General features: G+C 49.3%; 54 protein-coding genes, 1 rRNA gene, 1 pseudogene and 1 riboswitch (1 of these 57 running past the window's edge). Of the genes and pseudogenes, 53 read left to right on the top strand and 3 right to left on the bottom strand.

Annotated elements, in window-relative coordinates; genetic code table 11:
• A protein-coding gene (locus tag AC3WRW_RS22800; protein ID WP_492548575.1) for an HD domain-containing protein crosses the window boundary here: on the top strand, positions 1 to 840 show its 3' portion. The gene continues 438 nt to the left of window position 1, outside the view; the window shows 840 of its 1,278 coding nt (coding positions 439-1,278); its start codon lies beyond the left edge, outside the window; it ends in the stop codon at positions 838 to 840.
• Between the two features lie 34 nt (positions 841 to 874).
• Complete coding sequence (locus AC3WRW_RS22795) at positions 875 to 1,642, top strand: TatD family hydrolase (protein WP_492548574.1); 768 nt, start codon at positions 875 to 877, stop codon at positions 1,640 to 1,642.
• Here AC3WRW_RS22795 and AC3WRW_RS22790 read toward each other — a convergent pair.
• The gene (locus tag AC3WRW_RS22790; RefSeq protein WP_492548573.1) at positions 1,628 to 2,860 is read right to left on the bottom strand and encodes an ABC transporter permease; all 1,233 of its coding nucleotides are present in this window, start codon (positions 2,858 to 2,860) and stop codon (positions 1,628 to 1,630) included. The genes AC3WRW_RS22795 and AC3WRW_RS22790 overlap by 15 nt on opposite strands.
• Positions 2,857 to 3,600, bottom strand: a complete 744-nt coding sequence (locus AC3WRW_RS22785) for an ABC transporter ATP-binding protein (protein ID WP_492548572.1) — start codon at positions 3,598 to 3,600, stop codon at positions 2,857 to 2,859. The genes AC3WRW_RS22790 and AC3WRW_RS22785 overlap by 4 nt, the downstream gene beginning before the upstream one ends.
• 282 nt (positions 3,601 to 3,882) lie before the next feature.
• A riboswitch (cyclic di-AMP (ydaO/yuaA leader) is annotated at positions 3,883 to 4,075 on the top strand.
• Positions 4,076 to 4,381: 306 nt separating this feature from the next.
• Between AC3WRW_RS22785 and AC3WRW_RS22780 the strand changes: the two genes are divergently transcribed.
• The 12 genes and pseudogenes from AC3WRW_RS22780 (at position 4,382) to AC3WRW_RS22725 (ending at position 14,309) form a co-directional block, all read left to right on the top strand.
• Positions 4,382 to 5,473: a resuscitation-promoting factor gene (locus tag AC3WRW_RS22780; RefSeq protein ID WP_492548584.1), complete on the top strand. Its 1,092-nt coding sequence runs from the start codon at positions 4,382 to 4,384 to the stop codon at positions 5,471 to 5,473.
• A gap of 117 nt (positions 5,474 to 5,590) precedes the next feature.
• Entirely contained in the window at positions 5,591 to 6,133 is a 543-nt protein-coding gene (gene rnmV, locus AC3WRW_RS22775) for a ribonuclease M5 (protein WP_492548571.1), read from the top strand.
• Between the two features lie 37 nt (positions 6,134 to 6,170).
• Entirely contained in the window at positions 6,171 to 7,079 is a 909-nt protein-coding gene (gene rsmA / locus AC3WRW_RS22770; RefSeq protein WP_492548570.1) for a 16S rRNA (adenine(1518)-N(6)/adenine(1519)-N(6))-dimethyltransferase RsmA, read from the top strand.
• Between the two features lie 55 nt (positions 7,080 to 7,134).
• Positions 7,135 to 8,016 (top strand): sporulation peptidase YabG, encoded by an 882-nt coding sequence (gene yabG / locus AC3WRW_RS22765; protein ID WP_492548569.1) that lies wholly within the window; start codon positions 7,135 to 7,137, stop codon positions 8,014 to 8,016.
• A gap of 262 nt (positions 8,017 to 8,278) precedes the next feature.
• Complete coding sequence (gene veg / locus AC3WRW_RS22760) at positions 8,279 to 8,554, top strand: biofilm formation stimulator Veg (protein ID WP_028557365.1); 276 nt, start codon at positions 8,279 to 8,281, stop codon at positions 8,552 to 8,554.
• 175 nt (positions 8,555 to 8,729) lie between these two features.
• Positions 8,730 to 8,900: pseudogene (locus AC3WRW_RS22755) on the top strand (small, acid-soluble spore protein, alpha/beta type); the annotation flags it as partial.
• A 343-nt stretch (positions 8,901 to 9,243) separates the two neighbouring features.
• Positions 9,244 to 10,098, top strand: coding sequence for a 4-(cytidine 5'-diphospho)-2-C-methyl-D-erythritol kinase (gene ispE, locus AC3WRW_RS22750; protein WP_492548568.1), 855 nt, complete (start codon positions 9,244 to 9,246; stop codon positions 10,096 to 10,098).
• 260 nt (positions 10,099 to 10,358) lie between these two features.
• Positions 10,359 to 11,180: a pur operon repressor gene (gene purR, locus AC3WRW_RS22745; RefSeq protein WP_492548567.1), complete on the top strand. Its 822-nt coding sequence runs from the start codon at positions 10,359 to 10,361 to the stop codon at positions 11,178 to 11,180.
• Positions 11,181 to 11,200: 20 nt separating this feature from the next.
• Positions 11,201 to 11,584, top strand: a complete 384-nt coding sequence (locus AC3WRW_RS22740) for a RidA family protein (protein ID WP_492548566.1) — start codon at positions 11,201 to 11,203, stop codon at positions 11,582 to 11,584.
• Between the two features lie 118 nt (positions 11,585 to 11,702).
• Entirely contained in the window at positions 11,703 to 11,987 is a 285-nt protein-coding gene (gene spoVG / locus AC3WRW_RS22735) for a septation regulator SpoVG (protein WP_028557369.1), read from the top strand.
• A 138-nt stretch (positions 11,988 to 12,125) separates the two neighbouring features.
• Complete coding sequence (glmU, locus tag AC3WRW_RS22730; protein ID WP_492548565.1) at positions 12,126 to 13,529, top strand: bifunctional UDP-N-acetylglucosamine diphosphorylase/glucosamine-1-phosphate N-acetyltransferase GlmU; 1,404 nt, start codon at positions 12,126 to 12,128, stop codon at positions 13,527 to 13,529.
• Positions 13,530 to 13,670: 141 nt separating this feature from the next.
• Positions 13,671 to 14,309, top strand: coding sequence for a 50S ribosomal protein L25 (locus tag AC3WRW_RS22725; protein WP_492548564.1), 639 nt, complete (start codon positions 13,671 to 13,673; stop codon positions 14,307 to 14,309).
• A gap of 81 nt (positions 14,310 to 14,390) precedes the next feature.
• On the opposite strand, the gene AC3WRW_RS22720 is transcribed toward AC3WRW_RS22725, so the two are convergent.
• Positions 14,391 to 14,642: a hypothetical protein gene (locus tag AC3WRW_RS22720; RefSeq protein ID WP_492548563.1), complete on the bottom strand. Its 252-nt coding sequence runs from the start codon at positions 14,640 to 14,642 to the stop codon at positions 14,391 to 14,393.
• Positions 14,643 to 14,718: 76 nt separating this feature from the next.
• Here AC3WRW_RS22720 and pth point away from each other — a divergent pair, with 76 nt between their 5' ends.
• From pth to AC3WRW_RS22525, 39 genes are all read left to right on the top strand, one after another.
• Entirely contained in the window at positions 14,719 to 15,279 is a 561-nt protein-coding gene (pth, locus tag AC3WRW_RS22715; protein WP_492548562.1) for an aminoacyl-tRNA hydrolase, read from the top strand.
• 127 nt (positions 15,280 to 15,406) lie between these two features.
• Positions 15,407 to 15,634, top strand: a complete 228-nt coding sequence (gene fin / locus AC3WRW_RS22710; protein WP_167059133.1) for an anti-sigma-F factor Fin — start codon at positions 15,407 to 15,409, stop codon at positions 15,632 to 15,634.
• Positions 15,635 to 15,721: 87 nt separating this feature from the next.
• Positions 15,722 to 19,249: a transcription-repair coupling factor gene (gene mfd / locus AC3WRW_RS22705; protein ID WP_492548561.1), complete on the top strand. Its 3,528-nt coding sequence runs from the start codon at positions 15,722 to 15,724 to the stop codon at positions 19,247 to 19,249.
• A 34-nt stretch (positions 19,250 to 19,283) separates the two neighbouring features.
• Positions 19,284 to 20,318: a peptidylprolyl isomerase gene (locus AC3WRW_RS22700; RefSeq protein WP_492548560.1), complete on the top strand. Its 1,035-nt coding sequence runs from the start codon at positions 19,284 to 19,286 to the stop codon at positions 20,316 to 20,318.
• 245 nt (positions 20,319 to 20,563) lie between these two features.
• The gene (gene spoVT / locus AC3WRW_RS22695) at positions 20,564 to 21,106 is read left to right on the top strand and encodes a stage V sporulation protein T (protein ID WP_492548559.1); all 543 of its coding nucleotides are present in this window, start codon (positions 20,564 to 20,566) and stop codon (positions 21,104 to 21,106) included.
• Between the two features lie 139 nt (positions 21,107 to 21,245).
• Complete coding sequence (locus AC3WRW_RS22690) at positions 21,246 to 22,952, top strand: putative polysaccharide biosynthesis protein (protein ID WP_492548558.1); 1,707 nt, start codon at positions 21,246 to 21,248, stop codon at positions 22,950 to 22,952.
• A gap of 382 nt (positions 22,953 to 23,334) precedes the next feature.
• Positions 23,335 to 24,852 carry a bifunctional methyltransferase/pyrophosphohydrolase YabN gene (yabN, locus tag AC3WRW_RS22685; RefSeq protein ID WP_492548557.1) on the top strand — a complete coding sequence of 506 codons (1,518 nt, stop codon included), beginning with the start codon at positions 23,335 to 23,337 and terminating at the stop codon, positions 24,850 to 24,852.
• Between the two features lie 173 nt (positions 24,853 to 25,025).
• Positions 25,026 to 25,298: an HU family DNA-binding protein gene (locus AC3WRW_RS22680; RefSeq protein WP_029197991.1), complete on the top strand. Its 273-nt coding sequence runs from the start codon at positions 25,026 to 25,028 to the stop codon at positions 25,296 to 25,298.
• Positions 25,298 to 25,561, top strand: coding sequence for an RNA-binding S4 domain-containing protein (locus AC3WRW_RS22675; RefSeq protein ID WP_167059148.1), 264 nt, complete (start codon positions 25,298 to 25,300; stop codon positions 25,559 to 25,561). The genes AC3WRW_RS22680 and AC3WRW_RS22675 overlap by 1 nt, the downstream gene beginning before the upstream one ends.
• A gap of 119 nt (positions 25,562 to 25,680) precedes the next feature.
• Entirely contained in the window at positions 25,681 to 25,968 is a 288-nt protein-coding gene (gene yabP, locus AC3WRW_RS22670; RefSeq protein WP_492548556.1) for a sporulation protein YabP, read from the top strand.
• The gene (gene yabQ, locus AC3WRW_RS22665) at positions 25,965 to 26,540 is read left to right on the top strand and encodes a spore cortex biosynthesis protein YabQ (RefSeq protein WP_492548555.1); all 576 of its coding nucleotides are present in this window, start codon (positions 25,965 to 25,967) and stop codon (positions 26,538 to 26,540) included. Before yabP ends, yabQ begins: the two co-directional genes overlap by 4 nt.
• Positions 26,541 to 26,555: 15 nt before the next feature.
• Positions 26,556 to 26,879: an FtsB family cell division protein gene (locus AC3WRW_RS22660; RefSeq protein WP_171685239.1), complete on the top strand. Its 324-nt coding sequence runs from the start codon at positions 26,556 to 26,558 to the stop codon at positions 26,877 to 26,879.
• 105 nt (positions 26,880 to 26,984) lie between these two features.
• Positions 26,985 to 27,572, top strand: coding sequence for a S1 domain-containing RNA-binding protein (locus AC3WRW_RS22655; protein ID WP_167059160.1), 588 nt, complete (start codon positions 26,985 to 26,987; stop codon positions 27,570 to 27,572).
• A 1,035-nt stretch (positions 27,573 to 28,607) separates the two neighbouring features.
• Entirely contained in the window at positions 28,608 to 31,100 is a 2,493-nt protein-coding gene (gene spoIIE, locus AC3WRW_RS22650) for a stage II sporulation protein E (protein WP_492548554.1), read from the top strand.
• Between the two features lie 110 nt (positions 31,101 to 31,210).
• A complete protein-coding gene (locus AC3WRW_RS22645) occupies positions 31,211 to 31,927 on the top strand; it encodes a class D sortase (protein ID WP_492548553.1) in 717 nt (238 codons plus the stop codon).
• 199 nt (positions 31,928 to 32,126) lie between these two features.
• Positions 32,127 to 35,477, top strand: coding sequence for a collagen binding domain-containing protein (locus AC3WRW_RS22640; protein WP_492548552.1), 3,351 nt, complete (start codon positions 32,127 to 32,129; stop codon positions 35,475 to 35,477).
• A gap of 162 nt (positions 35,478 to 35,639) precedes the next feature.
• Positions 35,640 to 36,359, top strand: a complete 720-nt coding sequence (locus AC3WRW_RS22635) for a vWA domain-containing protein (RefSeq protein ID WP_492548583.1) — start codon at positions 35,640 to 35,642, stop codon at positions 36,357 to 36,359.
• A complete protein-coding gene (locus AC3WRW_RS22630) occupies positions 36,343 to 37,254 on the top strand; it encodes a protein kinase domain-containing protein (protein WP_492548551.1) in 912 nt (303 codons plus the stop codon). Before AC3WRW_RS22635 ends, AC3WRW_RS22630 begins: the two co-directional genes overlap by 17 nt.
• 34 nt (positions 37,255 to 37,288) lie before the next feature.
• Positions 37,289 to 38,704: a tRNA lysidine(34) synthetase TilS gene (gene tilS, locus AC3WRW_RS22625; RefSeq protein WP_492548550.1), complete on the top strand. Its 1,416-nt coding sequence runs from the start codon at positions 37,289 to 37,291 to the stop codon at positions 38,702 to 38,704.
• Between the two features lie 70 nt (positions 38,705 to 38,774).
• Positions 38,775 to 39,314 carry a hypoxanthine phosphoribosyltransferase gene (gene hpt, locus AC3WRW_RS22620; RefSeq protein ID WP_171685233.1) on the top strand — a complete coding sequence of 180 codons (540 nt, stop codon included), beginning with the start codon at positions 38,775 to 38,777 and terminating at the stop codon, positions 39,312 to 39,314.
• Between the two features lie 97 nt (positions 39,315 to 39,411).
• Complete coding sequence (ftsH, locus tag AC3WRW_RS22615) at positions 39,412 to 41,376, top strand: ATP-dependent zinc metalloprotease FtsH (RefSeq protein WP_492548549.1); 1,965 nt, start codon at positions 39,412 to 39,414, stop codon at positions 41,374 to 41,376.
• Between the two features lie 211 nt (positions 41,377 to 41,587).
• A complete protein-coding gene (nadA, locus tag AC3WRW_RS22610) occupies positions 41,588 to 42,526 on the top strand; it encodes a quinolinate synthase NadA (protein ID WP_171685231.1) in 939 nt (312 codons plus the stop codon).
• A 74-nt stretch (positions 42,527 to 42,600) separates the two neighbouring features.
• Complete coding sequence (nadB, locus tag AC3WRW_RS22605; protein WP_492548582.1) at positions 42,601 to 44,211, top strand: L-aspartate oxidase; 1,611 nt, start codon at positions 42,601 to 42,603, stop codon at positions 44,209 to 44,211.
• A gap of 1 nt (position 44,212) precedes the next feature.
• Positions 44,213 to 45,082: a carboxylating nicotinate-nucleotide diphosphorylase gene (gene nadC / locus AC3WRW_RS22600; RefSeq protein WP_492548548.1), complete on the top strand. Its 870-nt coding sequence runs from the start codon at positions 44,213 to 44,215 to the stop codon at positions 45,080 to 45,082.
• Positions 45,079 to 45,843: a type III pantothenate kinase gene (locus AC3WRW_RS22595; protein WP_492548547.1), complete on the top strand. Its 765-nt coding sequence runs from the start codon at positions 45,079 to 45,081 to the stop codon at positions 45,841 to 45,843. Before nadC ends, AC3WRW_RS22595 begins: the two co-directional genes overlap by 4 nt.
• A gap of 23 nt (positions 45,844 to 45,866) precedes the next feature.
• Positions 45,867 to 46,733 carry an Hsp33 family molecular chaperone HslO gene (gene hslO, locus AC3WRW_RS22590; protein WP_492548546.1) on the top strand — a complete coding sequence of 289 codons (867 nt, stop codon included), beginning with the start codon at positions 45,867 to 45,869 and terminating at the stop codon, positions 46,731 to 46,733.
• 35 nt (positions 46,734 to 46,768) lie between these two features.
• Positions 46,769 to 47,719: a peptidyl-prolyl cis-trans isomerase gene (locus AC3WRW_RS22585; RefSeq protein ID WP_492548545.1), complete on the top strand. Its 951-nt coding sequence runs from the start codon at positions 46,769 to 46,771 to the stop codon at positions 47,717 to 47,719.
• Positions 47,720 to 47,832: 113 nt separating this feature from the next.
• Positions 47,833 to 48,774 (top strand): cysteine synthase A, encoded by a 942-nt coding sequence (gene cysK, locus AC3WRW_RS22580; protein ID WP_171685226.1) that lies wholly within the window; start codon positions 47,833 to 47,835, stop codon positions 48,772 to 48,774.
• 117 nt (positions 48,775 to 48,891) lie between these two features.
• On the top strand, positions 48,892 to 50,430 hold the full coding sequence (locus AC3WRW_RS22575; protein WP_492548544.1) for an anthranilate synthase component I family protein: 1,539 nt from the start codon (positions 48,892 to 48,894) through the stop codon (positions 50,428 to 50,430).
• 33 nt (positions 50,431 to 50,463) lie between these two features.
• The gene (pabA, locus tag AC3WRW_RS22570) at positions 50,464 to 51,045 is read left to right on the top strand and encodes an aminodeoxychorismate/anthranilate synthase component II (protein WP_171685224.1); all 582 of its coding nucleotides are present in this window, start codon (positions 50,464 to 50,466) and stop codon (positions 51,043 to 51,045) included.
• Positions 51,046 to 51,048: 3 nt separating this feature from the next.
• Positions 51,049 to 51,912, top strand: coding sequence for an aminodeoxychorismate lyase (gene pabC, locus AC3WRW_RS22565; RefSeq protein ID WP_492548543.1), 864 nt, complete (start codon positions 51,049 to 51,051; stop codon positions 51,910 to 51,912).
• A gap of 32 nt (positions 51,913 to 51,944) precedes the next feature.
• Positions 51,945 to 52,760: a dihydropteroate synthase gene (gene folP / locus AC3WRW_RS22560; RefSeq protein ID WP_492548542.1), complete on the top strand. Its 816-nt coding sequence runs from the start codon at positions 51,945 to 51,947 to the stop codon at positions 52,758 to 52,760.
• A gap of 19 nt (positions 52,761 to 52,779) precedes the next feature.
• Complete coding sequence (gene folB / locus AC3WRW_RS22555) at positions 52,780 to 53,148, top strand: dihydroneopterin aldolase (RefSeq protein WP_492548541.1); 369 nt, start codon at positions 52,780 to 52,782, stop codon at positions 53,146 to 53,148.
• Positions 53,145 to 53,660: a 2-amino-4-hydroxy-6-hydroxymethyldihydropteridine diphosphokinase gene (folK, locus tag AC3WRW_RS22550; RefSeq protein WP_492548540.1), complete on the top strand. Its 516-nt coding sequence runs from the start codon at positions 53,145 to 53,147 to the stop codon at positions 53,658 to 53,660. The genes folB and folK overlap by 4 nt, the downstream gene beginning before the upstream one ends.
• Positions 53,642 to 53,854 carry a helix-turn-helix domain-containing protein gene (locus AC3WRW_RS22545; protein WP_492548539.1) on the top strand — a complete coding sequence of 71 codons (213 nt, stop codon included), beginning with the start codon at positions 53,642 to 53,644 and terminating at the stop codon, positions 53,852 to 53,854. Before folK ends, AC3WRW_RS22545 begins: the two co-directional genes overlap by 19 nt.
• A 17-nt stretch (positions 53,855 to 53,871) precedes the next feature.
• Positions 53,872 to 54,888, top strand: a complete 1,017-nt coding sequence (gene dusB, locus AC3WRW_RS22540; protein ID WP_492548538.1) for a tRNA dihydrouridine synthase DusB — start codon at positions 53,872 to 53,874, stop codon at positions 54,886 to 54,888.
• A gap of 222 nt (positions 54,889 to 55,110) precedes the next feature.
• On the top strand, positions 55,111 to 55,587 hold the full coding sequence (gene greA, locus AC3WRW_RS22535) for a transcription elongation factor GreA (protein ID WP_127457170.1): 477 nt from the start codon (positions 55,111 to 55,113) through the stop codon (positions 55,585 to 55,587).
• 126 nt (positions 55,588 to 55,713) lie between these two features.
• Positions 55,714 to 57,210, top strand: coding sequence for a lysine--tRNA ligase (gene lysS / locus AC3WRW_RS22530; RefSeq protein WP_492548537.1), 1,497 nt, complete (start codon positions 55,714 to 55,716; stop codon positions 57,208 to 57,210).
• Between the two features lie 384 nt (positions 57,211 to 57,594).
• Positions 57,595 to 57,671: ribosomal RNA gene (locus AC3WRW_RS22525) — 16S ribosomal RNA — on the top strand; the annotation flags it as partial.

Here is a 57,671-nt window from a genome sequence, read left to right as displayed (position 1 = left end):
ATTTGCAAATCCTACAATGAAGAAATTGTTGTAAGCCTGGTGTCGTCACAATTGGACGCTGACCGGATGGACTATTTGCTGCGGGATGCTTATTTCACAGGAGTCAATTACGGTACGTTCGATCTTGAGCGGATCCTGCGCGTCATTCGGCCTTACCGGGGGCATATTGTAGTCAAAGAAAGCGGCATGCATGCGGTAGAGGACTATTTAATGTCCCGTTATCAAATGTACTGGCAGGTCTACTTCCATCCGGTGACACGGAGCGCAGAAATTTTGCTGCATAAAATTTTCGCTCGCGCCAAACATTTATACGAAGACAACTATACGTTTGCTTTTATGACCGATCCCATTCTTCACCTCATTCAGAATAAAATTTCGCTGGAAGATTACTTACTGTTGGATGAGTCTGTCATGCAGGCGATGTTAACTTTTTGGATGAACGAGAAGGACCTGATTCTGGCTGAACTGTGCAAGCGCTTTTTGGACCGTAAATTATATAAATACAGTACCTTCGATGAGTCGAATCAGCGTTTGATCCAGCTCATGGAGAAAGTCATGGCGGAAGTCGGCTTTGATCCGATCTACTACATGGAAATCGATTTCCCTTCGAATCAATCCTATGATGTGTACAGACCGGGGGAAACGGAAGATAATTTGCCGATTCTGCTTTTGGATCACAAGGAAGCGTTAACGGAAATCACCCATCGGTCAGAGATCGTTCAGTCTATTAGCGGATTCCAAATGGGCAAGCATCATGTCTACTATCCTGAAGAACTGCTGGATCGGTTGAATGCCGTCCAATATCCGGAACTCTGGGAACTGCTGGGCGAACAAGAATAAACCACTATACATAAGAAAGAGTAAGGAGAAGAACATGCTGACAGATTCACATACACATTTAAATGCGGAACAATTTCAAGAAGATCAAGACGAGGTCATTCAGCGTGCGCGGGAGGCCGGGGTTACGAGAATGGTGAATGTCGGATTTAATCGGGAGACCATTCCCAGCTCGATTGCGCTTGCCGAGAAATACGATTTCATCTATTCAACGGTGGGCTGGCATCCTGTCGATGCTATTGATATGCTGCCGGGCGATTTGGAATGGATCGAGGATCTGTGCAAACATGAGAAGGTGGTGGCCATCGGGGAAATCGGACTGGATTACTACTGGGATAAGTCGCCAAAGGATGTGCAGCAGCGGGTTTTTCGAGAGCAAATCAGGCTGGCGCGAAAGCTTGGCATGCCCATTGTGATTCATAACCGGGATGCCCATCACGATATTTTGACGATTTTGAAAGAGGAGAAAGCTGCGGAAGTCGGAGGTATCATGCACTGTTTTTCGGGGAGTTGGGAAACGGCTAAACAATGCTTGGATATGAATTTCCATATCTCCTTCGGCGGGCCTGTTACTTTCAAAAATGCGAAACAGCCGAAGGAAGTGCTGGCGCAAGTTCCATTGGACCGCCTATTGATCGAGACGGATGCTCCTTACTTGACCCCGCACCCTTTCCGCGGCAAGCGCAATGAATCGGCTTATGTTCGGTTGGTGGCCGAAACCGCCGCGGAAATTAAGGGCTTGAGTCTGGAGGAACTCGCAGAAATAACGACAAACAACGCGATTGCCTTGCTAGGTCTCAAGTGAAGCGTTCTTCGCGAATTTGCGTCGAAGCAAGATTCCGCAGCTTAACGAGATGAAGGCGAGACCGATGAGCGGGACCGTGAAAAGCATTGGCGAAGAGCGGATCAAAAGCGAAACCGACAGGATGCACAGCTCCAGGAACAACACGGACCAAATGATGAAGGCCAAGGAACCGGCTTTCAATTGGCGGTCAAGCGGGTACATCTCCAGCCAAAAGGTATAGCGGTGTGAACGCTCGAGCGGCGTGAGCTGAACCATGGAGATTACCAACGCGATAAAAAAGATGAGTATTCGCGCAGTTTCGCTGCTTGAAACGGCTATGGCAAGCGCCCCCAACAGGGAAATACGCATGACAATCCCAAATAGCTCCGTACGCAGTAAAGTCTTCATATATATGTACAAATAAGCTGCCTCTTGTTTAAAAGGAATGAACGTTGTGACCCCGCTGATCCAGCCTCGGCGGGTTATTCGCGTTCCCAAGTGCGGAACATCGACGAACCAGTTAAAAAAGGCGTAGAGCCGTGCTTGCTGCTGCCTTTCTTTAGCGATGAGGTAATCCCATCCGATCAGGTGTTTGGAAACGTAGTGAGTGGCCGTCAGCCAGGCTAAAATGAGAACCAATGCTGCGCCGCTTGCCCAGAACACGCTGGTCAGAAATTGCAGAGAAACCAAAGCGGTGGTTGCGATCCAGCGAAAGCTACCGGATGCGATTCTCGCGCGTTCGTTCGTGAACCGGCTTTCCTGCCAGCTAGCCGACAAATTGGCCAACTTCATTAATAGAAGCAGGGCGAGCATCCATAAGAAATGCTGCTCTTCACGTCCGAGGCAGTGATGGTACAAGGGCCACAACACGACCCATGCCAGAAATGTCCAAAACGCTTGCAGCGCTAAGCTGTACATAAATCCGCCGCGGAAGTACGGACCCATTTGGTGCTCGATACGCAGCAAAAACATACGGTCTGCGCTTCTGGCTAAGGTGCGGATTGGACTGGATGACAACAGAGGAACGAGAAGCAGAAGGACGATCCACAAATAAGGGTAATCTGTCGGAAGCCGCTGTAATATTTTTGCATAATAATAGGAAGAAAGAATGACAAGAAATAACAGGAAGCCGAAAAAGTTGCTGCGCGCCGCATACTGCAGATAGCCCATAGATTCTTTCATATAACGTTCAAATCTTTGCTGCCATAGGGCACGGGTATTCAAGTCCATCGATTTCATACCGGATCCCCTTTTACAAGCTTATAAAAGATGTCGTCCAGTGACGCCTGTTGGAGTCCGGTTTGCTGACGCAATTCGACTAAATCGCCCTGAGTGACCATGTGGCCCTTATGCAGGACGACGTAATTATCGCAATATTTCTCAATCGTAGACAAAATATGCGAGGATATGAGAAATGACGCGCCTTTTCGCTTCATTTTGACCATTAGCTCCAGCAGTGAGCGAATCGCTAGCGGATCTAGTCCGAGAAATGGCTCGTCAATGATGTACAAAGAGGGTTCGATCAGGAAAGCGTTCATAATCATTACTTTTTGTTTCATGCCTTTGGATAAATGGCTGGCGAAGGAGTTCAGCTTGTCCTCCATCTGAAATTGCACGAGCAGCGCTTGCGAACGGGAGAGATAGTCTTCTTTGGACAAGCCGTATGCCATGGCCGTTAGCTCGAGGTGCTCGCGAATCGTAAGTTCTTCATATAGCTCCGGACTTTCAGGTACGTAAGCGTAGGTCGCCCGGTAAGGAAGCGGATCCTCGGCTAACGTCAAGCCGTTGATTTTGATCGAACCTTTTTGAGGCTGAAGCAGACCGAGGATGTTTTTGATAGTCGTACTTTTGCCTGCGCCGTTCAAACCGATCAAACCCATCATTTCTCCCTGGCGAATCGAAAACGTGAGATCATGGAGAACCGGTTTCGTGGGTAAATATCCTCCAAATAAAGAATCGACTTGCAAAATAGGGCCCATCTAATTGCCTCCCTGAATAGCTAATTATTGGTATTAAATCACTGAATTCTTTCATGATAAGTATAAACAAATTTGGTTTCGAAGCCTAGTTTAGGTGTGAAAACACGAAGAAACCTAGTATTCGTACGTTATAGTGAGATAAATGTAGATAAAAAGTGGTTTTATTCTAAAAATAAGCTAATTTTAAGCGATTTAGCCCTTTTTAGTAGGTGTTAATCCCTTTACAGGTAGAGATTAACAGCGTAATATACTTTTCATAATAACTTAATAACCAATTTGCCATTTTTCCATTCGCTGAGTTCCGAATAAGGGAACGGGGGAACCACTGTAAGCTTGAGAAGCGGGTGACGCATCTGAGTGAACAGAGTGAGTAACAGGGGTGAATCTTGGACGTTAACGGAAGTTTACGTCTGAGTAGGGCGACTCTCACGTCCGAATCCGTCAGCTAACCTCGTAAGCGTAAGAGAGGTAACGATTGTCGTGTGTGCTATTTGTGTATTTTACTATGCAAACTAAGCCGGCGAGAAGAGTCCTCTTCTTGCTGGCTTTTTATCTTCTTTAGGATCTCTACTCATAGAATGTTGAATAGGCAAAGCGGGGTGGGACGACCGGAACGCAGCAGCTTAAGCGCAGCTGTCGATGGAAGCACGTTAAGTTAAATTAAAAACCTTAGTCGCGTCAAATTTAATCATGCTGTAACCTGGCGGCGAGGCTTTGAAGGAGGACCGAAGAAGTGGGCAGTATCTCTTTTAGCGAGACCCATGTAAAACGATCATCCAGCATGTCCTTCGCATTGCGATGGAAGCATGAAAACTTGCGTTTGATTTTAAGCCTGGCTCTAATTTCAATCGCAATGACTTTCATGTTTTTGGTGTTGTTGTACGGTACGGCTACCAAGAGCGTATCCGTGGTTGTGAATGGACAAGAAACCGTTGTGCACACGAAGCAATGGGTCCTGCAACGCCTACTGGATGAACAAGCCATAACGATTGGTGAACACGATGAAATATCTGCAGACCCTGCGGCGACAATCAAGGGTGGAGACAAATTCGTCATCGAGAAAGCTTCTCCAATTCAATTGACTGCTGATGGAAAGACCACCACTGTTTACACAACTGCAAGAACGGTTGAAAGTGCATTGCAACGTTTACATATTGCACTGGGGGAACACGATAAGCTGACTCCCGATCCAACAGCCGCTCTGGGCTCAGGCGATGAAATCAAAATCGTCCGTGTAAAAAAAGAGACGGAAGAAGTAACAGAGCCGATTGCATTCGATACGGAAAAGAAAAGTGATGCATCGCTGCTCAAAGGCAAAGAGCAAGTTATCCAAGAAGGTAAAGAGGGCGTACTGGTCAAAAAGAAAGAGAAGACTTACGAAGATGGCGTTCTAGTGGCGGAAGCTGTAGTGGGTCAAGAAGTACAACAGGAAAGTATAAAGAAAGTCGTGTCCGTTGGCACGAAGAACCCTGTTGTGACATTGTCGGCCTCATCTCCGAGCGTGGATGAGATCTCTAAGAATGGCGTTACGTTCGGGTATAAACAAATTCTGAAGAATGTGAAGCTAACGGCCTATTCGGCGGGAGCCGATTCGACAGGGAAGTCCGAAGGATCTCCTGGATACGGGAAGACGTATACGGGAACAACGGTAACGGAAGGCAGAACGATTGCGGTTGATCCGAAAGTCATCCCGCTGGGATGGTGGGTTTACATTGAGGGTGTCGGCTTCCGCCGTGCTGAAGATATCGGCAGCGGTGTGAAAGGCCAAATGATTGATGTATATTTTGAAGATCACGGCTATGCCAATAAATTCGGAACAAAACAGGGGTATACGGTCTATGTTGTAGGACCGAAGAAGCCGTCTGAAAATTAACGTGTAAACGTTAGTTTCAGCGGGAACAATGTCATTATACGTCACCGGGCAAGCAGCCTGGGCGAAAGAAGAGGGGTTCCCTCTTCTTTTTCTGCGTACTGGGAAGGGAACTCATTTATGATGAAAGAAGTCATCGTCGTTGAAGGCAAGGACGATACGGCCGCCATTCGCCGAGCGGTCGAGGCGGATACAATAGAGACGGGCGGCTCCGCCATCGGGCAAGCCGTATTGAAGCGGATAGCCCTCGCACAGCAGCGCAGAGGCGTCATTATTTTCACCGACCCGGATCACGCAGGCGAGCGGATTCGGAAGATTGTGGCCGCCAAGGTGCCGGGCTGCAAGCATGCCTTTATCACGCAGGCGCAGGCCGAGTATAAAGGCGACATTGGCGTGGAGAATGCGGCGCCGGAGACGATCCGGCAGGCGCTTCAGAACCTTCGGACAGAGTACGAAGGGAGCGTCTCGCAGCTCGCCATGAGCGACCTTATGGCCGCCGGGCTGATCGTTCACCCCGAGGCGGCGTCCAGACGGCTTGTTGTGGGCAATGCGCTTGGGATCGGCTACTGCAACGGCAAGCAGTTTTATAAGCGGTGTGCGATGTTCCAGATCTCGCGTGAAGAGTTTGAGGCAGCTTTGGAGCATCTGGAAGGGAATATATAGTTAAATTCAGAACCTATAGATAAATGAGGGCTACAAGATGAATATACCCGGCAATGAAGTGATTGTAACAGCAGATGACGTGGCAACACCGAGTAAGACGAAACAAATTATCAAAAAGCATAATCTTGTGCTTAAAAAGAGCTTGGGCCAGAACTTTCTGATCGACCAGAATATCTTGAGCAAGATCGTTTCGGCCGCCGAGCTCGGGCCGAACAAGGGGGCGCTGGAAGTCGGCCCCGGCATCGGGGCGCTCACCCAGCAGCTGGCCAAGCTCGCAGGGCGCGTCTTGGCCGTCGAGATCGATCAGCGTCTGCTGCCTATCCTAGGCGAGACGCTGGAGCCGTATCCCCATGCGAGTGTCGTTCATGGCGATATTTTGAAGACCGACCTGCCGGAGCTGTTCCGGCAGCATTTCGCGGGCTTGGATGGCGTCAGCGTCGTCGCCAACCTGCCGTACTACATCACGACACCGATCATCATGAAGCTTCTGGAAGAGAAGCTGCCTCTGGAGAATATCGTCGTGATGATTCAAAAAGAAGTGGCCGACCGCATGGCGGCCCGCCCGGGCACCAAAGATTACGGCAGCCTCAGCATTGCCGTGCAGTTCCACTGCGAGCCGGAGCTCGTGACGATCGTGCCGCGCACCGTCTTCGTGCCGCAGCCGAACGTCGATTCCGCCGTGATCCGGCTGCGTGTGCGCAAAACACCGCCGGTTGAGGTGGCGGACGTGGACTTCTTCTTCGCCGTCGTCCAGGCGTCCTTCGTCCAGCGGCGCAAAACCCTTTACAATAACCTGGCTGCGCGGTTCTTTACCAAAGAAAACAAAGCCGAGCTGGAAGCGCTGCTCCACGGCTGCGGCATCGAGCCTTCGCGCCGCGGCGAAACGCTCAGCATGGAAGAGTTCGCGCGCTTATCGACAGCGCTGCGCGCGCACGGCTGCAAATAACCCGCACCAAATGCCCAGTCCCGCCATAGGATGACCCTAGGAGGGGATTTGTGCGATGAGGCAAGGAGACTTTGTAACCCGTAAATCCTATGGCGGCGACGTCATGTTTAAGATTGAACGCATTGATCAGATGAAGGCCATTCTGCGCGGTGTAGATTATAGACTGCTTGCGGATGCGCCTTTAATGGACTTAACGCTGACGAACCCGGCAGAAGCGATCGACCATCCCAGGTCGAGCTCGCCCGAGTTTCGCGAGACATTGCGGAGGCTGGCGGTAGCCCAGGTGCAGCTGCAGGAGAAGAATCACCTCACTGTCGCCCATAATCAAAATCAAAAAGCGAGTGCAGGTTATTTCGAAGTCCCTGGCAAAGTGCTGCATTTGGACGGAGATCCGACCTACCTGCGCAAGAGCATGCTGCTCTATGGCGAGCTTCGTGTGCCGGCAGAGGGGTATTACATTCCTGAATCGCAGATGGCCGACGCGCTCCACCGGCTGCTTCCGCAAATTAAGCCGGACATTGTCGTCATCACGGGGCATGACGGAATACTTAAGCATCGTAAAACCGCGGGACCTAGCGGTTTGGCCAGCTATAAGAATTCGCAGAACTTCGTGAACGCCGTTCAGATCGCCCGGCAGTATGAACGCAACCGCGATGCGATGATCATCGTCGCCGGTGCGTGCCAGTCTCATTTTGAGGCTTTGCTTCGGGCGGGGGCGAATTTCGCGAGTTCACCCGCACGCATCCTCATCCACGCGTTAGATCCGCTTTGCATAGCGGCAAAGCTATCCTATACATCCGTGAAGGAGACGATATCCATGCTGGATATTATGGACTTGACGGTGACGGGTCTAGACGGTTTAGGCGGGGTAGAGACGCGCGGGAGCTACCGGATGGGCGTTCCGGGTATTCAACAACATACAGAGGAGCATGTGTAAGTTGTGCTCTTATCAGCTAGTTAAAGAACATTTGCCTGATGCTTTCCTCGTTGCGAGGAAGGTGCCGGGGGAATGTTCTTTTTTTATTGGAAAACTGTGAATAATTTGCGAACTTTGGAGACAACCTGTACAATGGGGAATTCGGAAAATAGGCGAAAATGCCGTTGACAACTGGATTGCGGTGCTGATATAATATTTGACCTTGTTTGACATGCTTGTCAAGATGGGGTATAATTAACAAGGAAAGAGGTGGTAGTTGACAATGGCAAAAAATGCGCTATTGGAAATCAAACGCAGTTTGGAGCCCCACGTCGGGCAGAAGATCATGTTGAGAGCGAATGGTGGCCGTCGAAAGACTGTCGAACGTTCCGGTGTTTTAGAAGAAACCTACCCTTCTGTGTTTATCGTGAAGCTTGACCAAGAATCACACGCCTTTAAACGAGTGTCTTACAGCTATGCTGACATCCTTACCGAATCTGTTGAAGTGACGGTTTGCAATGATGACGGCCAGGTTCGTATCACTTATATCCAACATTAGCTTAAATAGTTTCTATATGAGCAGACCCAAGGGTCTGTTTTTTGCATTTGCATGGACCTTGCGCGACTGGGCATACTAACCTTACTTTATGCTTACGCGGGCAGCTTTGTTCAGTTAAAAGCTCAGTCAAAGTTCAGTCAAAGCTCACGCTAAGCTCAGGACAAGGAGGTCTTTTATGAGTCGCAGAAGAGGTGTTATGTCCGAAAGTTTCAAAAATGAGTTGGCCAAGGATCTAGGGTTCTATGATGTCGTGCAGCGAGAAGGTTGGGAAGGCATCCGCACGAAAGATGCGGGGAATATGGTGAAACGAGCGATTCAAATCGCGGAGGAACAGTTGGCGAAGCAATATTCATCCTCTGGCCCTTCTATGCAAGCATCCTACAGCCCACAGAACGCTATGCAGAACAGCTACTCGCAAGCGCCTCTGTATAACCAGCAGGCTGTACAAGCGCCACAGGGGTACGGGCAGCAAGCAGCGGTCGTTAAGCCTGCCTACACGCCTTCCTACGGCCAGATGGCTTCACCGGGCGGCTCGGCGCATGCGGGATGGAATCCCGTAGCATCGGCGTCTCAGCAAGCGGTACAGGCCGAACAACGTCCTTACTACAGCTAAAGCGAATGCTTTAGCTTTTTTTTTGCGCTTTTGTTATAATATTTTAACGGCAAACGAGCAAAAGAAGGTGACCTTGTTGAAAATTTTTGAAAAAGCACCGGCTAAAATTAATTTATCCTTAGATGTTTTACATAAAAGACCGGATGGTTATCATGAAGTAGAGATGGTCATGACGATGGTCGACCTGGCTGACCGGATCGAGATGCAAGAGCTTTCACGGGACACCATCATTATATCCAGTCAGGCGGGCTATATTCCGCTAGATGAGAAGAACCTGGCCTTTCAGGCTGCGCGTCTAATTAAAGATCGCTATGACGTCAAACAAGGCGTCTACATTCATTTGGATAAAAAGATTCCCGTGGCAGCAGGACTGGCAGGGGGCAGCAGCGACGCGGCAGCAACGCTCCGGGGTTTGAACCGGCTTTGGAATTTAAACATCCCTATGGAGGAACTGCAGGTGCTTGGCGCTGAGCTTGGATCGGACGTGCCTTTCTGTGTAACGGGAGGGACGGCCGTCGCCAGAGGACGCGGCGAAAAGCTGGAGCCGATCGTCTCGCCGCCGCAGTGTTGGGTCGTATTGGCCAAGCCTCCCATCAATGTGTCCACGTCGGAGATTTATGGGAAGCTGAACGCCCGCGAGATCAAGCGTCATCCATCGACGGAGAATGTGATGAAGGCAATTCGCGAGAAGCAGTTCGATCAGCTTTGCGGAAACCTTGGCAACGTGCTGGAAGAAGTGACGCTGGATCTTTATCCGGAGGTCCGGCAGTTGAAAGAATGCATGCAGCGTCTGGGAGCAGACGGCGTGTTAATGTCCGGAAGCGGGCCTACGGTATTCGGTCTTGTTTCTAAGGAAGCGAAGGTGCCGCGGATCTATAACGGGCTTCGGGGGTTCTGCAAGGATGTATATGCGGTGCGGATGCTGACCTAGCAGACAAATTGATAGAGGTTGCCTATTGTGCAACCTGGAAAGCCGTCAGGCGCATTGCCTAGGCGGTCCTTTTTATGTGGAGAGGGGCGCATCTGCCTTGACAAACTCGCTCGTCCTAAAAGGACGGCGAAGTCGTATATTATTATGTGTTAGCATTATGTAAGGTCCATGTTAATTTATTTTTCATGCTAAGCTTGAATAAATACGTATAAAAGTGGTATATTTTCTTTATATTATTCGGATTTTTGGGGGGTAGTGCGATGAAAAAGTTGAAAAGGAGCGCTAGGCTGGTAGAAATGACGCAATACTTGTTGTTTCGCCCCCATTCGTTAATTCCTTTAACGACTTTTGCCGAGCGTTACAACTCAGCGAAGTCCTCCATTAGTGAGGATTTGGCGATTATTAAAGAAGTTTTTGAAGAAGAGGGACTCGGCGAGCTGCAAACGCTTGCGGGCGCAGCCGGGGGAGTAAAGTTTTCACCGAAGGTGCCGAAGGAAACATCCTTGAAGTTTATTGGACAGCTCTGTCTGCAGCTGCAGCAGCCTGAACGGATTTTGCCCGGCGGTTACTTATATATGTCCGATATCATGGGGCAGCCCCAATATTTGAATGAAATTGGCAAAACATTTGCATCTGCTTTCGCAGGTCGTGATATTGATGTGATTATGACGGTAGAAACGAAAGGCATCCCGCTCGCTTATGCGACGGCTACTTATATGAACCTGCCGGTTGTCGTTGTCCGCAGGGACGGCCGGGTTACGGAAGGTTCGGCGGTGAGCATCAACTATGTTTCGGGCTCTAATAAGCGCATTCAGACCATGTCGCTCGCAAGACGCGCCTTGAAAGAGGAATCGAAAGTGCTGATCATCGACGATTTCATGCATGTAGGCGGTACCATTCACGGCATGATGGATTTGCTGGCGGAATTCAAAGCCACTGTCCAAGGAGTTGGCGTCTTCATGGAATCCGTTGAAGTCGAAGAGCGTTTAGTGGATCATTACATATCGCTGGCCCGGTTGTATGGTGTTGATTCCAAGACCAAGCAAATTACGGTGGAGCCAGGCAATTATTTTGACAAGTAAAAAAGGAGATGTGTAAAACGATGGAATTCATTTCAACAACGGCAGCGCCTGCTGCTATCGGACCTTACTCGCAAGCGGTTAAATTCGGCAATTTGCTGTTTACTTCGGGGCAAATCCCGCTCGGTTTGGACGGGCAAATCGTGCAGGGCGGCATTAAGGAGCAAACGCACCAAGTGTTCGCCAATTTGAAAGGCGTGCTGGAAGCGGCAGGTTCATCTTTTGGTCAAGTCGTGAAAGCGACCGTTTTCTTGAAGGATATGAATCAGTTTGCAGAGCTCAATGAGATATACGCGACGTACTTTGGCGATCACAAACCGGCTAGATCGACTGTCGAAGTGGCCAGATTACCACGCGATGTTTTTGTCGAAATAGAGTTAATTGCTGAGATTCCTGTCGAATTTTAACAGTAACATTAAGATTGTATAAAATTATCGAAAATTTCAAAAAAATAAGAAGGAATTTGCACGATGATGTGGAATATTACACCCAAGTCTCAGAGATGGAAAAAGGTGGTGAACACAAGTGCAAATTACAGATGTAAGGCTCCGCCGGGTCAACTCCGAGGGGAGAATGAAAGCAATCGCTTCCATTACCATCGATAACGAGTTCGTTGTACACGACATACGTGTTATCGACGGGAATAACGGCATGTTCGTGGCAATGCCGAGCAAGCGTACGCCAGATGGTGAGTTTCGCGATATCGCTCATCCAATTTCTTCAACTACGCGCGAGAAGATTCAAGCTGCCGTACTGGCTGAATACGACCGTGCTGCAGTAGAGGAAGAGGTTATTGAAGAAGGCGCATAGCGAATAATTATTGAGGGAGCCCTTAGGGGCTCTCTTTTCATTTGGGTGGCATTGATGCTATCATTGGTAATGAACTTTTCATTCGACTATTACGTATACAGTATACAGCTATTTTTAATAAAGGGGTTGGAATAGGCATTGAAGCTCATGGCGATTGTGTTGGCTGCAGGACAAGGTAAGCGTATGAAATCAAAGCTGTACAAGGTGCTTCATCCGGTTGCAGGCAAACCGATGGTGGGGCATGTTGTGGACACGCTGCAGCAAATAGACGTAACGAGAACTTTGGTTATTGTTGGTTTTGGAGCGGAAGCGGTAAAGAATTATCTGGGAGACCAGGTTGAATATGCTTTGCAGGAGCAGCAATGCGGAACCGGTCATGCGGTTCTGCAAGCGAAGGATATGCTTGGCGATGAAGACGGCGTGACGGTGGTCATTTGCGGAGATACGCCTTTGATCTCGGAGGCTACGCTGAAGAGCACGCTTGAACTGCATCAGCGTTCGGGCGCGTCGGCGACGATCCTGACAGCAAAGCTCGATGATCCGCAGGGGTATGGCCGCGTTATTCGCGGTGAAGATGGCAGAGTTGCGCGAATTGTGGAACAAAAAGATTGCAGCAGCGAGGAAGCGGCTGTTCAGGAGATCAATACAGGCACTTATATTTTCGATAACCGGAAGCTGTTCAAAGCGCTGGGCTCCGTGACAAACAACAATGCTCAGAATGAATATTACCTGACCGATGTTATCGGCATCCTTAAGGACGCCGGGGAAACGGTACAAGGTTACTGCATGAAAGATGCCGCAGAGTCTATCGGCGTGAACGACCGTGTTGCGTTGGCTGAAGCGGAAGTGCTGTTTAAAGCGCGCATTAACCGTGAGCACATGCTGAACGGGGTTACGATTATCGATCCTGCCAACACCTATATTGAAAAAGGGGTTGTGATCGGAGCCGACACCGTGCTGCTGCCGGGTACTATTTTGCGCGGAAAAACGGTCATTGGCGAGCAGTGTACGATCGGACCTCAAACCGAGATTACCGATTCCGTCGTGAAGGATGATGTTACGATTAAGCAATCCGTTCTTCAAGACGCTTATGTGGATAATGAGGCTAGCGTAGGGCCGTTTGCTTATTTGAGACCCGGAGCGAAAATCGGCAAGCAAGTGAAGATCGGCGACTTTGTCGAAATTAAGAACGCGACGCTGGGCGATGGATCGAAGGTATCTCACCTAAGCTATGTAGGAGATGCGGTTGTCGGCACGAACGTTAACTTCGGCTGCGGTGCAATTACGGTGAACTACGACGGTTTCAATAAGAGTTTAACTGAAATCGGGGACGATGCGTTTGTGGGCAGCAATGTCAACTTGATCGCTCCCGTGAAAATTGGCAACGGCGCTTACGTCGTCGCAGGCTCGACGATTACGCACGCCGTTGATGACGGCGATTTGGCTATCGCGCGTGAAAGACAAACGAACAAACCGGGCTATGCGGATAAAATCAAAGCGCGGATGAAAGCGAAGAAAGACAGTAAAGCGAAAAAAGAGTAGCAAAGAGTTAAATCTCCCTTGCGAGGGGGATTTTGGATGGAACTTCTTAAGGTTGGGTACGCTATGAACTAGCTGTTACCACTTGGCGTCGTTTACGAAAGTAAGTGTGCTGAGCAAAATTCTTAGGAGGTTCTTTTTCTTATGGCATTGTCATTGAAAGCGGAAGCCCGCAAGGACGCAACGAAATCTGATATTAAGCAGCTGCGTATGAACGGCAAGCTGCCTGCAGTCGTGTACGGCAAGAAGGTGGCGGCAACGGTCATTACCGTCGATCAGAAGGAATTAATCGCGCTGCTCCGCAAAAGCCCGCATGCCGTTATTGAGCTGGACATGCCGGATGGCGGGGGCAAGCAGCCGGTTATGATCAATGAAATTCAGCGCAACCCGCTGAACCGGGAGCTGCTCCATGTTGACTTTCACCAAATCAATATGGACGAGCCGGTCAAAACCGTGGTGATTCTGGAGTTCCTCGGAGAGGCCGAAGGGGCGAAGGAAGGCGGCATTCTGCAAATTCAATTGCATGAGCTGGAAATCCGCTGTTTGCCGAATCAGATACCGGCTTCCATCACGGTCGATATTTCACACGTAGGCATCGGCGAGAACATGCTGGTCAGCGAGCTTACGGTGCCGGATACGATTGAAGTGAAGTCCGATCCGAACGAGCTCGTACTCACGATCCTGGCGCCTCAGAAGGAAGCTCCTGAGGACGTTGCTGCTCAAGGCAAAGAGGATAAGCCGAGCGAAGCCGGCGAGCAAGCGAAAGAAGAACAGACGGTATAACTTAAGAGAAGGGTACCCTCCGCGATGTGCTAAGGGTATCCTTTATTTATTGCCTTTGCATCAGGCCGGTCTCAAGATGAGTCAGTACCCTGGCCGGGAAACAATGACATGCGTGTTTCGGTTATAGAACGTGTTATTGACTTTAATAAAGTGCGGGTTGTAATTTTCAATGTACCCTATATCCTTATGCAGATTTTGATAGTATACTTGGACGGGAATACCGGCATCTATATGATCTTGGAAATGATGATCGCTTGTAAGTTGTTGACCGTTTAGATACATATTCAATAATTCACCCGCAGCTAGGAATTTGTTGGTGCGCTTTCGTTTCATATAGGTAAACAATAACCGTTAGATGCAGGTTACGCCAAGGATTTTTTAACAAACGGCTAGGAGGAAATGGAAGAAAATGAAATGTTTTATCGGACTGGGAAACCCGGGAAAACAATATGAGATGAACCGGCATAATGTCGGGTTCATGGCGATTGACCGCTTTGCCGCCAAATGGGGAATAAGTCCTTTTCAAAACAAGGGCAAGGGACTTCTCGCCGAGGGGAACGTGAACGGCACGAAGGTGTTTTTGCTGAAGCCAATGACGTATATGAATCTTTCAGGCGAATCGATGAGAGCGGTTTTGGACTTTTATAAAGCGAAGGTGGAGGATGTTGTCATTATTTATGATGATATGGATACGCCTTTCGGCCAAATCCGGCTTCGTTATCAAGGGAGCGCAGGCGGTCATAACGGAATTAAGTCGATTATTCAGCATGCTGGAACGCAGAGTTTTAACCGCATTCGCGTAGGCGTGAACCGTCCGGCTCCCGGCTATAATATTGCCGATTACGTGCTGTCGAACTTTTCCAAGGAAGAGATGAAGTCGATTGACGATGTACTGGATCTGACGTGCGAAGCGATGTTGTCGAGTCTTGGCGAACCGTTCGAGAAGACGATGGGCAAATTCAACAAATAAGCCTGCAGCTTGCCTCTACGTATTGTATGCATGGCCCTTATTCGAAAATGACAATGGTACATTCGGCTAATTTCTCCGGAGAATGGCCATACTAGGATGTAATCGAATCGTCGAAGGAGGCATACATATGATTAAGTATATTTGCAGGCATTGCCACACGTTTGTTGGGGAAATTAATCAACATGCGATTACGGAGCAACAGTTGGGCTTCCATTTCTTGACCCCCGATGAGCGTAGAGATATAATATCGTATAACACGAACGGAGATGTTACGGTTAGGGTTGTTTGCGACTACTGCCGCGAGGCGCTGGAAGCCAATCCGGAGCTGTCTTTACTGGCAAGTCCCTTGCAGTAACGGAATTTTCGTTGAAGTAAATTGATGAAGAGTTAATAGCCGAGGCAAGTGTGCCAAGGCTTCTTTTTGTGAGAGGAGTGTACTTGTTTGCAAGCTTTAATTCAGGCTTTTTCTGCGGATACCGACTTTCAAACGATCGTGTCAGGCATCAGGTCCGAGATGAAAGAGCAGCTCGTTGCCGGACTTACCGGCTCCTCTAAGCAAGTGATGATCGCAACTCTTGCGCGAGAGCTAACGCGCCCGCTATTCATTGTTACTCATAATATGTTTGCCGCTCAAAAAATAGCGGAGGATTTGCTAGAGTGCCTCTCAGCCGATAATGTGCTGCTCTACCCGTCGCAAGAGCTTCTGACGGCAGAAGAAGCAGCTTCCAGTCCGGAGATGCTGGCCCAGCGAATCGATGTGCTCACCAAGCTGGCAGGCGGTTACCGCGGGATTGTGATCGCGCCGTTCGCCGGAGTCCGCAGGCTGCTTCCGATCAAGCAGGTTTTCGAAGAATCCCAGATGACCGTTAAGGTAGGGGATACCGTCGAGCTGGATGCGCTGCTCGGCACGTTATCGAACATGGGCTACGAACGCGTGGAGCGGGTTGAGACCAAAGGGGAGATGAGCGTTCGCGGCGGCATATTGGATTTGTTTCCACTGACGTCGGAAAATGCCATTCGTATTGAGCTTTTTGATGTCGATGTTGACTCTATCCGTACTTTCGATGTGAGTGACCAGAGGTCAATAGATAAATTACAGGCGATCACGATTCCTCCATGCCGTGAGATTCAAGCGGATCGAAAGCGATTACAATCCGCAGCGCAGCACGCGTACGAGCTGCTTCAAGCGCAGCTGGAGAAAATGACCGACCGGTCGGCGAAAGACAAATTGCTCGAAGGAATTGGACATGATATTGAGCTGCTCCGCGAAGGGCAGACATTTCCGGGCATTTATAAATATATTTCGCTTTTATATACGGAAAGACAGACCCTCATAGACTACATGCCTAAGGATGCGGTGCTGATCATCGACGAGCCGGCCCGTTTGCTGGAGACGGCGAAACAGCTCGAACGCGACGAGGCGGAGTGGATGATGCATGCGCTGACAGAGGGGAAGAGCTTGCCGGCTTTTGTGCTGTCCAAATCCTATGAAACGCTGCTGCACCGCAGACCGTTTCCGACCTTGTATTTGTCGCTGTTCCTGCGTCAGGTCGTGGGCATCCAACCGCAAAATATCGTGAATTTCGTCAGTCGTGTGATGCAAAACTTCCACGGGCAAATGAATCTGCTGAAAGCGGAGATGGAGCGTTGGAAGAAGAATGGCGCCAATGTCATTCTGCTTGCGAACGGCGAAGAGCGTGCCGAACGGGTGCGCCGCGTCTTGAATGATTACCAGATCGAAGTGCCGGAAATTGTAGATGGCAATCTGCAAACAGGGTTTGAACTGCCTTCGATCCATTTGGTCGTTATTACGGAAGGCGAAATTTTCACGCAGAAGCAGCGGAAAGCCCGCAAGGTCGAGAAAAAGCTGGAGAATGCCGAGCGCATCAAGAGCTATCAAGAGCTTAAAATTGGCGATTACGTTGTCCATGTGAACCATGGGATCGGGAAGTACGTCGGTATAGGTACGCTCGAAGTAGGCGGAATTCATAAAGATTATCTGCACATCATGTATGCCGGCGGCGATAAGCTGTCAGTGCCGATTGACCAGATTGATCTCATTCAGAAATATGTAGGTTCGGAAGAGAAAGAACCGAAGGTTTATAAGCTTGGCGGAGCAGATTGGGCTAGAGTGAAGAGCAAGGCAAGGGCGTCCGTAAAGGATATTGCGGATGAACTGATCAAGCTCTACGCGGAGCGTCAGGCCACGACCGGCTATGGCTTCAGCAAAGACAGCTCCTATCAGAATGAGTTCGAAGCGATGTTCCCCTACGATGAAACGCGGGATCAGCTTCGTGCGATTGAAGAAATTAAGAACGACATGGAGAAATCGCGTCCGATGGACCGCCTGCTTTGCGGCGACGTAGGTTACGGGAAGACCGAGGTGGCCGTTCGTGCGGCATTTAAGGCGGCTATTGACGGGAAGCAGGTCGCTGTCTTGGTGCCGACGACGATTTTGGCGCAGCAGCATTACGAGACTTTCCGCGAGCGGTTCTCAGGCTATCCGTTTAATGTGCGGGTACTTAGCCGTTTCCGCTCGAAAAAAGAGCAGACGGAAGTCATGAAAGGTGTCAAAAAAGGGACGGTTGACGTTGTCATCGGTACGCACAGACTGCTGTCGCAAGATGTGCAGTTCAAAGATCTCGGCTTGCTGATTGTCGATGAGGAGCAGCGGTTTGGCGTGTCCCACAAAGAGAAGCTGAAGCGGCTCAAAACGAATGTGGACGTGCTGACGCTGACGGCAACGCCGATTCCAAGAACTTTGCATATGTCCATGCTCGGAGTGCGGGATTTGTCCGTTATTGAGACCCCGCCGGAGAATCGTTTCCCTGTCCAAACTTATGTGGTTGAGTATGGCCCGACGCTTGTCAGAGAAGCGATTGAGCGGGAGCTTGCCCGTGAGGGTCAAGTGTACTATCTGTACAACCGGGTTCAGGGGATTACGCAGATCGCCGATCAAATCTCGATGATGATACCGGATGCCCGCGTGACCGTCGCACATGGCCAAATGGGCGAACAGGAGCTGGAGAAGACGATCCTCGATTTCCTCGATGGCGAATACGACGTGCTCGTCAGTACGAGCATTATCGAGACGGGTGTCGATATCCCGAATGTCAACACGCTTATTGTTCATGACGCCGACAAAATGGGGCTTTCCCAGCTGTATCAGCTGCGTGGTCGCGTAGGACGATCGAATCGCGTAGCCTATGCATACTTCACTTACCAGCGGGATAAAGTGCTCACGGAAGTGGCGGAAAAACGATTGCAAGCGATTAAAGAGTTTACAGAACTTGGTTCAGGCTTTAAAATTGCGATGAGGGATTTGTCGATCCGCGGCGCAGGGAACTTGCTGGGTGCAGAACAGCATGGCTTCATTGCTTCCGTCGGTTTTGACCTGTATTCCCAAATGTTAGCCGAAGAAATTGCAAAGCTGAAACTAGAAATAGACGGGGAAGCGGCTGTTCCGGAACCGGAATGGAACACTTCCATCGATATACAATTGGATGCTTATCTGCCATCCGACTACATCTACGACAGCATGCAAAAAATCGAAATTTACAAAAAAGTGGCCGCCATTCGCACATTGGAGGAAGCTGCAGACCTGCATGATGAGCTTGTGGACCGCTTCGGGGATCTGCCTCAGGCCGTATTCAACTTGCTGTCAGTGGCCCGCCTGAAAGCATATGGTGCGGAGTACCGTATTGAATCGATCAGCCAAAAAGGGGATGATTACCTAATCAAGGTGCATATTGACCAAAATGGCAGGCTGGATGGACAGAAGCTGCTCAATTTGTCCAAAGGCTTTGACGGTCGAATCAAGCTCAACGCAGACCCGCAGCTGCATATTGTTATTCGCTGCAAAGGCATGAAGCCAGAAGCTTCCATCGAGTTGGTGGAGAAATTTCTGGTACAATATAAGGATGTTCTGAAAACGAAAGGGGAATTAAAGGATGTTGCCAAATCATACTAGCAAACGACTTTTTTCGAAAAAATGGATATTAAGCATGGTAGCATTGCTACTTGCATTTTCTGTATTGAGTGCATGCGGCAGCAAAAAGGAGGGTGCAGCGTCAGCTTCACCTTCCCCGACTGCAGCAGCAACAGGCAAGCCGACGGATGTGATTGCCACTTACAAAGAAGGCGGCAAAATCACCCGCGCCGAGTTCGATTCTTTCATCAACGTGAACAAAATGTTCTCGCCGCAGCTGGCTCAGTTCATGGCAGATCCGGCTTTTCAACAAGATATGTTGAAGCAAATGGTTACTTTCCGCGTGTTGTCCGCGAAAGCTGACGATAAAGTGAAGGCGGACGCCGACAAGCAAGTCGCCGAGCAAATGAAGGCTATTACGGATTACTTCGGCAAGCAAGAAGGCGGAATGGACAAGCAGTTGAAAGACAACGGCATCGAGTTGAAAGATATCGAATCTTTGATGAAAATGAGCTTCTACACGATGGGCAGCATGGAAGGCAAAATTACCGACAAAGAGGTACAGGACTCCTACAACGAGCAAGCAGCGGCGCATGCGTTTGATATCGCGACTGTGAGCCATATTTTGATTTCCTTGAAAGATGCGGCCACTCAGAAAGATCTGCGCACGAAGGATGAAGCTTTGGCAAGAGCGAAAGAAGTCAAAGGCAAATTGGATAGCGGCGGAGACTTTGCGGCTCTTGCGAAAGAGTATTCCGATGATCCAGGTTCTAAAGATAATGGCGGTACGTATAAAGATGCAGACATCAACCAATGGGTGCCTGAATTTAAAGAAGCGGCAAGCACTCTTCCTTTGAATAAAGTTTCCGATCCGGTTGAATCCTCTTTTGGCTACCACGTGATGAAAGTGGAATCCAGAAGCACGAAACAGCTTGATGATACGCTTAAAACACAAATTAAATCTCAGCTTGCAGAGAAATCCTTGACTGAATTTGCTGAGAAAGAATACCCGAGCTTGATTGAAACGAATAATCTGCCTAAACCGGAAGCAAACCCAGCTCCGGCGGCAAGCCCTGCTGCAAGTCCAGCGGCTAGCCCGGCGGCAAAGTAAGAACTTACCAGGATGTCCGATTATGGACATCCTGTTTTTATTTGTTATTTTTGGACAACATAATCGCAGCAGGGTGCAAAGCTACATAAAGAAAAATTCCTTAGCAGAAGCGACTGCATAGAAGATTGGGAAGTGAAGAATACTATGGATAGAATTCAAGTTCCCACCAAATCCCGATCTAGCATACAAGATTTCATGCTCCTGTCGTATCTAATTCTTGAGCGGAAAGTGAGGCATCTAGAGGTATGAAAGCAACTGGAATTGTCCGTCGGATAGATGATTTAGGGAGAGTAGTTATCCCCAAGGAAATACGACGCACACTGCGAATTCGTGAAGGCGACCCTTTAGAAATTTTTGTGGATCGCGATGGTGAAGTGATTCTGAAGAAATATTCGCCTATTGGCGAGCTTGGTGATTTTGCGAAGGAATACGCAGAGTCATTATTTGAGAGCACTAATCATGTTGCCATGATTTCAGACCGGGACACGATTATTGCCATGGCCGGCGGGTCCAAAAAGGATTTCTTGGAAAAGTCGGTGGGGTCTATCATCGAATCTTGTATGGAAAACCGGAAACCGATATTGGAGAGCAATTCAGGGACGTTTGAGATTATTAAGGACGCGAATGAGACGTTTTCTTCCTTCGTGGCGGCTCCGATTGTAGCGGGGGGCGATCCTATCGGATCCGTTATTCTAATCTCCAAGGATGAGAGTGTTAAAATGGGGAACATGGAAGTGAAGATGGTAGAAACAGCGGCTGGCTTTCTGGCGAAACAGATGGAGCAGTAGACAAAATTATAAGACACAAAGGCTTCCTTACTGAGGTGATGTTCATCTGTAAGAGAAGCTTTTTTTGTCTGCCATGGCCGATTTCGTTATAATACGTGTATATGTATCAATGGATTACTTCAGACAGAGGAGAAGCAGGATGGGGAAAACCGGCAAGGAGCATCAAATGGATCAAGAGGGGCTCCAGCAGCATGTCGGAAAACAGGGTAACGTCAAGCTGTTGAAGGGGGCTGCCGTACTGGGAGCCGCCGCCGTACTCTCGAAACTGCTGGGCACTCTGCAAAAAATTCCGCTGCAAAATGTAGCGGGGGACGCGGCTTTTGGTATCTATAATGCGGTTTATCCGCTTTATATTTTGATTTTATTCGCGGCTACAGCGGGATTTCCGGTCGCCGTATCCAAGTTTGTGGCGGAGAGCGTCATTCGTGGCGATCATCAGGAGGCTAGGCGCATCGCCCGTATTTCCGGAGTAGTGCTGCTGGGCACCGGCATCGTTTTGTTTATGCTGCTCTATTTTGGAGCGGGCGAGATTGCAGACTGGATTGGGATTCGCCAAACGGAGAAGGCGATTCGAAGCGTATCGTTTGCGCTTCTTGTAGCTCCCACCTTGGCTGTCCTGCGCGGTTATTTTCAAGGGTATCACAACATGGTGCCTACCGCAGTCTCTCAAGTGATTGAGCAGTTGATTCGCGTCATTACGATGGTTGCCTTGCTGCTCTATCTGGCGGCTCTAGCGTATGATGAGGAGTGGATTGCCGCAGGAGCAACTTTCGGCTCCGTAACTGGCGCCGGTGCTGGGCTGCTCGTTATGTATGTATATTGGCGTAAAGCAATGAGGAGTCAAAAGTATTCCGGCGATCCGGAGGGGACAGGGAAGTCCGGCTTGAAGGTTCTTTCCTCTTGGCAGTGGACGAGGCGCATCGCAGCTTATGCGATTCCTGTCTGCTTAGGGGCGGTCGTTGTGCCCTTGCTGACATTGGTCGACACGTTTACGATGCCGCGGCTGCTTGAAGCGTCGCAAGGCAGCGAGCTTGAGGCTATGAGGCAGTTTGGTTTATACAACCGCGGGCTGCCGCTCGTCCAGCTAGTTGTTATGATCGCTTCCTCGATGTCGGCTGTGCTTGTTCCCGCGATGGCGGATGCGAAGGCGAGAGGGCAGCTGGACGTGATGCGTTTTCGGGCGGAGATGTCTGTTCGGCTTTCTTGGCTGATTGGTATCGGGGCCTCGTTCGGACTTGCTTTTGCTGCGATGCCGATCAATGTGATGCTGTACAAAAACGATGAGGCCAGCTTGACGATGGCTGTTCTTGCCTTCACGGCCTTGTTCAGCACGCTGAACGCTGTGTCGGCCAGTGTGCTGCAGGGCGCCGGCGCGGTTCGCACGCCGGCGCAGGCCCTGCTCGTTGCCATCGTGCTGAAGGCACTCGGCAACGTCGTGCTCATGCCCCGCTGGGGCATCAACGGCGCCGCGCTCAGCGCGGTCATCGCCTACGCCGCTGCGGCGGGGCTGAATCTGGTGCAGCTGCGCCGCTGCACCGGGGCGCGCTTCGCGCTGCGGCCGTACGTCATCGCACCCACGCTGGGCGTGGTGGCGATGGGCGTCTGCCTCGCAGCGCTGCAGCTCTTGGCCATGCCCGCTGTGGCGGTATGGCACGTGCCTGAGCGATTGAGCGCCAGCGCAATCGCTTTGGTTGGGGTAGCCGGCGGCGCGGCCGTCTACGGGGCGATGCTGCTGCGCAGCGGCAGCATCAGCCGCGAGGAGCTGCGGCTGATGCCGGAGCTGGACCGGAAGCTGGCGCCGGTCCTGGCCCGGATCTGGCCGGCGGGGCGTTCCGGCGGCCGGTAGGTTTCGGCTGCCCGTGCCGCAGCCCAGCTTGGATGGACTAGCAGTACAAACCTTGCACTTTGCACGTTGCTCTTTGCACTTTGCTCTTTGCACTTTGCTCGTTGCTCTTTGCACTTTGCTCTTTGCTCTTTGCTCGTTGCTCTTTGTTGCACAACATACAATGATTTTGTTCTCAAAAGTTAGCTCGGTGCTTCTATGTTGTATCTTGTGCAACGATTTGAGCAAAGTAGCCGTATTTTATGGAGAAATGCTTAAAATGGTTGTATATAGTACAACATAGATAGTTTGTTCCCTGTAAAAATGACGAAATACTTGCACAAAATACAACGTAGCGTGAAGGTATTTTTTAAAAAATAACAACATATTTCAGGAGGTGCGAACCATGTCAACTCAAGCTCATATTACCGTTGTCGGACTCGGAACGGGAGACGAAGACCAGCTTACGCTAGGCGTCTGGAAAAAGCTCCAAAGCGCAGCTCAATCCCAAGCTCAGTTATTTTTGCGCACGGTGGACCATCCGATGGTGCGTATGCTGGACAGCAACCAAATTCCTTACCAAACTTTCGATGCGAATTACGTTGCTCACGAAAGCTTTGAAGGGGTATACGAATCTATCGCGGAGGCGCTTGTCCAATCCGCCAAAAGTACGCCTACTGAGGTTATCTATGCGGTGCCGGGTCACCCGATGGTGGCGGAATATACGGTTCAGCTTTTGAAGCAGCGTTGTCCGGAAGAGGGGATTTCCCTTCAAGTCATGGGCGGGGAGAGCTTTTTGGACCAAGCGTTCCTGCGCTTCGGCTTTGATCCGATCGATGGCTTTCAACTGCTTGACGCGACCAGCCTTAGCCGTTATGCTTTAAATCCTCAGGTTCATACGATCATTGGGCAAGTGTACGATACATATACGGCGTCGGATCTCAAGATTTCACTTATGGATGCATACCCGGATGAGTATCGCGTGGTGGTAGGTCATTCCTTAGGTGTAGCTGGCGCGGAGCAAATCATCGAAGTGCCGCTCCATGAGCTGGATCATGTGAAAGGCTATGGGAATTTATCGCTTGTGTGGGTTCCTAAGAGCGAGAAGGACGAGGTTCATTATCGCACGTTTGGCCGGCTGCACGAAATTGTGCAAATTCTCCGCAGCCCCGATGGCTGCCCTTGGGATCGCGAGCAGACGCATGCCAGCCTGCGCAAAAATCTCATAGAGGAAGCCTATGAGGTGCTGGAAACGATTGATGAGGATGATCCCGAGCACATGTGCGAGGAGCTGGGGGATTTGCTGCTGCAAGTTATGCTTCATGCTCAGATGGAAGAGGAGATCGGAACGTTCACGGTTTATGACGTGATTGCTACGCTGAACGAGAAGCTGATTCGCCGCCACCCGCACGTATTCGGGGAAAACAAGGCGGAGGATGCGGATGAGGCGCTTGTAAACTGGAATGCCATGAAGGCCGAGGAGAAGCGGAAGAAGGGTATCGACGTGACGAAGCAATCCGTTCTGGACGGGGTTCCGAGGGAGCTGCCGGGTCTCATGAAGGCCTTGAAGCTGCAGAAGAAAGCGGCTGCCGTCGGCTTTGATTGGCCGGAGCTCGGAGAGGTGCTTCAGAAGCTGGAAGAGGAGCTGACAGAGCTTCGTGAGGCTATCGGCAATTCATCCGAAGAGGCGGATCAAGATCGGCTTGAGGAGCTGGGCGATGTGCTTTTTTCTATCGTAAATGTTGCTAGATTCCTGAAAATTGACCCGGAAGAAGCGATTGCGCATACAAATCGCAAATTTATTCAAAGATTTTCATATATTGAAGATCAGCTACGTTTAAGAGGGCTCTCTTTTGAACAAACTGAGTTATCAGAGATGGAAAATTACTGGCAAGAAGCAAAAAAAGTTACAAAACTTCGTTAGTAATAGAAGGATTTTGGCGAAAAAAGAAGAATACTAAGTTTGGTGTAAGGTGTAAGGTTGAATATGGAAATATAATTTAGGGATATTTGAACGTTGTTCGAAGTCTCTCAGCTTTGCGGCTTTGGTACATAGAAGACATGATCTTCAACTATTTTTGGGAGGTAACAAATCACATGAACAAAACGGATTTGATCAACAACATTGCAGAAAAAAGCGGACTAACGAAGAAAGATGTAGAAGTTGTACTTAACGGATTCCTTGGTGAAGTTACAGACGCTCTTTCATCCGGAGATAAAGTTCAATTGATCGGTTTCGGAACTTTCGAAACTCGCAAACGTTCCGGTCGTACAGGCCGTAACCCTCAAACAGGCAACCCAATCGTGATCGCGGAATCCAACGTTCCAGCGTTCAAAGCGGGCAACAAGCTTAAAGACGCTGTAAAATAATGCGAATCGACAAGTTTCTCAAAGTCTCTCGTCTGATTAAGCGCCGCACCGTGGCGAAGGATGTGTCCGATCAAGGGCGTGTCTGGATAAACGGCAGAGATGCCAAGGCGAGTACACAGGTGAAAGTCGGTGACGAACTGGCGATTCAATTTGGTCAGAAAAAGGTGACGATTCGCGTAGAGCTCCTTTCGGAGTCGACCCGCAAGGAAGACGCTGCGAAGATGTATACCCTGATCAAGGAAGAAGCTTATCAGTCCGAGTAACGCTGCCAAACAAAGTTTAGCCCAGGATTCCCGAATGAGGGATCTTGGGCTTTTTTTTATGGTTCTAAAATAGGACATCCTCCCATATCGTAAGGATAGATGAAGGAGGGGTACAGGCCATGATGGAACCCGTGAAAAACACGAACAAGCGGCAAGAAATCAAAATGTTGAATCGCAAGCTCTTGGAGATCTCAGGAGTTTTGAACGTAGAAAGCTTTGACAGCGAAGAGTTCCTCCTTGAAACGGAAATGGGCTACCTGATGATTAAAGGGCAAAATTTGCACATTAAGAATTTGAGCTTGGAGCAAGGGTTAGTCGCCATTGAAGGACTCATTCAAGAATTAGCTTATGTGGACGGAAATTCCCAGGAGAAATCCAAGGGGTTCCTTGGTAAATTGTTCAAGTGACCCTGAACGTTCAATTCCATACGATTTTCATGATGTTTTTGGGCGGAATCGCCATAAGTGCGATGTTCGATGTGTTTCGTGTGCTTTCCGGCAAGCTCAGACTACCGCGATGGACGATTCCGCTCGTTGATACGGTGTATTGGATTGTGGCGACAATCCTCGTGTTCCGCTTGCTCATTTACAGCAATGAAGGACAAGTCCGCGTGTTTATTTTTCTCGGGATGGGGATCGGGATCTGCTTTTATTTCGCCTTCCTCAGCCGTGCAGTCATCTATCTGACCCTGCTTCTTATCCGAATTGTCATTGCGATTTACAAATTCACAGCAAAAACAGTCGAAATTTTTCTTATAAAACCGATCATTGGCTTATATCGTCTAACCGTGATAATTTTGGGCTTTTTACTAGCTGTAGCTATATTCCTATACAGAATTGTGCTACAATTGCTTTATCCTTTGTGGAGATTACTCCTGTGGATGACTCGGCCTGTGCATAAATATTTCGTGATCCCTGTTTGGTTGAAGAAGCTGACGGGCAAAATCGTAACGATCTATCACAGGTTATTCTCAAAGTAGGAGGAATTCCTATTCATGCAGGCTCAAGCAACAGCACCAAACAACAAGCGCAGCAGTAGCGTAGGCTCAAAGCGAAGACTGCGTTTTCTCTTGATCTTTGTCCTATGTTTTATGAGCTGGGCTGCCGTTAACATTTGGGGGCAGTTCGCTAAGCTTCACGAGAAGAGAAATGCCGTCGCGAATATGGAGCAGCAGCTTATTGATGCGAAGAAGGTCAAGGAGCAGACGCAGAAGGAAATCGCTAGGCTTCATAATGACGAATACTTGGATCAAATTATTCGCCGGGATTTTCACTATAGCAAAACGGGAGAGACGCCGCTTAGTGTCTCGAAGCAATAAAAGGACTAAAGAAGCGGTGAATGCCGTGTTGACCGTGGTTTCTGCATCGGTTATAATCGGCGTAGCCAGTGTTTTCAACATTTTAAGGGAGGAACATTTTACTTTATGGCAATTGAAGTTGGCACCAAGTTAGAGGGTAGAGTGACGGGGATTACTCACTTTGGAGCATTCGTCGAGCTTGCTGAAGGAGTTACCGGTCTTGTTCACATTTCGGAGATCGCGGACAATTATGTGAAAGACGTTAATGACCATTTAAAGCTGGAAGACAAAGTATTGGTCAAAGTGATTAACGTGGACAAGGATGGCAAGATCGGACTGTCGATCAAGCAAACGGTTGACAAGCCAGTTGAGGAAAGACCAGCTCGTCCTGAACGTACAGGTGGCAGCAGCTATCAAGGTCGCCCAAGCGGAGATCGTCCAGGTGGCTTCCAAGGTGGTCGTCCAAGCAGCGGCGGAGAACGCAGTGGTCCTCCAAGCGGCGGTCCAGGTGGTGGTCGTCCAGGCGGTGGCGGCTTCAATCGTGGTGGCGGCGGTGGCGGTCGCGGCGGCTTTAACAAGCAGCAAGGCGGAGCTAGACCGTTCTCGTTCGAAGATAAAGTATCTCGTTTCCTTAAAGATAGTGAAGAGCGGATTTCGTCTCTGAAGAAGAACACCGAGTCCAAACGCGGTGGCCGAGGCGGAAGAAGAGACTAATAGATGCAAATAATGAACCACATTCGCTTAGGCGGATGTGGTTTTTTATGCTGCGTGGCGGTGGACTGAATGGGTTAGTAAAGTTGACTGAGGAGAGCATGCTGCTGGCGGTGAGAGGGCTGGAAGAGAAGATAGTGGGACTGAGTGGAGGGAGCATGGCTGAATGAGAGATAGGGAAGTTGACTGAGGAGAGCGTGCTGCTGGCGGTGAGAGGACTGGAAGCGAAGATAGTGACTGAGTGGAGGGAGCATGGCTGAATGAGAGATAGGGAAGCTGAGTGAAGGAAGCGTGCTGTGGCGGTGAGAGGACTGGAAGCGAAGATAATGGGACTGAGTGAGGGAACACGGTGAACGAGAGATAGGGAAGCTGAGTGAGGAGAGCGTGCTGCTGGCGGTGAGAGGTCTGGAAGAGAAAATAGTGGGACTGAGTGAGAGAACGCGGTGAATGAGAGATAGGTAGGCTGAGTGATGGGAGCATGCTGTAGCGGGAAAGTGCTTGGCAGCAGCTATCGTTCATGCGTACGGGAACTACAGTCCACTATTTCCCCCGAAATTTGCTTCTGCCTATTCTGAGAGGGAACTATGGTCCGTTATATTGCTGTTTTGGCTGAAATGTGGAGGTTCTTGGGTAAATAGCACCCTGCAGTTCCCCTTGGTAAGTGGACTCGGCTAATATGGCCAAAATAGCGTACTCGCGTTCCCTTATATTTGCCGAGCGGGGGATTGGACTGGGTGCTAGATAGGGGGAAATGAATATTGCCACTGGATTACGATGTAACACGTAGTGTCATTTGCAATCGACATGGAATTACGGGTATCTCCCCCATCTGCATGGCGAAAGTTCGGGGCAATCAGACTTTTGGATACGCTCTCAATCCGGTAAAGCGAGATGAGGCAAGGGATGAGGGCTGATGACACGGCTGGCGCGGCTTGTCGGAAATTTCTTTGAATCTATCAACTCATTCTGACAAACTTTCTGCTAGATTGTCTCTATACTAGAGAAACAAATAAGGGAAGAATGGATGGTGTACAAAGCATGCAAAGAAGAAGCCTAGGTGCAGTGATTGGTGGCGGATGGTCAGGATTATGGCAGAAAGCGAAAACAGGTGCACGCAGTGCTGCGGTGGAAAATCGGTTTGTTCAAGCCTTCGTGGCGAAAAGATGGACTTTTCTTCTCGTTGTTATGGGTTTCCTTCTTGGACGTGCGATGATTTTGGAACAGCTGTCCCCGTTTGCTCTAGCATTTATTGCCGTTATTTATTTTACGAGGAGAGATATTTTACACTATGTAGGTGTTGCTGCATTTGCCGGCAGTTTGTTATCCTTGCATGCCAATACCGGCTATCTCGTTACGGAGATTATCGTATTCCTGCTCATTCAAAAAGCAATGGAAAAATTTGAACGCTCCGACCTGTCGCTGGCTCCGATTCTCGTCTTCAGCTCAACCTTCCTGGTTCAGCTTTTTGCCCAACTGGTGGTTTCTAACTTAAGCTGGTACACCCTCATGATGATTACCGTTGAGGCGCTGCTCAGTCTGGTACTGACGTTAATTTTCATACAAGCCATCCCCGTATTCACACTTACCCGTAAAAACTATCATTTGAAACACGAGGAAATCATCTGTTTGATCATTCTGCTGGCCTCCGTTATGACAGGGACGGTAAGCTGGGTGATAGGGCCTGTCACGGTGGAGCACGTGCTTTCCCGGTACTTGATTTTGTTATTTGCTCTGGTGGGGGGAGCGCCTTTCGGGGCTTCGGTTGGCGTTATCACAGGGCTTATCTTAAGTCTTGCAAATAGCAACGCCGTCTATCAAATGAGCTTGCTTGCATTCTCAGGCATGTTAGCCGGACTGCTGAAGGAAGGGAATCGCCTCGCTGTCGCTTTCGGCATGCTGCTGGGTTCTTCGATCTTATCGTTCTATATGGGGACGAGCGTCGATGTTATGAATTCCGCATGGGAGTCGCTGGCTGCCGTTACGCTGTTCCTCCTCACACCTCGGAGTCTGATTGTCACGCTTGCCAAATATGTTCCGGGCACGCAGGAGAATCTCAAATCGCAGCAGGACTATGCGAAGCGGGTACGTGATGTGACGGCCAGCCGTGTGGAGCAGTTCTCGGAAGTGTTTCGCCAGTTGTCACGCAGCTTTAAGCAGTTAACGACGGATGATGCGGTAAGCCGAAAGGAGGAGGAAGTCGGACATTTCATGAATGCTGTTGCGCAGAAAGCTTGTGATTCCTGCTGGAAAAAGAGCCAGTGCTGGGATCAAAAGTTTTACCAGACGTATACCTATATGACCGATATGATGACGAATATCGAGACAAAGGAGAATATGACGAAGAAGCAAATTCCGCCAGAGTGGAAGAAAGTATGCAATAAGCCTGAGCAGGTGCTCGATGTGATGAAACAACAGTACAGTTTATACAAAAATGATTTACACTGGAAGAAACAGATTATGGACAGCCGGCATCTTGTAGCGGATCAGCTGTCCGGCGTCTCGCAGGTGATGGAGGACCTGGCGAAGGAAATTAAGCGGGAAGGACAGGAGTTGTTCCTTCAGGAAGAGCAAATCCGCAATGCGCTGGAGGAGCTGGGCTTATCTATTCATACGATCGATATTATTTCCTTGGACGAAGGAAATATTGAGATTGAAATCATTCATCAATACACGAAAGGCTTCGATGAATGCCGGAAAATCATTGCCCCGCTGCTGAGCGAAATCATCGGCGAGAATGTCGCCGTGATGCGCGAGGAAATGCATGAGCGCGGCGAAGGCTACAGCACGGTCGTATTCGGCTCCGCCAAGGAATACGAGGTTGAGACCGGGGTCGCCGGCGCAGCCAAAGGGGGCGACCTCTTCTCGGGCGACAGCTTCTCCACGGTGGAGCTGGGCAATGGCAAGTATGCCGTTGCGCTTAGCGACGGCATGGGCAACGGCGAGCGGGCGCGGGCCGAGAGCCAGACCGCACTTAGCATCCTGCAGCAGCTGCTGCAGTCGGGCATGGACGAGAAGCTCGCGATCAAGTCGCTGAACTCCGTGCTTATGCTCCGTTCCTCCGACGAGATGTACGCGACGGTGGATATGGCGTTGATCGACATGTATAATGCAAATACGACGTTCATGAAAATCGGCTCAACCCCGAGCTTCATTAAGCGCGGGAATGAGGTTATTGCCATCTCCGCAAATAACTTGCCCGTGGGGATTTTGAGCGAGATCGATGTCGATTTGGTTTCCATTCCGCTGCAATCGGGGGATATCCTCGTCATGATGACGGACGGTATCTATGATGCGCCAGGTCATGCGGTGAATAAGGAGATGTGGATGAAGCGCATGATTCATGAAATAGATACCACCTACCCGCAAGAGTTCGCGGATTGTTTGTTGGAACGGATTTTCCGCCACCATCATGGCGAAATTCAAGATGATATGACGGTCGTCGTTGCCCGCGTAGAGAAGCGGCAGCCGGAGTGGGCTACGTTCCGGTGGCCGGGGATCACGCGTATGGAGCGCCCCAAAACCGTCTCCTAGCCAGGTGGGAAAGTGAAGCTGTAACAGCTCATTTGCTGTTGCGGCTTTTTGGCTGTAGGCTGTAGGTTGTAGGGCTTCACCCGGAGAAATTCAAGAAAGGCAGGCACCAAATGATTAGGAAAACGCTTTCAATTAGTTTCATCCTCCTTGGCATCATGGTTTTTCTTTATCCTTCGATCAATGATCGGTATGAAAGCTATCGCCAACAGCAAATTTTGGAGCAGTGGCAGGAAAATATGCAAGCAATGGATCAAGTTGCGGCTGAGGAGACGGTGAATACAGCGGGCCCGGCTGATGCTGGCGCCAAGGTCGACCCGGGAGACAGGACAGATGCCATTTCTTCCGCCGCTCCCGCAGCAGGGCAGGAAACAAGCCAACCTTTGAACACGCCGGCTGCACCGAAACCAACGCCAATGATCCCTAAGAACGTAGAAGGCGTCTTGGTTATTAAAAAAATAAATTTAAAGCTCCCAATTTTGACTGACGCAACCGCGGAGAATTTAAAAGTCTCTCTTGCAAGCATTGCTAATACGGGTAAACCTGGCGAACTCGGCAATTATGCCATTGCCGGGCATCGGAACTTAACCTACGGGAAAAACTTCAACAGATTGGATGAAGTCGATATAGGGGATGTCATTCAGGTCGATACAGGGAGCAAACAGTTTGATTACATTGTAGAGGACAAGGAGTATGTCCTTCCGACTGATGTTTCCGTTTTGAAGGGAAATGGCAAAGATCGGGAGATTACGTTAGTCACCTGCCACCCAATGGTAAATCCGACGCACCGCTTAATCGTAAAGGGAAAAATAGTGGAATCCAAAGGATAAGTGAGTGCAGTTAGGCTGCATCTCATTTATTCTGTCATATAAACAACACGTATACAATACAAAATGTATCATATAATGTAGACGTTGATACAATTTGTATTGTATACTGATGGTATTTTTGATACATTTTGTTTCAAACGTTGTGGATTGCCCGTATTTAGGTCCAGTTATTAGTCAGGAATGGAGGTAAGAAGGAAAAATGTTTAATAAACAGATGAAGGTTTTGTTAATTGCTCTCTTAGTATTCATGCAAAGCCTGTACGGGATTAGCTTTTCAACGAACGCCGGTGCTACCGTAATTAGTGAAAGTATTTTGGACAGCGTGACTATGGTGGTATACGACAGTGCGGGTCAAGTAGTGACGGGCAACGTTTATGATCAAGGGGCTAAGGTGAAACTGGACTACACTTGGTCTCTGCCAAACGGTCACCATGCCGGTGATACCTATTCGTTTGATCTGCCGCAGCAATTTTTACTATTCAATGACATCAGCGGCAATCTGACTATGGGGGACGATCAGGTAGGAACGTTCCATGTAGGAAAAGACAGTCATCAAGTCGTAATTACATTTAACAATTACATCGAAAGCCATGACAATGTGAAGGGAACTCTCACACTCAATACCCAGTTCAATAAAAGCCAGATTACAGGCAGCACCACACAAATTATTAAAATTCCGATTCATTCCGGAGAACAGGTGTTTACGCTTACCTTCAAGCCGACAGTTTCTTCAACAATAAGCAAAACCGGAGCAGCTGTGGGCTTCAATGCAAAGCAAATCGATTGGACGGTTGATGTAAATAAATCTCTGGACGCTATTCAAGGGGCTGCTGTAACAGATCCTATACCTGCAGGGCTCTCCGCCCCGGACAAAGTTGCCGTTTATTATTTGGATGTACAATTGGATGGCACAACGGTTCAGGGTGATTTGGTAGACAGCAGCAAGTATACGGTGAGTACGGAGGGGAATGTTCTTTCTTTACGCTTTACAGACAGCCCTATCGTTTCTGCCTACCGGATTCAATATGCGACGCCAATCGTTGACCAATCCAAAGGACCATTCGTGAACACCGCAAAGTTGGCGGGGAGCAACATAACGACTGCTGAGGCAACTGCAACGGTCTCCGTAAAGCATGGAAGCCCGCTTGAAAAGACTGCCCTCGAATACATCGCCAGTTCTCAGTCCATCCGCTGGGCAATTATGTACAATTATAACGAAGGGAACATTCCCCAGGAGGCAGCATGGTTATCAGACTTCTACAATAACTACCAAGATTTAGTTCCGGATTCTCTCAAAGTCTATCCGGTAACGTTCAGTCCCTCTGGCGACGAGGTGTTGGGCAGTGAACTGCCTGCTTCCGAATATACAGTGACGCCACAAGAGGCTCCGGCTAAGAAAGGGTTCAAGCTTCAGTTCAAAAGCGATATTTCATCGGCTTACAAAATCATCTATGTGACGAAGTCAAGCATTCCCGTTGTCAATAATGTGTTAATAACGAACCAAGTCACTTCCGGCAGCGGGATCGTTAAAACAGCTTCAAAGCCTCTCTTGCAGGCTGTTCTTGCCAAAACGTTTGGAACTGTAGACTATGGGGCTAAGACGATTGTGTGGAACGTAGCGATTAACGGGGATAGTCATGAAATGTATCATGTTACTGTGACCGATACATTTCCGAATAAAGGCCTCCGTCTTCTCCCGGATTCGCTAGTCATTAAAAAGGGCACCACAATTCTAGATCCAACAGAGTATACAATCGATAATTCGGTAGCCCCTGACGAAGGCTTGAAAATTAAATTTGAGAATACGCTTAACAGTCCGATTACAATTAGCTACAAAACGGAGTTCAATCTGGATTGGATTCAGCCTGCGGGCGGCACCATCTTTAGCAATTCGGCCGAGCTCAAATGGTTCGATCGTAGTGAAACTTGGCAAACCAAAACGGTAACCACTAATTTTGAACCAAGGGCTGAAGTCAAGAACAACGGGTTTAAAAACGGAACGTATAATGCGAATTCAAAAGAAATCACTTGGACGGTAGGCTTCAACTATAACAAGAAAACGCTTGAGTCAGCAGTGCTCGAGGACCTTTTGCAATCAAATCAAAAGCTGGTGGAAGGTTCCGCTGCCTTAGCCGTCTACAACATGAATATTTTGGCTGATGGGCCTAGTTTTAAGGGCTCTAAAGTGGATGCATCAAACTATGACTACCACGTAGATGCTAACAATAAGCTAATTGTAACGTTCAAACAGCCAATTTCAGCACCGTATTATTTAGTCTTTACAACGAGTCTTGAGGGTCAGCTTATTAATAGTACAGTGAATAATACGGCCAAATTATTTGACGGAAATAAACCCGTATCGAATGATCTAACAGCGACTGTTAACATTCCGCACGGGGGAGAGTATGTCAGCAAAGAAGGTCAGCAGAGCGGCGAGAAGATAAACTGGAAAGTTATCATCAATCGCGGGAAATCCACAGTATCAGACGCTGCTATCTTCGATACACCGACAAAAAATCAGATACTGCTTCCGGATTCATTCCATCTCTTTGCGGCAAACGACGATTTAATTAAGGGAGCGGAGTTGACAAAGGGTGCGGATTACACGGTGACATTCCAAACCTATGACGACGGCAGACAAACGTTTGAATTAAAGTTCGCAAAGCAGATTAATTCGGCCTATATCTTGGAATATCAATCTCTCATTTCTGCCAATGATAAAGACATCGTTTCCAATAAAGTCAGTTTTAGCGGCAATAACGAAACGACTATCACCAAAGAAACCGTTCAGGATATTATAGTAGGCGTTTCGAGCGGTTCCGGCACCGGCAGCGGTGTCAGAGGATCTCTATCGGTGAAGAAAGTTGATGCAGCTAACGAAAATTTACTGCTTAGCGGAGCAACTTTCGAATTGTACCGGAAGTCCGGCAGGGACACAAAGGATCTGATTAGCACGGTGATTACGAATGCGAATGGAACTGCTGACTTTACCGGCCTGCTGGCCGGTGAATACATCGTGAAGGAAACCAAATCTCCTTCCGGGTATGTGTTAAACGCTATCGAACGTCCTGTAACGCTTGGTTCGGCGCAGAACTTGGTCATGTCCGTTCCCAATGAAAGGTCTTCCCAACCGGAGCCATCGCCATCGCCGACGCCATCACCATCACCGTCGCCAACGCCGTCGGGACCAAGCACGCCGTCCGATCCAGATCCGACTCCGACTCCGAGCGCTTCGCCAACGCCGAAGCCAAGCGTGACGCCGGCACCATCTACTTCGCCAAGTCCGAGTACAAAACCAAATCCAAGTCCAAGTCCGACTCCGGCTGGAACGTCAAAACCGTCGAACGAATCTGCTCCCAATGCCAGTCCGACACCAACCGGGGCACTTACTCCAGTGAAAGGCGACAACGAAGGGGGAGGGGATCAGCCTGACAATCACGCGGAAACACTTCCTGTAACCGGAGAGTCCAGCCATACGTATGTGAAACTAGCGGGAGTGGCCTTGGTTCTATCTGGCTTTCTGTTGAGAAGAAGACGGCGTAAGCCATAAAGCACAAGTGTGTTTGCAAAAAGCAGTCAGCCGCATTAGCCGGCTAACTGTTTTTTGCCGTTCTGTTATCCTCGTGATTAGACCCTCTCAAAAATGGAAAAACTAGGAGAAGAACTGCTAGAGAGCAAAATTTTTTCTAGGGCCAGGGAGGCAGATATCATGATGAAACAGATTTTGTTAATTACAGACGGGTGTTCGAATGTTGGTGTGAGCCCTGTAATCGCGGCCGCACAAGCGCATACAGAAGGCGTCACGGTGAATGTCATCGGTGTGGTCGACCAAGGGGAGCTAGGCATGCTGGGCTCCGAGGAGATTCGGGAGATTGCCGCGGCAGGCGGCGGGATGAGCCGGATTGTCAATTCGGGCCAACTGTCCCAAACCGTTCAAATGATGACGCGTAAAACCGTAACGACAACGATCCAGCATGCGGTAGGCAAAGAATTGCAAAGTATTCTGGGGATTAATCAATTAGAGCAGCTTCCGCCGGAGAAGCGGGCTGAGGTGGTTCATGTGATCGACTCGATGAGTGAAACCTCTTCCCTGCGCGTAGCGCTTTTAATAGATGCTAGTGCTAGTATGAAGCCTAAGCTTGCAGCCGTAAGGGAAGCCATTCATGATCTACTGCTAAGTCTCAGAGCCCGCAGCGGCAAAAGTGAATTAGCGGTGTTTCATTTCCCTTCCACCAAAACAAGAGACCAAGAGCTGGAGATGGATCTCGATTGGACGAATCAACTTGCAAATTTAGATAAGATGTTCTATAAAATAAACATGAAGGGTACGACTCCGACAGGTCCGGCGCTCCTGCAAACGCTGCAGTTCGTAACGGAGAAACCTGTCATACCAACGACCGGGGATGGGATGCTGAGTGACTACGTGGTATGAGGAAGCCTTCCGTCCAGGGGCAGAGATCCAAGGCAAATGGAACGGCCACAGCTATGTGGTCGAACGTTTATTAGGTGCTGGCTCTAACGGTGTTGTGGTTCTCGTACGAAGAGGAACGGTCCGGTTTGCATTGAAAGCGGGACATGAAACGGTTGACCATCAATCGGAGATCAACTCGCTTCTCGCCATATCGCTCACAGAAACATCTTTTAAGCATTTTTTAGTCGATGCGGATGATATGCAGGTTCGCGGGAAAGATGTTTCTTTCTATGTCATGCGGTATATTGAAGGAATGAAGATTTCTCAATTTATACATAAGCGGGGGCAGGATTGGATCTATGTCATTGGCTCTAATCTGCTTCGCAAGCTGACCGAGATTCATCAGAGCGGTTATGTGTTCGGGGATTTGAAGATTGAGAATATGATCGTATCCAACTATGGCGATGTGGACCTCATTGATTTTGGAGGGGTAACACCGAAAGGCAGAGCGATTAAACAATTAACGGAAGTGTACGATCGCGGTTTTTGGAACATGGGGGAGCGGGTCGCCGAAGAGAGCTATGATTTATTTTCATTTGCCATTTTACTTTTAAAATCGCTCGATCAGCGCCAACGCTTCTCTGCTATTAACAAAATGCTGCCGCAGAACAGGGACTTGGAGCAGCTTACGGCAATTATCCGTGAGAATCCGGCCGCTGCGCACATTGCGCCTTTTCTGCACAAAGCTCTGAAAAGTGAATTTGGCACCTCGCAAGAAGCGTATCACTATTGGAGAAAGCTAATCTCGGGTAAAAAGCTCGCACAGCCCGCACTCAAAATGCCATGGCTGAAAATTTGCTTTGCCGCTTCCATTTTTATTTTTGGGGCCACGATTTATATGTATTGGTTGAATTAGCCGGGGAAAAGCGCGAGGAAGAAAGGAATACAGCATGGAAGTCGATCTTGCCGCCGTGGTGCGGCAGCGGATAACAGAAGAGAGGCTGGCGGATCCGGGAGATGTCGTCGTCGTTGCGGTTTCAGGAGGGCCTGATTCCGTGGCGCTGCTTCATGTCCTTTTTACGCTGGCGGACAGTTTCAAATGGCAGCTGGTCGTTGCCCACGTGAATCATCAATTCCGGGGAGCGGAGTCGGATGCAGAGGCCGATTTCGTTATGGAGCTGGCTAAGCGATGGGGAATCCCTTATGAAATCGGGGTTATCGACGTTCCTGCTTATATAGAGGAAACAGCGCTCAACGGTCAAGCCGCCGCGCGTGAGAAACGGTACGAATTCCTGCATCAAGTGGCTGCCGACTATGGGGCTCAGCGGATTGCTTTCGCTCATCATGCGGATGATCAGGCGGAAACGGTCTTGATGAGAATCCTTCGCGGAACAGGCCCGTCCGGGCTTGTCGGGATGCCGGAACGCAGGCGCGAAAAAAAAGTGGAACTGATTCGTCCTTTCCTACGTATATACAAATCAGATATTGTGAATTATTGCTTTCAGCATGAAATTACTTATTGCAACGACAGCAGCAATGCGCTGCGGAAGTACTTTCGCAACCAAATTCGGCTTGATGTCATGCCGGTGCTGAAGCAGTATAATGAACAACTTCCGGAATCGCTGAATCGATTGACGGACATGATGCGTGCTGAGGATGATTATTTGGCTGGGGAAACCGAGCGGGTTTTACGCCGGATAGCGACTTTTCAGGGAGCTGTTTGCCGTCTGGAGAGAAGCGATTTCACCGGACTCCACGTTGCTTTACAAAGGCGTTTGATTAAATTAATATTAAACTGTCTTTGTTTGGGAATGGACCGGCTGGAATTTAACCGGATTGAAAGTATCCGCGAGCTGATCTTGCAAGATCAGGTTTCTAATCAAGTCCTGCAGGTAAATGATGCGCTTTATATTGTGAGAGAATATGAAGACATTCAATTTCAGACCTTTGCTCCTACGCCGAAGCCTTATGAATATGAGATCGGATTGGATACGGATGGGCTGAACTTGCCGGAAATAGAAGCTAAGCTGCTCATCTCTCGGATGCACGTCAGTTCGATAGAGGAAGCTGATTTGCTCTCATCGGCAACAGACGTATTTTTGGATCTGGATCAACTTCAACTGCCGCTTTATATGCGAAGCCGCAGGTCTGGAGATCGATTGGAACCTCATGGTTTAAACGGGTCCAAAAAGGTAAAAGATATGTTCATTGATGCCAAAATGCCGCTAAGCCGGCGCGATGTCATCCCGTTACTGGTCGATGCTACCGGACAGATCCTCTGGATTGCCGGCTTTCGCAGGTCTAAGCACGCTCTGGTCGGACCCGATACGGAACGTGTGCTTCATCTGAAGCTCGTGCTAAAGTAACATGCGTAAATTTCGTTCTTCTAGAATGTAAATTTATAAGGATTCATAATATAATCTAGGGGGTTCATCCTTGTACAGCGACATTCAAGAAGTTCTTTACAGTGAAGAACAGATTCAAGGGAAGATTAAAGAATTAGGAGAGCAACTCTCCGTCGATTACGAAGGCAAGAATCCATTGGTTATTTGCGTGCTTAAGGGAGCTTTTATTTTCATGGCTGACCTTGTCAAGCAAATCAGAGTGCCATTGGAACTCGACTTCATGGCCGTTTCAAGCTATGGCCAATCCACGAAGTCATCCGGCGTCGTTAAGATTATTAAAGATCTTGATGTTCCGGTAGAAGGGCGTCACATTCTTATCGTGGAGGACATTATCGATAGCGGTTTAACGCTTAGTTATCTGATAGATGTGCTAGAGCGACGCAATGCGAAGACGATTTCGGTCGTTGCGCTGTTTAATAAACCGGGTCGCAGAACCGTGGAACTCGAACCTGATTACACAGGCTATGTGCTTCCGGACGAGTTCGTTGTCGGATATGGTCTAGATTATGCAGAGAAATACCGTAACCTTCCGTTTATCGGCATATTGAAACCAGAGATCTATACTACTTAATGTCATACTTCCCGGCTTCTTCAATGCGGTTATGTTGTAGTGCTTTACCGGGATATGGTAAAATAATAAAAGTGTGCCGTTCGAGAGGAGGCTTGGGATGAATCGAATTATCCGGAATACCGGTTTTTATTTACTTATATTTTTGGTAACAGTAGGTATCGTCCATTTCATCAGTACCCAAAACGAACAAAAGGAAGTAATAACTTACGATAAATTCCGCCAAGCAGTCGTTAACAAAAATGTGGAATCCGTAACGTTGAAGTTCGATGGTTACACGTATTTGATTAGAGGTAAATACATTAACCCTCCAAGCGGTGCAGATAAGAAGAGCTTTGAAACGCACGCTCCGTATGAGCCTTTGGTCGTTCAATTGATTGAAGCCAATGGCGTTCCGACGGAAACGTATGAGACGATGGAGAGGGATAGCGTATGGATTAGTTTCCTTACCTCTATTATCCCATTCGTCATTATCTTCATTTTGTTTTTCTTCCTGTTGAATCAAGCGCAGGGCGGCGGCGGCAAAGTCATGAACTTCGGCAAAAGCCGTGCCCGCTTATATAATGAGGAGAAGAAGCGTGTCACATTCGAAGACGTGGCAGGCGCGGATGAAGAGAAGCAAGAGTTGGTCGAGGTTGTTGAATTCCTCAAAGATCCACGCAAATTCGCGGCGGTCGGCGCTAGAATCCCCAAAGGGGTTCTGCTCAACGGTCCTCCGGGAACAGGTAAGACATTGCTTGCACGTGCGGTTGCCGGTGAAGCAGGCGTGCCGTTCTTCAGTATCTCCGGTTCCGACTTCGTGGAGATGTTCGTCGGTGTCGGCGCATCCCGTGTACGTGACTTGTTCGAAAATGCGAAGAAAAATTCGCCTTGTATCATTTTCATTGATGAGATCGATGCTGTCGGTCGTCAACGTGGCGCCGGCTTAGGCGGCGGACACGACGAGCGTGAGCAAACCCTCAATCAGTTGCTCGTTGAAATGGACGGGTTTGGCGCCAACGAAGGTATTATTATCGTTGCCGCGACGAACCGCCCTGATATTCTTGACCCTGCCTTGCTGCGTCCAGGCCGTTTCGACCGTCAAATTACGGTTGACCGTCCGGATGTGAAAGGGCGCGAAGCCGTGTTGAAAGTACATGCACGGAACAAGCCTCTGGCCAAAGATGTGAAGCTGGATTCGCTGTCCCGTTATACAACCGGGTTTACTGGAGCGGACCTCGAGAATCTGTTGAACGAGGCAGCTTTGATTGCGGCTCGCCGCAATCGCAAAGATATTTCGATGGCGGAAGTCGAAGAAGCTTTTGACCGTGTTATTGTAGGTACGCAGAAGAAAAATCGGATCGTCACCGATCGCGAGAAGCGGATTGTCGCCTACCATGAAGCCGGTCACGCTATTATTGGCTACTATGCCGAGAATGCCGACATGGTGCATAAAGTGACGATTGTTCCGCGCGGACGCGCTGGCGGTTATGTGATGATGCTCCCTAAAGAAAGCACGGATCCTCTAGTGCAAACGAAGAAGGAACTGCTTGATAAGGTAACGGGACTTCTCGGCGGCCGGGTCTCGGAAGAGATCTACATCGGTGAAATCGGTACCGGAGCTTATGATGATTTCCGCAAATCAACGGCCATCGTTCGCCGTATGATTATGGAGTTCGGCATGAGCGACAAGCTAGGTCCTATGCAGTTCGGCAGCTCTCAGGGTCAAGTGTTCCTGGGTCGCGATATCGGACATGAGCAGAACTACAGTGATGCTATTGCGTATGAGATCGATCAGGAAATGCAAAATATCATTCGCGCATGCTATGAGCGGGCGCGCGAGATTTTGACCGAGCATGCGGATAAAGTTCATTTGATCGCGAAGACGTTGCTCGAGAAAGAAACACTCGATAAAGACCAAATCGTATCATTGCTCGAAAATGGCAAGTTGGATGGAGCAGCAGACGACGAAGACGTTAAAGTGAACATTCAGCCGCAAAGCCAAGCAAACGAAAGCAACAAGTTAGAGTTCGACAAAGATAAAGAGAAAGACAAGGAACCCAATTCGGATCAATCCGAAGAGTAACAAGGGATGGTAACACGCAAATCCGGTGTACACGTCAGGTGTACCCGGATTTTTGTGGTTATTTCGGCTTTTTTACGCATTGACAGGGGATGCTGGAATGTGTAAATTAGTTGTAAATCTCTAAATTTTTGAGGGTTTGATCATACTATTTTAGATGTTATGAAACAATTATGAAATACATTTTACATCCCAAACCGGGGAGGAAGCATCCATGGAAGCTTTAGCATTAGAGCGCAAAGCGGAGCAGAACCGTATATTGAAAGAACGGCTGCTGCAACTGAAGAAAGAACGGAATGCCATTATTCTGGCTCATTATTATCAGCGTGACGAGGTTCAAGAGGTTGCCGATTTCCGGGGGGATTCCTTCTTGCTAGCGCAAAAGGCGGCACAAACAGATGCAGATGTTATCGTTTTCTGCGGCGTTCATTTCATGGGAGAAAGCGCTAAAATATTAGCCCCGAACAAAACGGTAATTATTCCCGATGAACGGGCAGGCTGCCCAATGGCGGATATGGTGAATGTCGAAGGTCTTCGTGCTTTGAAGCGCCAACATCCTAAAGCTAAAGTCGTTGCTTACATTAATACGTCCGCCGATGTGAAATCAGAAACAGATATTTGCTGTACATCCGCAAATGCCATAAACGTCATCAATTCCGTCGATTCAGATGAGATCATCTGGGTACCGGATAAAAATTTGGGTGACTATGTATCAAAATTCACAAGCAAAAAAGTGATCATCTGGGAAGGTTACTGCAACACGCATGATATGCTGACTGTCAAAGATGTCGAAGAAATGAAAGCGCAGTATCCGAATGCGCAATTCGTGGTCCATCCGGAGTGCCGGCCGGAAGTTGTGAAGCTTGGCGATTTCGTAGGAAGTACGACAGCGATTATTAAATATTGCAAAGAGTCAGACTGCAAGGAATTTATTGTTGGAACGGAAGATGGGACAGGTTACCAATTGCGCCTGGACAGCCCGGACAAACAATTCCACTTCGCAACGAAATATTTGGTCTGCCCGAATATGAAAGTGAACAATTTAAAGAAAATTGTGAAATGTCTGGAGACGATGCAGCCGGAGATTTATGTGCCGGAAGATGTAGCCGATAAAGCAAGATTGTCCTTAGAGCGCATGTTACAAGTAAAGTAGCATGCGCTACTCTCTTGTTTAATTGAAAGAACGCATCAATTTGTATAATTAACGGAGAAGAACGGGTGAGCGGCATGATTCCTAGATACCTCGTAGATGTAGATTTAAATTCCATTCCTCATGTACATACAGATGTGATTGTGATTGGCGCAGGTATTGCGGGATTATTTACGGCACTGCGCGCTAGTGAAAATAAGAAAGTTCTGATGATTACGAAGAAATCGCTCCTCGACAGCAACACCCGTTATGCACAAGGCGGGATTGCTGCTGTTATTTCCGATGAGGATTCACCTGAATATCATATGCAGGATACTTTGATCGCCGGCGCCGGCCTCTGCTCGCCTGAGGCTGTTGACGTTCTTGTTCATGAAGGGCCTAACGGCGTTCAGGACCTGATTCACATGGGAACTCAGTTCGACCTGGAGAACGGAGAGTTCGCTTTGACCAAAGAAGGGGCTCACAGCCAGCGCCGCATTCTGCACGCGCACGGCGACGCTACCGGCGCCGAGATTGTACGGGCTCTTTCGGAACGCACGAAGCAGGATCCGAACATCGAGATTTGGGACGATCACTTCGTGATCGACCTCATCACGCAAGATGGCGAGTGCTACGGCGCACTCGTGCAGAAGCCGGGCGGCCAGCGGGTGTTTGTCCGCGGCAGCGCCACGATCCTCTGCTCCGGGGGCGCGGGGCAGCTTTTCCGCTACACGACGAACCCGGATATCGCGACCGGCGACGGCATCGCGATCGCCTATCGCGCCGGCGCGCAAATTCAAGACGTGGAATTCGTTCAATTCCACCCAACGGCGCTTTGCTACCCGGGCGCTCCGCGTTTTCTTATATCGGAAGCGGTGCGCGGCGAGGGAGCTTATCTGCGCAACATCAAAGGGGAGCGCTTCATGGAGCGCTACCATCCGCAGCTTGAGCTAGCGCCCCGGGATGTTGTGGCGCGCGCCATCGTGGACGAGATGGAGAATAGTAAATCAACGTTTGTATATATCGACATTACGCATGAAACCGAGGAACTCATTAAACACCGCTTTCCTACGATCTATGAGTTCTGCTTGAATTACGGTCTGGATATGAGCACAGACTGGATTCCGGTTGCGCCTGCAGCCCATTACATGATGGGTGGCGTTAAGACTGATTTGCACGGTGAAACGCACGTCCGCAGACTTTTTGCTTGCGGCGAGGTGTCTTCTACAGGGGTACATGGCGCTAACCGTTTGGCTAGCAATTCGCTATCGGAAGCTATCGTTTTCGGTAGAAGGATCATAGAACGTATTCAAGAGCTTCCGCCTCTGGAAGGCGATATCCAGCTCCGCGCAGAGTCGGAAGCGCCAAGAACGGAGATTCCTAATCAGGCCGTTGTCGAAAAGAAGCTGAAATTGCAGAAAGTCATGCTGCGCTACGCCGGACTGAAGCGTTTGGCCAAAGGTCTGCAAAAAGGCCATGACGAACTGTCCAGACATCTGTCCATTTATGATTCCCTAATGACGAAACGCGAAGAATATGAGTTTGCTAATTTACTGAACTGTGCTTTGCTTACAACAGCAGCAGCTTTGGCGCGTGAGGAAAGCCGGGGCGGTCATTACCGTGAAGATTTCCCGGAACGGGACGATCATGCTTGGAAGAAGCATATTGTTTTTAAGCGCGGGGAAGATAGCATTGAGGAGTGGATTTAATATGCTGGATCTAAATATGGAACTAATTCGTAAACATATTCGGCTTTGGTTAGAAGAAGATATTGGCACAGGAGATGTCACGACTCTGACAACGATCCCTTTGGAACATGCTTCCAAAGGGATTATCCACGTCAAAGAAGACGGGATCGTATGCGGTCTGCGAATCGCGCAAGAAGTATTTGCCGTCGTCGATGCGTCCCTTCGTTTTGAAACTAAAGTGGCCGAAGGATCGTCTGTTAATAAAGGGACTATACTAGCTGAAGTGGAAGGAAACACCCGCAGCATTCTGCTTGGGGAACGTTTGAGCCTTAACCTCATGCAAAGATTGTCCGGCATTGCGACCAGAACGCGGGAGTTTGTTGACGCTCTGGAGGGCTTGCCGACCCGACTTGTGGACACACGGAAGACGACGCCGGGTCACCGGCTGCTGGAGAAATATGCCGTTCGCGTGGGTGGAGGCCATAATCACCGTTTCGGTCTTTACGATGCTGTGATGATTAAGGATAACCACATCAAGGGTTCCGGCGGTATTATCCAAGCTGTACAAGCGGCAAGACGTCAAATTCCACATACCATGAAGATTGAGGTGGAAGTTGAGGATTTCGGCCAACTCCATGAAGCTTTGTCCGCCGGTGCAGACATCATCATGTTGGATAATATGCCACCCGTGCAAATGAAGGAAGCAGTTTCCATAATTAAAAGCAAAGCTCCGCATATTGTAGTAGAGGGGTCGGGGTCCGTAACGCTGCAGACCATTAAAGCTATGGCTGAGTCGGGCGTAGATGTGATCTCGGTCGGACGGTTGACCTACTCGGTTGCAGCGCTGGATATTTCACTTGACCTCAATGAGCGGAAGGAGACAGCGCTATGATTCTTGTCATCGACGTTGGGAATACCAACATTGTACTCGGTCTCTACAAAGGGCGTGAGCTTCAACACCATTGGCGGGTGAGCACGAACCGCTCAGCTACCGTTGATGAGTATGGCATGCAGCTATTCAGCCTGTTCCAACACTCAGGGATCACATTCGGCGAAGTTGACGGTGTCATCGTCTCTTCCGTTGTTCCTCCTCTCGTCAGCGTCATGGAAAACCTTTGTCTGCATTATTTAAAAAGAACGCCATTTACCGTAGGTCCCGGCATCAAGACGGGATTGAACGTGCGGGTAGATAATCCCAAAGAGGTTGGAGCGGATCGCATCGTGAATGCTGTTGCGGCGCTTGAGCTTTATGGGGCCCCTTGTATTATTGTTGATTTCGGAACAGCGACAACGTACGACTATATCGACCCTGCCCAGCAGCTTGTGGGGTGCGCCATTGCGCCGGGAATCGGGATATCGACAGAAGCGTTGTATCAAAAGGCCGCGAAACTGCCGCGCATCGAGCTTGTAAAGCCGAAGAGCGTTGTAGGCAGAAACACGGTAGCAGCGATGCAAGCGGGAATTATTTACGGCTATGTAGGTCAGGTTGACGGCATTGTCGAACGGGTAAAACAGGAGTTTAATGTGAATCCTACCGTCATAGCAACGGGGGGGCTTGCCGAATTGATCTCCAGCGAATCCCGGACGATTCAGATTGTGAATCCCCTGCTGACCCTGCAAGGCTTACAAATGATATATGAGAAAAATGCATAAGTTGTTTAAGGAAAGGACGTAACATGGGCGATTATTTAATTCGAGGAACGGCCCTTGAGGGAAGAGTACGCGCTTTTGCGGTACAAACCACCGTTCTCACAGATGAACTTAGCCGAAGACACCAAACGACTCCGACGGCCACAGCGGCCCTGGGAAGAACGGCGGCAGCAGGTCTTCTTCTCGGAGCCATGCTCAAAGGAGAGGAGCATCTTATTATTCAAGTCAAAGGCGACGGTCCGATCGGTCAGATTGTGGTCGATGCCAATGCCAAAGGCGAGGTGCGCGGTTATGTGGATAATCCGCTAGTTGATCCTCCCCTTAAAGCGAATGGCAAGCTTGATGTTGCTGCAGCAGTAGGAACGGAAGGCTTTTTGTACATAACCAAAGATTTAGGTCTCAAAGAGCCGTATAAAGGCAGTACGCCTTTAATTACCGGCGAATTAGCCGAAGATTTCACTTATTATTTCGCGAAGTCCGAGCAAACGCCCTCGGCTGTCGCGCTTGGCGTATTGGTAAACACGGATCACTCCATCCTCGCTTCCGGCGGATTCGTCATTCAATTGCTTCCTGGATTAAGCGACGAAGAGATTGGGGAAATCGAGGAAATGCTTTCGCGTATCCCGTCGTTTACAAGCATGCTGGGCAGTGGGCTGAGCCTGGAGGAAATTCTCCAAACGGTGCTGCCGTCTTTTCAGACACTGGATCAGATGGACGTTATGTTCCGCTGCAAGTGCAGCCGGGAGAGAATTGAATCTACGTTAATTTCCTTAGGGAAAGCGGAACTTCAAGAAATTCTCGACGATGAAGGCTTTGCCGAGGTCGTGTGTCATTTCTGCAATGAAGCGTATCGCTACAATGAAGAAGAGCTGCAGCGGATGATTGATCTGTAGATCAGCAGCACTATGGAAATGAAGAGGGAGTCAGGATGCAGAACGTAAAGCGATTGTGGGGAGTCATCATTGTGATGGCTGTATGTAATCTCGTGCTCGCATCCTTGCTGATCACCCATATCATGAACCAATCAGAACCGAGTCATCCAGCAGATCCTGAGCAGCAAGGCGGGCACACTACCGAGCAGGTCGTTGCCAAAATTGGAAGTCGCGCCATCACGCGGCAAGAGTTGCAAACGGCGCTGGAACGTCATTATGGCGCAGAACTGTTAGGTCAACTGTTGGATCGTGAAGTGATACGTTTGGAAGGAAACGAGACGGGAACATCGATTGGAGACGCGGAGATTGCGCGTGAGTTGAAACGAATGCAACAGGGCTATGAGAGTGAAGAACAATTCTACGCATCCATGCGAAGTCAATTGGGGCTGTCCCAACAAGAAATCAAAGACGATGTTACGAATAAGCTGCTCTTGGAGAAACTCGCTACCAGCCATATACAAATAACGGATGCTCAGGTGGAATCCTATATCCAAGCGCATCCCGATGAATTTAAGCAAGAATCCGAGTACAACATCCAGCAGATCATTGTCTCTACCAAGGATCAGGCGAACAAAGTCATAGCGGCGCTGGCGAAAGGGGAAAGCTTTGAAATTCTGGCCAGGGATCGTTCTCTCGATGACGCAACCAATAATTCCGGAGGCGATTTGGGCTGGATTGAGGGAGATGACCCCTTTGTATCCGCTCCCGTGCTGGAAGCGGCGAAATTGCTGAAGGCTGGAGAAGTGAGTAAACCTGTTCCGCTGGCACAAGGATTTGCTATTGTGAAGCTGAAAAATAAGCGGGAGAAAGCGAATCCGGATCGTGCGTTTATTCGGGAAAATGTACGCAGAGAGCTGGCGCTGCAGGAAGCGCCGCCGCTCAAAGATTATATTTCGCAGCTTCGCACGAAATGGAAAGTAACGATCATAGATCCGCAGTTTAAGTAGCCTACTGTGGAAAATATGGTTGACAACCATAGTATGCATTGATAAGATTAATGCATAATACCGACTAACTAACTCGGAAATCATTTATTACTCAATCTGGAGGGGAACTAGAAATGGCAAGATTAGTACAAAGTATTACGGATTTAATTGGAGATACACCGCTTGTTCGCTTGAATCGTGTGGTTCCAGAAGGAAGCGCAGAGGTTTATGTTAAATTGGAATATCAGAACCCTGGTGCCAGTGTAAAAGACCGTATTGCCATCTCCATGATCGAGGTCGCCGAACAAGAAGGCAAACTCAAGCCTGGCGATACGATTGTTGAGCCAACTAGCGGTAACACAGGAATCGGAATCGCATTAGTGGCAGCTGCTAAAGGCTACAAAGCGATTCTGGTTATGCCGGAAACGATGTCTCTAGAAAGACGCAACCTGCTTCGTGCTTACGGTGCACAGCTTGTACTTACACCGGGAGCCGAAGGGATGAAAGGTGCGATCAAACGTGCGGAAGAACTGAAGGCGGAGAATCCATCCTATTTCATTCCGCAACAATTCGAGAACCAAGCAAACGTGAAAATTCACCGCGAAACAACAGGTCCGGAAATCGTGGAAGCGATCAAAGGACATGACGGCAAACTAGATGCTTTCATCGCAGGTATCGGTACGGGCGGAACGATTTCAGGCGCTGGCGGCGTGCTGAAAGAAAATTTCCCGGACATCAAAATTTATGCTGTCGAGCCTGCGGCTTCACCGGTTCTTTCCGGCGGTAAGCCAGGTCCTCACAAAATCCAAGGGATCGGCGCCGGCTTCGTTCCTGGTATTTTGAACACGAAGATCTACGATGAAATCATTGCCGTGGAGAACGACGATGCTTTCGAAACTTCCCGCCGCGTAGCCAAAGAAGAAGGTATTCTTGGCGGTATTTCCTCCGGTGCAGCGATTTTTGCAGCTTTGAAAGTGGCAAAAGAGCTTGGCGCAGGCAAACGTGTCGTTGCTGTCGTTCCAAGTAACGGTGAGCGTTACCTGTCTACACCGCTTTACCAATTCGAAGAGCAATAAGTTCGACATCCAACCAAGCAAGCCTCAGCTCCTGCAGCTGGGGCTTTTTTTCTGTCATGGGTTGGAGTATACTAATGGACAACTAATCCCCGGATATTACTGGAAGGAGGGGCAAACATGATTTTAACAACCTTAGAGCAGTGGCGCAGTTGGTCCTCCGCATTTACCATGCTGCCTTACGTCATAAAGCTTGAACTGAAGGAAGACCGTGTAGCCTCTTGGGAATCAGCATGGAAGGAAGCATCGCCGGATTCCTTTGTGCTGGAGAGCGGTAAGGGAGGGCGATACACGTTCCTCGGTTTGCAGCCATTTTCAACTGTACACGGAAAAGGGCTGGAGGCTGAAATCGCCATGGCCGGCAAAGCAGCCCACGTGAAGGGGGAGCCCCTCGCAGTCGTGAAACAATGGATGTCCGCCCACCGAAGTCCCAAAGTGGAGGGTGCGCCTAAATTCTTAGGCGGGTGTGTCGGATTTTGGAGCTATGATGTGATTCGCACCATCGAAAAGCTTCCGGCTCAAGCGGCAGACGACCTGCCAATCCCCGATTACAGCTTCGCTATGTATGATCAGGTGTGGGCTGTGGATCATCTGGAGAAGAGCCTGTACCTCATGGTCCATATGCCCCGGCAGCAGGACCTGGCTGCAGATGATGCCTACCTGCAGCGGCTGTACGCCGAGGCGCAAGCCCAGGCGGATGCCATGCTCGGCCGCTGGCAGGCTCTCCGCTCAAGCGGGACCGGCGCTTCACAGCACAGCGGCCCGGATGGAGCATCGATCGCGCGCGAGAAGCTGCACATCGATGTAGAGAGCATTGCAGGCATCCAGCCTGCGTTCGGCAAAGCCGAGTACATGGCGGCGGTGCAGCGCATCCAAGCCTATATCTCCCAAGGTGACGTGTTCCAAGTCAACTTGTCGGTCAGACAGAGCCGGCGGCTGAATACGACGCCGGAAGAGATCTACGAGGCGCTGCGCATCGTCAATCCCTCGCCCTACATGGGCTTGCTGCGCTTCGCAGGCTTCGCCCTCGTCTCCGGCTCGCCGGAGCTGCTCGTGCAGCTGGAGGACGGCGTCCTGCGGACGCGTCCGATTGCCGGCACGCGCCCGCGCGGCAAGGACGAGCAGGATGACCTGCGCCTGGCCGGCGAGCTCATCGACAACGAGAAAGAGCGCGCCGAGCACGTTATGCTGGTCGACCTCGAGCGCAACGACCTGGGCCGCATCTCCAAGTACGGCTCCGTCCGCGTCAAAGACTTCATGGTGATTGAGTACTATTCCCATGTCATGCATATTGTCTCCGAAGTGGTCGGCGAGCTGGCCCCAGGAAAGGATGCGTACGATGTTATTGCCGCCACATTTCCTGGAGGAACGATCACAGGCGCGCCGAAGATTCGGACCATGGAAATTATCGAAGAATTAGAACCTGTCCGCCGAGGCCCGTATACCGGTTCTATGGGGTGGATTGACTATAACGGGAATATGGAATTTAATATTATTATACGCACGCTGGTGGCGGCCGAAGGCATGGGACATATTCAAGCGGGAGCGGGGATCGTCATCGATTCCATTCCGGAGCGGGAGTATATCGAATCCTTGAATAAAGCCAAAGCGATGTGGAAAGCAATTGAATATAGCGAGCGGAGCATGAGCCGAGCTTAAGCCTGAGCAGGGCTGACGAAAGGGGAGCTTAGAATGATTTTAGTGATTGATAATTATGATTCGTTTACGTACAACCTCGTCCAATACTTGGGGGAGATTGGGGAAGAAGTCATCGTTCGTCGCAATGACGAAATTGATTTAGCGGGTGTGGAGGCCTTGGCGCCGGACCACATCTTAATATCTCCGGGGCCTTGCACGCCGAATGAAGCTGGCATTAGCCTATCACTGATTGACCATTTCAAGGGTAAAATCCCCATGTTCGGCGTCTGTCTCGGCCATCAATCCATTGGACAAGCTTTCGGCGGCGACGTTATTCGCGCTGAGCGCTTAATGCACGGCAAAACCTCAGAAATATTCCATGACGGCCAAACGCTATTCGAAGGGCTGCCATCTCCTTTTACAGCAACACGTTATCATTCTTTGATCGTCAAAGCGGAGACGCTGCCGGATTGCTTGGAAGTCAGTGCCCGTACCGCTGAAGGCGAAATCATGGCGCTGCGCCATAAAGAGTATCCAATAGAAGGCGTTCAATTTCACCCGGAATCCATTATCACTGAGCATGGCCACCAAATGCTGCGCAACTTCCTGCGACGCACGGCTAAAACAGGAGCTTGATTTATGATTATTAGCATCAATGGCAAACTTATGGATGAACAGCAAGCCGTGGTCTCGGTTTACGATCACGGTTTTCTTTACGGACTAGGTCTCTTTGAGACCTTTCGTACCTATAATAAAGTTCCGTTTCTTCTGCCAGAGCATTTGAATCGCCTAGCGGAAGGCTGCAAGGAACTGGGTATTGTTTATGAGCCTGATCTTGATCGCATACAGAAGCTTATCAATGAGCTGCTTGCCGCGAACGAGCTTCAGGATGCCTATATTCGTTTCTCCGTATCCGCCGGTGTAGAAGCGCTGGGACTTCCTTCTGGCGATTATGGACAGCCAACGGAAATTATGTATATCAAACCTCTACCGCCTAAGGATACGAAGACCTACGAAGAGGGCAAATCGTTGCAGCTGCTGAAGCTGCCGCGCAATACGCCGGAGGGTTTGTACCGATTCAAGTCTTTTCACTATATGAACAATATTTTGGCTAAAAGGGAGCTTGGCCAGTATCCATGGGCCACAGGCGCAGAAGGTCTGATGATGAGCGAGGAGGGTTATGTGGCTGAAGGCATTGTCAGCAATATCTTTTTCATCAAGGACGGCACTTGCTACACGCCATCGCTGGATACAGGCATTTTAGCGGGAATTACCCGAGCCCATGTGCTGCGGATTGCCCAGAAGGGGCATATTCCCACCCAAGACGGATTGTATCGCTGGGAGGATCTGGCGGAAGCCGATGAAGTCTTTCTAGTCAATTCCATTCAGGAAATTGTACCGGTTACTACGCTTTACACACCAAGCGGGCAAGCAGTTACTGTCGGCACAGGTGACGTAGGCCCGATAACTCGCAAGCTGAGCGAATGGTATAACGAATATTGATAAATTGAAAAACAATAGGAAGTGAACAGCAGATGAAAGTGTTAGCCTGCAAAGGACACGAGCTGCCCATCGGTGATCGAACGATCATCATGGGCATATTGAACGTAACGCCCGATTCCTTCTCGGACGGCGGTTCTTATATCAAGATCGATGATGCGGTGCGCAGAGCGCGCCAGATGGTCGCGGATGGCGCAGATATCATTGATATTGGAGGCGAGTCCACGCGTCCGGGGGCTGCTGAGGTGAGCGAAGAGGAAGAGCTTCACCGCGTCATTCCCGTTATTGAAGCGCTAAGCCGTGAAATTAACGTTCCTATATCTATAGATACATACAAAGCTGAAGTCGCTAAGCAAGCTTTGGCGGCGGGCGCACACATCATCAACGACGTATGGGGGGGACAGGCTGATGCTCGGATGGCCGGAGTGGCGGCGAGCTATGATTGTCCGTTCATTATTACCCATAACCGCTTGAATACGGAATATAACGATTTTCTTCCTGAGGTGCTGAGCGATCTTCAGCAGTATGTGAAACAAGCTCGAGAAGCGGGCGTTCGCGACGAGCGGATTATTTTGGACCCCGGCATCGGCTTCGCCAAGTCCTACGAACAAAACTTACAGCTCATGAACCAGCTGCGTCCGGTCGTGGATCTCGGCTACCCGGTACTTCTCGGCACATCTCGCAAAAGCGTCATCGGAATGACGCTGAATCTGCCGCCGGCAGAACGGCTGGAAGGTTCAATCTCAACAGTCGTGCTGGGGATTGCGCAGGGTTGCGGTATCGTTCGCGTACATGACGTACTAGCGACGAAGCGGGCTGCCGTTATGACGGATGCTATACTTCGCTCTTAAATGAAGGAGGTCACAACAAATGGACAAAATCACACTGTCCCGTATGCAGTTTTTTGGCAATCATGGCGTTTTCCCGGAGGAGAATAAGCTCGGTCAGCGCTTTTATGTGGATGTGGAGCTCATGCTTCCGCTTCACAAGCAGGGTCTGTCGGATCAGCTCGATGATACCGTGAATTATGGGGAAGTTTTTTTCAAAGTGAAAGAAATTGTCGAAGGGCGCACCTTCAAATTAATTGAAGCTTTAGCGGAAAACATTGCATCCGAGCTGCTGCATACTTATACTAGTATCAATGAAGTGACGGTTCGCGTCATTAAGCCGCATCCGCCCTTTGCCGTTATTTTTGACGGCGTTACAGTAGAGATTAACCGAAAGCGGGCAACGTCATGACAGCCGAAGAACGAGCACGAAGCATTGCGGCTTATGTCGCATTAGGGTCTAATATAGAGGATCGTGAACAATTTTTGCAGGATGCGATCACAGAGCTGAATGGGGAAACGGGTATTGTCGTGACTGGTTTATCCAGTATTTACGAAACCCAACCGGTCGGCTATGTGGACCAGTCTGCTTTTCTTAATATGGTCGTTCAGATTCAAACGGTTGTACCTGCGGAAGATCTGCTATTCACATTGCTGGCCATCGAGAATCGACTGGGAAGAAAGCGCGATGTGCGCTGGGGTCCGAGAACGATCGACTTGGATTTACTTCTGTACGGCGACGAACGGCTTACGACTCCCGACTTGATCATTCCGCATCCGCGGATGCATGAGCGGGCTTTTGTATTAGTCCCTCTGTCAGAGGTTCTCTACGAGCGGCAAGATGCTGCATTTGAATTCATCTCCGCACAGTTGGAGAAACTGGAAGGAAAGGAAGGCGTCGTGTTATGGAAAAAAGCACAGTAGCACAGCGCATACGCGCTTTTCGTAAGTTAAAAGGGTACACCCAGAATGAGTTGGCCGATTTGCTCGGCGTTTCGATCGCCATTTTGGGCGCAATTGAAAGAGGAACACGTAAGCCGGATACGAAAATTATTCAAAAAATCTCGCAAGTCCTCGATATAGAGCCGGACGAGTTAGTTGCCGTGGTTGCGAGATGAGAGAGGTGGAATCTTCGGTGCTGAAAATAGGTAATGTCGAAGCTCCCAATAAAGTTGTGCTCGCCCCGATGGCGGGCGTTTGTAATCCTGCATTTCGTCTGATTGCCAAAGAGTTTGGCACAGGCTTGGTCTGTGCGGAGATGGTTAGTGACAAAGCGATCGTTCACGGGAACGCCCGTTCGATGGAGATGCTGTATGTGGACGACCGCGAAAAGCCGCTGAGCTTGCAAATCTTCGGCGGAGACACGGAAACGCTCGTGCAAGCGGCCAAAATCGTGGATCAGCATACCAATGCAGATATTATTGATATTAATATGGGTTGTCCCGTGCCCAAAATCACCAAATGCGACGCTGGCGCGCGCTGGCTGCTGCAGCCCGACAAAATCGAGCAAATGATTGAGACGGTCGTTAAAGCTGTCAGCAAGCCCGTTACCGTAAAAATGCGAATTGGCTGGGATTCCGAGCACATTTATGCTGTCGAAAATGCGAAAGCTGTCGAACGAGGCGGCGGAAGCGCAGTTAGTGTCCATGGACGAACGCGTGAGCAGCTTTACACGGGTAAGGCGGATTGGAACATCATCCGGGAAGTGAAGCAGGCTCTGTCGATTCCCGTAATTGGCAATGGAGATGTAGTAACACCCGAGGATGCCAAACGCATGCTGGACCAAACAGGTGTCGATGGCGTAATGATCGGTCGCGGGGCACTAGGCAACCCATGGATGCTCTACCGTACCGTCCAATACCTATCGGGTGGCGAATTGCCGCCGGAACCGACGCCGGAAGAGAAAATCCGCATTGCGATCTTGCACATGGACCGGCTCATCGCGCTCAAAGGCGAGCATGTTGCCGTGAAAGAAATGCGCAAACATATGGCTTGGTACCTCAAAGGTTTAACTGGAGCGGCTCGCGTGAAGGATGCCATTATGGAGATGTTGAAGCGTGACGAAATGGTTCGGACATTGAATGAATACGTTGAGCATCTTGCTGCGCAATCGTCTTCATCCAGCGAAGAAGAATCTCCCGTACTGCAATAAATCATGCAACTATGGTTGAGATTGACATTTTGAAACGGTTGCAATATAATCAGTCAATATTAATGTGTTCCTGCATATATTGAAAGACAAACGAGCAAGTTCCTTATTTTTATAACTGTGAATTCATACTACTTGAATCAGCTCTATAAAGACCTAACTCCTAGCAGGAAGCATCGATTCAACGATATGAAAATCTTTCACATGACGGGAGATCAGTTGGTAATGGCTGAAAAAGAGGTCATTCTTACACCAGAAGGTTTGAGAAGGCTCGAGGATGAGCTTGAGCATCTGAAATCAGTGAAGCGCCGCGAAGTAGCGGAGAGAATCAAGGTCGCCATCGGTTATGGCGATATCAGTGAGAATTCCGAGTACGAAGATGCGAAGAACGAGCAAGCCTTTATTGAAGGCAGAATCATCACTTTAGAAAAAATGCTGCGCAATGCGCGGATTATTAATAACGACGATGTCGATATCAATACCGTAAGTGTTGGATCCATTGTCACACTAAAGGACTTGGAATTCGGCGATTTGGTGGAGTACAACATCGTAGGTACTGCGGAGTCCGATCCGCTGCAGAATAAGATTTCCAATGAAAGCCCGGTGGGCAAAGCAATTCTTGGCAAGCAAAAGGGCGCAACCGTTGACGTTAACGTTCCTGCTGGCGTCATTCAGTATCAAATTGTTGATATTAAAAAGTAGCGTGCAGCCGCAGCCCCGTTGCAATTTACCTTTGCGCAGCATTGGCAAATTGTCCTGGAAAGCTTCCTTACGGAAGCTTTTTTCCGGTTTAAGCACCCTTTACTAAAATATGTAGGAGATGAAAACATGAGCCAGGAAGTGGAATTGAACGAATTGCTCGTCATTCGCCGTAACAAATTGGACGAGCTTCGCGGTCTGGGCGTAGACCCCTTTGGCAGCAAATATGTAAGAACGCATACGGCCCAAGAGATTTTGGCGGCTTGCCAAGATAAAACCAAAGAAGAGCTGGATGAAGAGCACCGCGAAGTAAGTATTGCCGGGCGCATTATGCAGAAAAGAGGTATGGGTAAAGCGAGTTTCGCCCATATTCAGGACATTACCGGGAAAATTCAGATCTACGTGCGGGAAGATGCGCTGGATGCCAACAAGTACAAAGCATTCGATCTCTTGGATCTTGGCGACATGGTTGGCGTTCAAGGGGTTGTGTTCAAAACAAAAACGGGAGAAACTTCGATTAAAGTCCAATCTCTCGAGATATTGACTAAGTCCCTGTTGCCGCTTCCGGACAAATTTCATGGTCTTAGCGATGTAGAATTGCGCTATCGCCAGCGTTATGTTGATTTGATCATGAATCAAGACGTTCAGAAGACATTTATTTTGCGTTCGCGTATTATTCAGTCCATGCGACGTTACCTGGATTCCCTGGGCTATTTAGAGGTGGAAACGCCAACTCTTCATTCCGTTGCAGGCGGAGCTTCGGCGCGTCCGTTTAATACACATCACAATGCTTTGGATATGCCGCTTCATATGCGTATTGCGATTGAGCTTCACTTGAAACGCCTTATTGTCGGCGGTCTGGAGAAAGTTTACGAAATCGGTCGTGTATACCGGAACGAAGGCATTTCTACGCGCCATAATCCGGAGTTTACGATGATTGAGCTGTATGAGGCGTATGCTGACTACAAAGACATCATGAAACTGACTGAGGAGCTTATTGCGCATATCGCTCAAGAGGTGCTTGGCACGACTTCGATTCCTTACGGCGATCATGTCGTTGATTTGGCTGTAGGTTGGAGACGTATCTCCATGGTAGATGCGGTTAAAGAAGTTAAAGGCGTAGACTTTGGTGTTCAAATGACGAACGAGGAAGCGCATCGTTTGGCCAAAGAGCACAATGTGCCTGTCGAGCCGCATATGACCTTTGGGCATATTTTGAACCAATTCTTTGAGACGTTTGTAGAGGAGACGCTGATACAGCCGACCTTTATCTACGGACACCCATTAGAAATTTCACCGCTTGCCAAAAAGAACCCGGAGGATCCGCGTTTCACAGACCGCTTCGAGCTTTTCATCGTTGCGCGTGAGCATGCGAATGCATTCACCGAGCTTAACGATCCTATCGATCAAAGAGAGCGTTTTGAAGCTCAACTGCGTGAGAAAGAGCAAGGCAATGATGAGGCTCATGAGATGGATGAAGACTTCATCCGTGCATTGGAATACGGCATGCCGCCGACAGGTGGATTAGGAATAGGCGTTGACCGTCTGGTTATGCTATTGACGAATGCGGCATCTATTCGCGACGTGCTGCTGTTCCCGCTTATGCGTGAACGCCAAGGAGAATAATGGGTATATTTCGGGGCATCGGAAGGTGCCTCGAAATTTTTTGTCGAAAGTACTTGCATAGTCTGGGTTGTCTGTGGTATCTTATAAAAGTTGCCGCTGAGATGCATCAACAAATGCTTAATAAAACAACTTAAAAAATAAGTTGCAAACAAAAACTCAGTATGGTATATTAGTCTTCCGGCTTTCGAAATAGAGCGGGTTGGACAAGAAAAACTTGATCTTTGAAAACTGAACAACGAGTGAGTAAGCACAGTCGAGTAATCGACTATAAATGAGATTGAAAGATCTCGCTAGCAAGTCAAATGAGCAAGTCAGCTTAAAATATGGGCCCCGGAAAAGTAATCGGAATTCTCTTCGGAGGTTAACGTCACTTTTTTGGGTAACTTTATGGAGAGTTTGATCCTGGCTCAGGACGAACGCTGGCGGCGTGCCTAATACATGCAAGTCGAGCGGATTCATCC

It is taken from the genome of Paenibacillus sp. FW126-R14 (genome assembly GCF_058789495.1).
The sequence above is the reverse complement of the archived record's forward strand: the minus strand, read 5'-3'. Positions and strand labels throughout refer to the sequence as shown.

Bases quoted from the DNA above. Each gene is read 5' to 3' on its own strand.
- hslO (WP_492548546.1), top strand. From the start codon at position 45,867: ATGGGCGATTATTTAATTCGAGGAACGGCCCTTGAGGGAAGAGTACGC.
- tilS (WP_492548550.1), top strand. From the start codon at position 37,289: ATGGAAGTCGATCTTGCCGCCGTGGTGCGGCAGCGGATAACAGAAGAG.
- fin (WP_167059133.1), top strand. From the start codon at position 15,407: ATGATTAAGTATATTTGCAGGCATTGCCACACGTTTGTTGGGGAAATT.
- AC3WRW_RS22700 (WP_492548560.1), top strand. From the start codon at position 19,284: ATGGTAGCATTGCTACTTGCATTTTCTGTATTGAGTGCATGCGGCAGC.
- AC3WRW_RS22690 (WP_492548558.1), top strand. From the start codon at position 21,246: ATGGGGAAAACCGGCAAGGAGCATCAAATGGATCAAGAGGGGCTCCAG.
- AC3WRW_RS22680 (WP_029197991.1), top strand. From the start codon at position 25,026: ATGAACAAAACGGATTTGATCAACAACATTGCAGAAAAAAGCGGACTA.
- nadA (WP_171685231.1), top strand. From the start codon at position 41,588: ATGGAAGCTTTAGCATTAGAGCGCAAAGCGGAGCAGAACCGTATATTG.
- spoIIE (WP_492548554.1), top strand. From the start codon at position 28,608: ATGCAAAGAAGAAGCCTAGGTGCAGTGATTGGTGGCGGATGGTCAGGA.
- AC3WRW_RS22785 (WP_492548572.1), bottom strand. From the start codon at position 3,600: ATGGGCCCTATTTTGCAAGTCGATTCTTTATTTGGAGGATATTTACCC.
- ftsH (WP_492548549.1), top strand. From the start codon at position 39,412: ATGAATCGAATTATCCGGAATACCGGTTTTTATTTACTTATATTTTTG.
- AC3WRW_RS22575 (WP_492548544.1), top strand. From the start codon at position 48,892: ATGATTTTAACAACCTTAGAGCAGTGGCGCAGTTGGTCCTCCGCATTT.
- nadB (WP_492548582.1), top strand. From the start codon at position 42,601: ATGATTCCTAGATACCTCGTAGATGTAGATTTAAATTCCATTCCTCAT.
- yabN (WP_492548557.1), top strand. From the start codon at position 23,335: ATGTCAACTCAAGCTCATATTACCGTTGTCGGACTCGGAACGGGAGAC.
- pabA (WP_171685224.1), top strand. From the start codon at position 50,464: ATGATTTTAGTGATTGATAATTATGATTCGTTTACGTACAACCTCGTC.
- AC3WRW_RS22790 (WP_492548573.1), bottom strand. From the start codon at position 2,860: ATGAAATCGATGGACTTGAATACCCGTGCCCTATGGCAGCAAAGATTT.
- purR (WP_492548567.1), top strand. From the start codon at position 10,359: ATGAAAAAGTTGAAAAGGAGCGCTAGGCTGGTAGAAATGACGCAATAC.
- folK (WP_492548540.1), top strand. From the start codon at position 53,145: ATGACAGCCGAAGAACGAGCACGAAGCATTGCGGCTTATGTCGCATTA.
- AC3WRW_RS22660 (WP_171685239.1), top strand. From the start codon at position 26,556: ATGCAGGCTCAAGCAACAGCACCAAACAACAAGCGCAGCAGTAGCGTA.
- yabP (WP_492548556.1), top strand. From the start codon at position 25,681: ATGATGGAACCCGTGAAAAACACGAACAAGCGGCAAGAAATCAAAATG.
- AC3WRW_RS22640 (WP_492548552.1), top strand. From the start codon at position 32,127: ATGTTTAATAAACAGATGAAGGTTTTGTTAATTGCTCTCTTAGTATTC.
- folB (WP_492548541.1), top strand. From the start codon at position 52,780: ATGGACAAAATCACACTGTCCCGTATGCAGTTTTTTGGCAATCATGGC.
- spoVT (WP_492548559.1), top strand. From the start codon at position 20,564: ATGAAAGCAACTGGAATTGTCCGTCGGATAGATGATTTAGGGAGAGTA.
- AC3WRW_RS22720 (WP_492548563.1), bottom strand. From the start codon at position 14,642: ATGAAACGAAAGCGCACCAACAAATTCCTAGCTGCGGGTGAATTATTG.
- nadC (WP_492548548.1), top strand. From the start codon at position 44,213: ATGCTGGATCTAAATATGGAACTAATTCGTAAACATATTCGGCTTTGG.
- AC3WRW_RS22655 (WP_167059160.1), top strand. From the start codon at position 26,985: ATGGCAATTGAAGTTGGCACCAAGTTAGAGGGTAGAGTGACGGGGATT.
- AC3WRW_RS22740 (WP_492548566.1), top strand. From the start codon at position 11,201: ATGGAATTCATTTCAACAACGGCAGCGCCTGCTGCTATCGGACCTTAC.
- AC3WRW_RS22545 (WP_492548539.1), top strand. From the start codon at position 53,642: ATGGAAAAAAGCACAGTAGCACAGCGCATACGCGCTTTTCGTAAGTTA.
- rsmA (WP_492548570.1), top strand. From the start codon at position 6,171: ATGAATATACCCGGCAATGAAGTGATTGTAACAGCAGATGACGTGGCA.
- AC3WRW_RS22795 (WP_492548574.1), top strand. From the start codon at position 875: ATGCTGACAGATTCACATACACATTTAAATGCGGAACAATTTCAAGAA.
- pth (WP_492548562.1), top strand. From the start codon at position 14,719: ATGAAATGTTTTATCGGACTGGGAAACCCGGGAAAACAATATGAGATG.
- pabC (WP_492548543.1), top strand. From the start codon at position 51,049: ATGATTATTAGCATCAATGGCAAACTTATGGATGAACAGCAAGCCGTG.
- AC3WRW_RS22645 (WP_492548553.1), top strand. From the start codon at position 31,211: ATGATTAGGAAAACGCTTTCAATTAGTTTCATCCTCCTTGGCATCATG.
- AC3WRW_RS22595 (WP_492548547.1), top strand. From the start codon at position 45,079: ATGATTCTTGTCATCGACGTTGGGAATACCAACATTGTACTCGGTCTC.
- AC3WRW_RS22635 (WP_492548583.1), top strand. From the start codon at position 35,640: ATGAAACAGATTTTGTTAATTACAGACGGGTGTTCGAATGTTGGTGTG.
- lysS (WP_492548537.1), top strand. From the start codon at position 55,714: ATGAGCCAGGAAGTGGAATTGAACGAATTGCTCGTCATTCGCCGTAAC.
- AC3WRW_RS22780 (WP_492548584.1), top strand. From the start codon at position 4,382: ATGTCCTTCGCATTGCGATGGAAGCATGAAAACTTGCGTTTGATTTTA.
- folP (WP_492548542.1), top strand. From the start codon at position 51,945: ATGAAAGTGTTAGCCTGCAAAGGACACGAGCTGCCCATCGGTGATCGA.
- veg (WP_028557365.1), top strand. From the start codon at position 8,279: ATGGCAAAAAATGCGCTATTGGAAATCAAACGCAGTTTGGAGCCCCAC.
- cysK (WP_171685226.1), top strand. From the start codon at position 47,833: ATGGCAAGATTAGTACAAAGTATTACGGATTTAATTGGAGATACACCG.
- AC3WRW_RS22725 (WP_492548564.1), top strand. From the start codon at position 13,671: ATGGCATTGTCATTGAAAGCGGAAGCCCGCAAGGACGCAACGAAATCT.
- greA (WP_127457170.1), top strand. From the start codon at position 55,111: ATGGCTGAAAAAGAGGTCATTCTTACACCAGAAGGTTTGAGAAGGCTC.
- AC3WRW_RS22675 (WP_167059148.1), top strand. From the start codon at position 25,298: ATGCGAATCGACAAGTTTCTCAAAGTCTCTCGTCTGATTAAGCGCCGC.
- rnmV (WP_492548571.1), top strand. From the start codon at position 5,591: ATGATGAAAGAAGTCATCGTCGTTGAAGGCAAGGACGATACGGCCGCC.
- AC3WRW_RS22585 (WP_492548545.1), top strand. From the start codon at position 46,769: ATGCAGAACGTAAAGCGATTGTGGGGAGTCATCATTGTGATGGCTGTA.
- yabG (WP_492548569.1), top strand. From the start codon at position 7,135: ATGAGGCAAGGAGACTTTGTAACCCGTAAATCCTATGGCGGCGACGTC.